Origin of the sequence: Pseudomonas sp. P1.8, assembly GCF_001269805.1 — a bacterium.
In the GTDB taxonomy this organism is placed as follows: domain Bacteria; phylum Pseudomonadota; class Gammaproteobacteria; order Pseudomonadales; family Pseudomonadaceae; genus Aquipseudomonas.
Window position 1 is genome coordinate 57,672 of record NZ_LHVM01000022.1, and the last position, 56,841, is coordinate 114,512.

General features: G+C 58.0%; 57 protein-coding genes (2 of these 57 running past the window's edge). 24 read left to right on the plus strand and 33 right to left on the minus strand.

Features of this window, described 5'->3' with window-relative positions; translation table 11 throughout:
• The 4 genes from AD668_RS23010 to AD668_RS23025 all read left to right on the plus strand — a co-directional run.
• Positions 1-145: the 3' end of an outer membrane protein assembly factor BamD gene (locus tag AD668_RS23010; RefSeq protein WP_053162508.1), read on the plus strand. It extends 878 nt beyond the left edge of the window; 145 of the gene's 1,023 nt are visible here — the last part of the coding sequence; its start codon lies off the left edge, out of view; its stop codon occupies positions 143-145.
• A gap of 124 nt (positions 146-269) precedes the next feature.
• Positions 270-503 carry a PP0621 family protein gene (locus AD668_RS29145; protein ID WP_082344551.1) on the plus strand — a complete coding sequence of 78 codons (234 nt, stop codon included), beginning with the start codon at positions 270-272 and terminating at the stop codon, positions 501-503.
• Positions 493-2,079, plus strand: coding sequence for a PAS domain-containing sensor histidine kinase (locus AD668_RS23020; protein ID WP_053162512.1), 1,587 nt, complete (start codon positions 493-495; stop codon positions 2,077-2,079). Before AD668_RS29145 ends, AD668_RS23020 begins: the two co-directional genes overlap by 11 nt.
• Complete coding sequence (locus tag AD668_RS23025; RefSeq protein WP_053162514.1) at positions 2,076-3,413, plus strand: sigma-54 dependent transcriptional regulator; 1,338 nt, start codon at positions 2,076-2,078, stop codon at positions 3,411-3,413. Before AD668_RS23020 ends, AD668_RS23025 begins: the two co-directional genes overlap by 4 nt.
• A gap of 90 nt (positions 3,414-3,503) precedes the next feature.
• Here the strand turns inward: AD668_RS23025 and thiO are convergent, their stop codons facing one another.
• The 7 genes from thiO to AD668_RS23060 all read right to left on the minus strand — a co-directional run bounded on the left by thiO (position 3,504) and on the right by AD668_RS23060 (position 7,579).
• Positions 3,504-4,604 (minus strand): glycine oxidase ThiO, encoded by a 1,101-nt coding sequence (gene thiO, locus AD668_RS23030; protein WP_053162516.1) that lies wholly within the window; start codon positions 4,602-4,604, stop codon positions 3,504-3,506.
• A gap of 57 nt (positions 4,605-4,661) precedes the next feature.
• Positions 4,662-5,063: a type IV pilin protein gene (locus AD668_RS23035; protein WP_053162518.1), complete on the minus strand. Its 402-nt coding sequence runs from the start codon at positions 5,061-5,063 to the stop codon at positions 4,662-4,664.
• Between the two features lie 14 nt (positions 5,064-5,077).
• Positions 5,078-5,365, minus strand: a complete 288-nt coding sequence (locus AD668_RS23040) for a hypothetical protein (RefSeq protein ID WP_256220755.1) — start codon at positions 5,363-5,365, stop codon at positions 5,078-5,080.
• Positions 5,366-5,480: 115 nt separating this feature from the next.
• Positions 5,481-5,945, minus strand: a complete 465-nt coding sequence (locus AD668_RS23045; protein ID WP_053162522.1) for a PilX N-terminal domain-containing pilus assembly protein — start codon at positions 5,943-5,945, stop codon at positions 5,481-5,483.
• A 10-nt stretch (positions 5,946-5,955) separates the two neighbouring features.
• Positions 5,956-6,663, minus strand: a complete 708-nt coding sequence (locus AD668_RS23050; protein ID WP_053162524.1) for a prepilin-type N-terminal cleavage/methylation domain-containing protein — start codon at positions 6,661-6,663, stop codon at positions 5,956-5,958.
• Positions 6,660-7,109: a type IV pilus modification protein PilV gene (gene pilV / locus AD668_RS23055; protein ID WP_053162526.1), complete on the minus strand. Its 450-nt coding sequence runs from the start codon at positions 7,107-7,109 to the stop codon at positions 6,660-6,662. Before pilV ends, AD668_RS23050 begins: the two co-directional genes overlap by 4 nt.
• Positions 7,106-7,579: a GspH/FimT family pseudopilin gene (locus AD668_RS23060; RefSeq protein WP_053162528.1), complete on the minus strand. Its 474-nt coding sequence runs from the start codon at positions 7,577-7,579 to the stop codon at positions 7,106-7,108. Before AD668_RS23060 ends, pilV begins: the two co-directional genes overlap by 4 nt.
• Before the next feature lie 130 nt (positions 7,580-7,709).
• Here AD668_RS23060 and AD668_RS23065 point away from each other — a divergent pair, with 130 nt between their 5' ends.
• Positions 7,710-8,249: a GspH/FimT family pseudopilin gene (locus AD668_RS23065; RefSeq protein WP_053162529.1), complete on the plus strand. Its 540-nt coding sequence runs from the start codon at positions 7,710-7,712 to the stop codon at positions 8,247-8,249.
• On the opposite strand, the gene ispH is transcribed toward AD668_RS23065, so the two are convergent.
• The 6 genes from ispH to murJ form a co-directional block, all read right to left on the minus strand.
• Positions 8,218-9,165 carry a 4-hydroxy-3-methylbut-2-enyl diphosphate reductase gene (ispH, locus tag AD668_RS23070; protein WP_053162531.1) on the minus strand — a complete coding sequence of 316 codons (948 nt, stop codon included), beginning with the start codon at positions 9,163-9,165 and terminating at the stop codon, positions 8,218-8,220. The two genes, AD668_RS23065 and ispH, sit on opposite strands and share 32 nt — an antisense overlap.
• A gap of 141 nt (positions 9,166-9,306) precedes the next feature.
• A complete protein-coding gene (gene fkpB / locus AD668_RS23075) occupies positions 9,307-9,744 on the minus strand; it encodes an FKBP-type peptidyl-prolyl cis-trans isomerase (RefSeq protein WP_172681862.1) in 438 nt (145 codons plus the stop codon).
• Positions 9,745-9,751: 7 nt separating this feature from the next.
• Positions 9,752-10,264: a signal peptidase II gene (lspA, locus tag AD668_RS23080; protein ID WP_053162535.1), complete on the minus strand. Its 513-nt coding sequence runs from the start codon at positions 10,262-10,264 to the stop codon at positions 9,752-9,754.
• Entirely contained in the window at positions 10,257-13,088 is a 2,832-nt protein-coding gene (ileS, locus tag AD668_RS23085) for an isoleucine--tRNA ligase (RefSeq protein WP_053162537.1), read from the minus strand. Before ileS ends, lspA begins: the two co-directional genes overlap by 8 nt.
• A 13-nt stretch (positions 13,089-13,101) precedes the next feature.
• Positions 13,102-14,040, minus strand: a complete 939-nt coding sequence (ribF, locus tag AD668_RS23090) for a bifunctional riboflavin kinase/FAD synthetase (protein WP_053162538.1) — start codon at positions 14,038-14,040, stop codon at positions 13,102-13,104.
• Positions 14,041-14,169: 129 nt separating this feature from the next.
• The gene (gene murJ / locus AD668_RS23095) at positions 14,170-15,708 is read right to left on the minus strand and encodes a murein biosynthesis integral membrane protein MurJ (protein ID WP_053162540.1); all 1,539 of its coding nucleotides are present in this window, start codon (positions 15,706-15,708) and stop codon (positions 14,170-14,172) included.
• 252 nt (positions 15,709-15,960) lie between these two features.
• Between murJ and rpsT the strand changes: the two genes are divergently transcribed.
• Positions 15,961-16,239 (plus strand): 30S ribosomal protein S20, encoded by a 279-nt coding sequence (rpsT, locus tag AD668_RS23100; RefSeq protein WP_020798646.1) that lies wholly within the window; start codon positions 15,961-15,963, stop codon positions 16,237-16,239.
• A 181-nt stretch (positions 16,240-16,420) separates the two neighbouring features.
• On the opposite strand, the gene AD668_RS23105 is transcribed toward rpsT, so the two are convergent.
• The 5 genes from AD668_RS23105 to rplU all read right to left on the minus strand — a co-directional run bounded on the left by AD668_RS23105 (position 16,421) and on the right by rplU (position 20,196).
• Positions 16,421-16,885 (minus strand): CreA family protein, encoded by a 465-nt coding sequence (locus tag AD668_RS23105; protein WP_053162542.1) that lies wholly within the window; start codon positions 16,883-16,885, stop codon positions 16,421-16,423.
• A 12-nt stretch (positions 16,886-16,897) separates the two neighbouring features.
• Positions 16,898-18,016, minus strand: coding sequence for a glutamate 5-kinase (gene proB, locus AD668_RS23110; protein WP_053162544.1), 1,119 nt, complete (start codon positions 18,014-18,016; stop codon positions 16,898-16,900).
• 137 nt (positions 18,017-18,153) lie between these two features.
• Positions 18,154-19,377 (minus strand): Obg family GTPase CgtA, encoded by a 1,224-nt coding sequence (gene cgtA, locus AD668_RS23115; RefSeq protein ID WP_053162546.1) that lies wholly within the window; start codon positions 19,375-19,377, stop codon positions 18,154-18,156.
• Positions 19,378-19,570: 193 nt separating this feature from the next.
• Positions 19,571-19,846, minus strand: coding sequence for a 50S ribosomal protein L27 (rpmA, locus tag AD668_RS23120; RefSeq protein ID WP_017340859.1), 276 nt, complete (start codon positions 19,844-19,846; stop codon positions 19,571-19,573).
• A 35-nt stretch (positions 19,847-19,881) separates the two neighbouring features.
• Positions 19,882-20,196: a 50S ribosomal protein L21 gene (rplU, locus tag AD668_RS23125; protein WP_003176051.1), complete on the minus strand. Its 315-nt coding sequence runs from the start codon at positions 20,194-20,196 to the stop codon at positions 19,882-19,884.
• A gap of 240 nt (positions 20,197-20,436) precedes the next feature.
• On the opposite strand from rplU, the gene AD668_RS23130 reads away from it, so the two are divergent.
• From AD668_RS23130 to AD668_RS23140, 3 genes are all read left to right on the plus strand, one after another.
• On the plus strand, positions 20,437-21,405 hold the full coding sequence (locus AD668_RS23130) for a polyprenyl synthetase family protein (protein ID WP_053162548.1): 969 nt from the start codon (positions 20,437-20,439) through the stop codon (positions 21,403-21,405).
• A 166-nt stretch (positions 21,406-21,571) separates the two neighbouring features.
• Complete coding sequence (locus AD668_RS23135; protein ID WP_008028840.1) at positions 21,572-21,913, plus strand: zinc ribbon domain-containing protein YjdM; 342 nt, start codon at positions 21,572-21,574, stop codon at positions 21,911-21,913.
• A 206-nt stretch (positions 21,914-22,119) separates the two neighbouring features.
• A complete protein-coding gene (locus AD668_RS23140) occupies positions 22,120-22,377 on the plus strand; it encodes a hypothetical protein (protein WP_053162551.1) in 258 nt (85 codons plus the stop codon).
• A gap of 115 nt (positions 22,378-22,492) precedes the next feature.
• Here the strand turns inward: AD668_RS23140 and AD668_RS23145 are convergent, their stop codons facing one another.
• From AD668_RS23145 to AD668_RS23155, 3 genes are all read right to left on the minus strand, one after another.
• Complete coding sequence (locus AD668_RS23145; protein ID WP_053162553.1) at positions 22,493-23,110, minus strand: FKBP-type peptidyl-prolyl cis-trans isomerase; 618 nt, start codon at positions 23,108-23,110, stop codon at positions 22,493-22,495.
• A 121-nt stretch (positions 23,111-23,231) separates the two neighbouring features.
• On the minus strand, positions 23,232-23,522 hold the full coding sequence (locus tag AD668_RS23150; protein WP_053162555.1) for a DUF6482 family protein: 291 nt from the start codon (positions 23,520-23,522) through the stop codon (positions 23,232-23,234).
• Positions 23,523-23,669: 147 nt separating this feature from the next.
• The gene (locus tag AD668_RS23155) at positions 23,670-24,158 is read right to left on the minus strand and encodes a TIGR00645 family protein (protein WP_053162557.1); all 489 of its coding nucleotides are present in this window, start codon (positions 24,156-24,158) and stop codon (positions 23,670-23,672) included.
• Positions 24,159-24,317: 159 nt separating this feature from the next.
• On the opposite strand from AD668_RS23155, the gene AD668_RS23160 reads away from it, so the two are divergent.
• Complete coding sequence (locus tag AD668_RS23160; RefSeq protein WP_053162560.1) at positions 24,318-26,147, plus strand: hypothetical protein; 1,830 nt, start codon at positions 24,318-24,320, stop codon at positions 26,145-26,147.
• A gap of 6 nt (positions 26,148-26,153) precedes the next feature.
• Here AD668_RS23160 and AD668_RS23165 read toward each other — a convergent pair whose 3' ends face one another.
• Complete coding sequence (locus tag AD668_RS23165) at positions 26,154-26,495, minus strand: hypothetical protein (protein WP_053162562.1); 342 nt, start codon at positions 26,493-26,495, stop codon at positions 26,154-26,156.
• On the opposite strand from AD668_RS23165, the gene AD668_RS23170 reads away from it, so the two are divergent.
• Positions 26,494-26,748 (plus strand): hypothetical protein, encoded by a 255-nt coding sequence (locus AD668_RS23170; RefSeq protein WP_053162564.1) that lies wholly within the window; start codon positions 26,494-26,496, stop codon positions 26,746-26,748. The two genes, AD668_RS23165 and AD668_RS23170, sit on opposite strands and share 2 nt — an antisense overlap.
• A gap of 68 nt (positions 26,749-26,816) precedes the next feature.
• Here AD668_RS23170 and AD668_RS23175 read toward each other — a convergent pair whose 3' ends face one another.
• On the minus strand, positions 26,817-29,255 hold the full coding sequence (locus tag AD668_RS23175; protein ID WP_053162565.1) for a Lon protease family protein: 2,439 nt from the start codon (positions 29,253-29,255) through the stop codon (positions 26,817-26,819).
• Positions 29,256-29,534: 279 nt separating this feature from the next.
• Between AD668_RS23175 and AD668_RS23180 the strand changes: the two genes are divergently transcribed.
• From AD668_RS23180 to AD668_RS23195, 4 genes are all read left to right on the plus strand, one after another.
• Positions 29,535-30,023 carry a DUF3015 domain-containing protein gene (locus AD668_RS23180; RefSeq protein WP_053162567.1) on the plus strand — a complete coding sequence of 163 codons (489 nt, stop codon included), beginning with the start codon at positions 29,535-29,537 and terminating at the stop codon, positions 30,021-30,023.
• 223 nt (positions 30,024-30,246) lie between these two features.
• Positions 30,247-32,100 (plus strand): DUF4105 domain-containing protein, encoded by a 1,854-nt coding sequence (locus tag AD668_RS23185; RefSeq protein WP_053162848.1) that lies wholly within the window; start codon positions 30,247-30,249, stop codon positions 32,098-32,100.
• Positions 32,101-32,291: 191 nt separating this feature from the next.
• The gene (locus tag AD668_RS23190; protein ID WP_053162570.1) at positions 32,292-32,645 is read left to right on the plus strand and encodes a hypothetical protein; all 354 of its coding nucleotides are present in this window, start codon (positions 32,292-32,294) and stop codon (positions 32,643-32,645) included.
• Between the two features lie 71 nt (positions 32,646-32,716).
• The gene (locus AD668_RS23195; RefSeq protein ID WP_053162572.1) at positions 32,717-33,211 is read left to right on the plus strand and encodes a GreA/GreB family elongation factor; all 495 of its coding nucleotides are present in this window, start codon (positions 32,717-32,719) and stop codon (positions 33,209-33,211) included.
• Here the strand turns inward: AD668_RS23195 and gdhA are convergent.
• A complete protein-coding gene (gene gdhA, locus AD668_RS23200; protein WP_053162574.1) occupies positions 33,208-34,545 on the minus strand; it encodes an NADP-specific glutamate dehydrogenase in 1,338 nt (445 codons plus the stop codon). The genes AD668_RS23195 and gdhA overlap by 4 nt on opposite strands.
• A gap of 367 nt (positions 34,546-34,912) precedes the next feature.
• On the minus strand, positions 34,913-36,577 hold the full coding sequence (gene ettA, locus AD668_RS23205; protein ID WP_053162576.1) for an energy-dependent translational throttle protein EttA: 1,665 nt from the start codon (positions 36,575-36,577) through the stop codon (positions 34,913-34,915).
• Between the two features lie 288 nt (positions 36,578-36,865).
• On the opposite strand from ettA, the gene AD668_RS23210 reads away from it, so the two are divergent.
• The 5 genes from AD668_RS23210 to AD668_RS23230 all read left to right on the plus strand — a co-directional run bounded on the left by AD668_RS23210 (position 36,866) and on the right by AD668_RS23230 (position 45,360).
• Complete coding sequence (locus AD668_RS23210; RefSeq protein WP_053162578.1) at positions 36,866-40,714, plus strand: bifunctional diguanylate cyclase/phosphodiesterase; 3,849 nt, start codon at positions 36,866-36,868, stop codon at positions 40,712-40,714.
• Positions 40,715-40,933: 219 nt separating this feature from the next.
• A complete protein-coding gene (gene glyA, locus AD668_RS23215) occupies positions 40,934-42,187 on the plus strand; it encodes a serine hydroxymethyltransferase (protein WP_053162579.1) in 1,254 nt (417 codons plus the stop codon).
• A gap of 344 nt (positions 42,188-42,531) precedes the next feature.
• Entirely contained in the window at positions 42,532-43,845 is a 1,314-nt protein-coding gene (locus tag AD668_RS23220) for a C4-dicarboxylate transporter DctA (RefSeq protein ID WP_053162582.1), read from the plus strand.
• Between the two features lie 95 nt (positions 43,846-43,940).
• Positions 43,941-44,645 carry a FadR/GntR family transcriptional regulator gene (locus AD668_RS23225; protein ID WP_053162583.1) on the plus strand — a complete coding sequence of 235 codons (705 nt, stop codon included), beginning with the start codon at positions 43,941-43,943 and terminating at the stop codon, positions 44,643-44,645.
• Between the two features lie 25 nt (positions 44,646-44,670).
• Positions 44,671-45,360 (plus strand): GntR family transcriptional regulator, encoded by a 690-nt coding sequence (locus AD668_RS23230; protein ID WP_053162585.1) that lies wholly within the window; start codon positions 44,671-44,673, stop codon positions 45,358-45,360.
• 104 nt (positions 45,361-45,464) lie between these two features.
• On the opposite strand, the gene yjiA is transcribed toward AD668_RS23230, so the two are convergent.
• The 3 genes from yjiA to AD668_RS23245 all read right to left on the minus strand — a co-directional run bounded on the left by yjiA (position 45,465) and on the right by AD668_RS23245 (position 48,834).
• The gene (gene yjiA, locus AD668_RS23235) at positions 45,465-46,436 is read right to left on the minus strand and encodes a GTPase (protein WP_053162587.1); all 972 of its coding nucleotides are present in this window, start codon (positions 46,434-46,436) and stop codon (positions 45,465-45,467) included.
• 118 nt (positions 46,437-46,554) lie between these two features.
• The gene (locus AD668_RS23240) at positions 46,555-46,752 is read right to left on the minus strand and encodes a YbdD/YjiX family protein (RefSeq protein WP_007895266.1); all 198 of its coding nucleotides are present in this window, start codon (positions 46,750-46,752) and stop codon (positions 46,555-46,557) included.
• A 15-nt stretch (positions 46,753-46,767) separates the two neighbouring features.
• A complete protein-coding gene (locus AD668_RS23245) occupies positions 46,768-48,834 on the minus strand; it encodes a carbon starvation CstA family protein (protein ID WP_053162589.1) in 2,067 nt (688 codons plus the stop codon).
• A 159-nt stretch (positions 48,835-48,993) separates the two neighbouring features.
• Between AD668_RS23245 and AD668_RS23250 the strand changes: the two genes are divergently transcribed.
• Positions 48,994-49,362 (plus strand): PilZ domain-containing protein, encoded by a 369-nt coding sequence (locus AD668_RS23250; protein ID WP_053162591.1) that lies wholly within the window; start codon positions 48,994-48,996, stop codon positions 49,360-49,362.
• Positions 49,363-49,447: 85 nt separating this feature from the next.
• Here the strand turns inward: AD668_RS23250 and radA are convergent, their stop codons facing one another.
• Positions 49,448-50,815 (minus strand): DNA repair protein RadA, encoded by a 1,368-nt coding sequence (gene radA / locus AD668_RS23255; RefSeq protein ID WP_053162593.1) that lies wholly within the window; start codon positions 50,813-50,815, stop codon positions 49,448-49,450.
• Between the two features lie 654 nt (positions 50,816-51,469).
• On the opposite strand from radA, the gene mscL reads away from it, so the two are divergent.
• Positions 51,470-51,883, plus strand: a complete 414-nt coding sequence (gene mscL / locus AD668_RS23260) for a large-conductance mechanosensitive channel protein MscL (protein ID WP_053162594.1) — start codon at positions 51,470-51,472, stop codon at positions 51,881-51,883.
• A gap of 46 nt (positions 51,884-51,929) precedes the next feature.
• On the opposite strand, the gene AD668_RS23265 is transcribed toward mscL, so the two are convergent.
• Positions 51,930-52,706, minus strand: coding sequence for a ferredoxin--NADP reductase (locus AD668_RS23265; RefSeq protein ID WP_053162595.1), 777 nt, complete (start codon positions 52,704-52,706; stop codon positions 51,930-51,932).
• A gap of 305 nt (positions 52,707-53,011) precedes the next feature.
• On the opposite strand from AD668_RS23265, the gene AD668_RS23270 reads away from it, so the two are divergent.
• Both AD668_RS23270 and AD668_RS23275 read left to right on the plus strand, forming a co-directional pair.
• Positions 53,012-53,725, plus strand: coding sequence for a LuxR family transcriptional regulator (locus AD668_RS23270; RefSeq protein ID WP_053162597.1), 714 nt, complete (start codon positions 53,012-53,014; stop codon positions 53,723-53,725).
• A 175-nt stretch (positions 53,726-53,900) separates the two neighbouring features.
• Positions 53,901-55,025 carry a methyltransferase gene (locus AD668_RS23275; protein ID WP_053162599.1) on the plus strand — a complete coding sequence of 375 codons (1,125 nt, stop codon included), beginning with the start codon at positions 53,901-53,903 and terminating at the stop codon, positions 55,023-55,025.
• Between the two features lie 73 nt (positions 55,026-55,098).
• Here the strand turns inward: AD668_RS23275 and AD668_RS29150 are convergent, their stop codons facing one another.
• The 3 genes in view from AD668_RS29150 to AD668_RS23285 are tightly spaced (at most 14 nt apart) and all read right to left on the minus strand, a layout consistent with a single transcriptional unit that may run on beyond the window.
• A complete protein-coding gene (locus AD668_RS29150; protein ID WP_082344552.1) occupies positions 55,099-55,266 on the minus strand; it encodes a DUF2474 domain-containing protein in 168 nt (55 codons plus the stop codon).
• A 14-nt stretch (positions 55,267-55,280) separates the two neighbouring features.
• Positions 55,281-56,288, minus strand: coding sequence for a cytochrome d ubiquinol oxidase subunit II (gene cydB, locus AD668_RS23280; protein WP_053162601.1), 1,008 nt, complete (start codon positions 56,286-56,288; stop codon positions 55,281-55,283).
• A 3-nt stretch (positions 56,289-56,291) separates the two neighbouring features.
• Positions 56,292-56,841, minus strand: partial view of a cytochrome ubiquinol oxidase subunit I gene (locus AD668_RS23285; protein WP_053162602.1) — the final stretch only. The gene runs 887 nt beyond the window's last position; 550 of the gene's 1,437 nt are visible here — the last part of the coding sequence; the start codon falls outside the window, past its right edge; the stop codon is at positions 56,292-56,294.

Here is a 56,841-nt window from a genome sequence, read left to right on the forward strand (position 1 = left end):
CCAGGAAGCCAAGGACGCGATTCCTAACGAGCTCAAGCCAAAAGACGCAGAAGGCGATGTGATAGAGGAAGAAAATCACGAAGCTGAAGGCAACAACGACGACCGTTCGTGGTTCAGCTACATGACCTTCGGTGTGTTCGACTGACACCTCGGGTGTACAAAAAGGGAGACTTTCGAGTCTCCCTTTTTTATGTCAGCGTTTTATTAGGCTGTGCGCCTGTCAGGTCCTTGGCTAAACTGGCGGTTCATCCGCCATAAAGCAGCTCACCATGCTTCGTCTATTGTTCTGGATTGCCCTGATTGCCGCTGCAGTATGGTTCTGGCGCAAGTTCAAGGGTCAGTCCTCTGCCCCCAAATCTCCTGGCGAGCGAGAAGCCGCGCCCATGGTCCGTTGCGCCCATTGCGGCGTCCACCTGCCCCGCGACCGCGCTTTGAACCTGGAACAACAATGGTATTGCAGCCAGGCTCATCTCGAGCAAGGCCCAGGCTCCAGTGACCGCTGAGAGAATCAGTCCCGGCGGCAAACAGGCCCGCCGCCTGCTGCGCCTCTATCATCTCTACCGCTTGACCATCGGCATTACCCTGGTGCTGGTCTCCAGTAACATTGATACCCCGCTGCTGACATCTGCCAACGATGCTTTATTGCGCCGTGGCAGTTGGCTGTATCTGGTCCTGAATATTTTGCTGGTGGCGCTTCCTGGAAACACGCGCCGGCACGGGCAATTGTTCAGTCTGGCGCTGGTCGACGTCCTGTTGCTGAGCGGCCTGTTCTACGCCGCCGGTGGTGTGGCCAGCGCCATCGGCAATCTTCTGGTCGTATCGGTGGCCATCAGCAATACCCTGTTGCGAAGGCGCATCGGCCTATTGATTGCAGCTGTCGGTGCGCTTGGTATCGTCGGCTTCAGCTTTCTCCTGAGCCTCACCCATGCGGCCAGCGCCAATGATTACCTGCAAGCGGGCACGCTCGGCACCCTGTGCTTTGTAGCAGCACTGTTGGTGCAAGGCCTGACCCGGCGCGTCGAAGTCAGCGAAAGCCTGGCCGAACAGCGGGCCAGCGAAGTGGCTGGCCTCGAAACCCTCAACGCCCTGATCCTGCAACGCATGCGCACCGGCATTCTCGTGCTTGATGAACAGCGATACGTGCAACTGGCCAATCACAGCGCCCTGACCTTGCTCGGTTGTGCCCTCATCCAAAGCCGCCGAATCGACGACTGCGCTCCTGCCTTGGTCGAGCGTTTGCAACGCTGGCTCGACAATCCGGTTCGCCGCCCCCAGAGCCTTAAGATCGAAAGTAACGGCCTGGAATTGCAACCTAGCTTCATTGCACTGGACCAGAGCCCACAACACCAGACACTGGTCTTTCTCGAAGACCTTGCCCACATCGCGCAACAGGCTCAGCAACTGAAACTCGCAGGGTTGGGTCGCCTGACCGCGAGCATCTCCCATGAAATCCGCAATCCGCTGGGTGCCATCAGTCATGCTGCACAACTGTTACGTGAATCAGAGGAACTGAACGCTGCCGATCGACGTCTGACGCAGATTATTCAAGATCACTCCCAACGCATGAATCGAGTCATCGAAAACGTCCTGCAACTGTCTCGCCGCGAAAAAACTGTGCCGCAACGGCTCGACTTGAAGCCATGGCTGGAACAATTCGTGGCCGATGCCCGCGAAGAAATAGCCCAAAACCAGAAGATTCACTTGAACATCGGTGCCGGCAATTTCAAAACCCTGATGGACCCGAATCAGTTGAACCAGATTCTCGGTAATTTGTTAAACAATGCGTGGCGCCATAACACCCGTGACCAGGAAAACGCGAAAGTCTGGCTTGATCTGTTCATCGACCGCGACACCCAACTGCCAACCCTCGATATCCTCGACAACGGCCCCGGCGTAGCGCCGGAGCTTCAAACGCATCTGTTCGAACCTTTCTTCACTTCCAGCCCACAAGGCACAGGCCTGGGGCTTTATCTGTCCCGTGAGCTGTGCGAAAGCAATCAGGCCGGCCTGGACTTCAAGGCACGCCAAGAGGGCGGCTGCTTTCGCATCATCTTTGCTCACGAACGGAAACAAATTTGAATACCGGCACACGGAAAAAAGTATTGGTCGTCGACGACGAGCCGGACATTCGCGAACTCCTGGAAATTACTCTGGGACGAATGAAACTCGATACGTTCAGCGCCCGCAATGTCGCCGAGGCTCTGGCTCTGCTGAAGCGCGAAACCTTCGATTTGTGCCTGACCGACATGCGCTTGCCGGACGGTACCGGCCTTGAGCTCGTGCAGCACATCCAACAATTTTATCCACAGGTGCCGGTGGCAATGATCACTGCCTATGGCAGCCTGGACACCGCGATCAGCGCACTCAAGGCCGGGGCCTTCGACTTCCTGACCAAACCGGTGGACCTCACACGCCTGCGTGAACTGGTCACCAGTGCCCTGCTGCTTCCCCTTGCCGGCGTCGCCATTGACCGACGCCTGCTCGGTAATTCGTTGCCCATGCGCACTCTGCGCAAGCACATCACTAAACTGGCCCGTAGTCAGGCACCGGTTTACATCAGCGGTGAATCCGGTAGCGGCAAAGAATTAGTCGCGCGCCTGATCCATGACCAAGGCCCCCGCGGCGGCCAACCGTTCGTCCCGATCAATTGCGGAGCGATCCCGTCGGAGCTGATGGAAAGCGAGTTTTTTGGCCATCGCAAAGGCAGCTTCAGCGGCGCCATGGAAGATAAACCCGGCCTGTTCCAGGCGGCCCAGGGCGGCACTCTTTTCCTTGACGAAGTGGCTGATTTGCCGCTGGCGATGCAGGTGAAACTGTTACGTGCCATTCAGGAAAAAGCCGTGCGCAGTGTCGGTGGGCAGCAGGAAACGGTAGTTGACGTGCGCATCCTTTGCGCTACGCACAAGGACTTGAATGCGGAAGTTGCTGCCGAGCGCTTTCGACAGGATCTGTATTACCGCTTGAACGTCATAGAGCTGCCAGTCCCCCCTTTGCGCGAACGACGCGATGACATCGAAGCACTGTCCAGCCACATGCTGAAACGCCTCGCCGCCAACACCGGTCAAGCGGAGGTAAAACTCCATCCGCAAGCCCTCGACGTGCTCAAAAGCTACCGTTTCCCCGGCAATGTCCGGGAACTGGAAAACATGCTCGAGCGAGCGCATACGCTATGCGAAAACAAGCAGATCGAAGCCGGCGACCTGCGCCTGGCCGAAGGCAATTGCGCTGTTGGAGATGGCCTGCCAGACCTGACTCAGATCCACAATCTGGAAGCCTACCTGGAAAACGTCGAACGCCAGTTACTGCTTCAGGCATTGGAGCAAACCCGCTGGAACCGCACGGCGGCGGCTCAGCGGCTGAACCTTTCATTCAGGTCGATGCGTTACCGACTGAAGAAACTGGGGCTGGATTAAGCATTAAAGATCACAGCCTTCGACAGCTCCTACATGGAAAACACATTCCTATGCAGGAGCTGCCCAAGGCTGCGATCTTTTGACTTTACTTCAGATCCGACCGCTCGGCGCATACGGCGCAGGATCGATAATCGGCACCCGGCCCAGCATCACATCAGCAAACAACTGGCACGAGGCTGGCGCCAGCACCAACCCGTTACGGTAGTGCCCACAGTTGAGCCACAGCCCGTCAAATCCCGGCACGCGACCGATGTAGGGAATGCCCTCAGGTGAACCTGGGCGTAGACCAGCCCAATGCCCAACCACTTCGGCGTCGGCCAGTGCCAGAATCAATTCCACCGCCGACGCTTTCAGACTTTCCAGTGCCGGCCCGGTGGGCGTCTTGTCATAGCCTTCATGCTCCAGCGTGCTGCCAATCAGGATATGTCCATCGCGCCGGGGAATTGCATAACGTCCCTTGGCCAGGACCATGCTCGGCAAGAAGTCAGCCGCGCACTTGTAGAGAATCATCTGCCCTTTTACCGGTTCGACAGGCAATTGCAGACCCAGGTTCTTGAGCAAATCACCGCTCCAGGCACCCGCAGTCAGGACCACTTGATCCCCATGGATCGCCCCCATGGCAGTTTGCACGCCAAGCACTTTATCGCCGTCACGAACAAAACCGCTGACTTCACACTGCTCATGAATTGTCACGTTTGGCAGCGCCTGCAATGCAGCCTTCAGCGACTTCACAAGGCGTGGATTACGCACATTGGCCACGTCGGCCATGTAGATCGCCCGGGAAAAACCACCACCCAACACCGGCACCGCGTCGTGAGCCGCCGAGATATCCACAGCACTCAAAGGACGATTTTCCCGGACAGCCCATGCCAGCGCTTCAGCCTCGTCATCCAGATCCAGCCAGTACAGCCCGGTGGTATGCACTTCAGGATCGACGCCCGTCGCTGCAAACAATTGCGCGCCCAGCTGTGGATAAAAATCCTGCGACCAATGAGCCAGCGCTGTGACTGCCGGACTGTAGCGCCACGGGTAAAGCGGCGAAACGATCCCGCCGCCGGCCCATGAAGATTCCTGGCCGACGCTCGAACGATCCAGCAGCACAATATTCTGTCCTTCGGATGCCAGATTGAAGGCCGTCAGCAAACCAATCACCCCGCCGCCGACAATCACCACTTGCTGTTGCCTGGTCATGTTCTGATCCAACCATTCATTAGACAGAGGGCAAAAAAAAGCGCCCGAAAAAGGAACTCAACGACCCCAGCAATCCTTGCTGGTCAGGCCGGAGGCGGCGTTGACCATGCTGCGCACCCCGGTGTTGGTGATCGTGAAATCACCACACTTGTCTGTGGCCATGCTGGTGTCAGCCTTGCGCACTGCCGTCAGCAGGAAGGTCTGGTCAGTCAGGGTAGCTGTGATCGTGTAGTAGTCATTACCGCCGCTCAGACCGGCAGCACCGGTGTAGGCATTTTTCTGCGAATAGAAGCGCTCAAGGATCTGCGCCTGTTCAGATAGCAGCCCGGCCACTTCGGCACGTCGGCCTTTCTGCAGATATTCGGTAAAGCTCGGTGCTGCAATGGTCATGACAATACCGATGATCGCGATCACGATCATGATTTCGATCAGGGTAAATCCACGGTTGAATCTCTGCATACCTCAACGCTCACTTACTGTATTTGTCGCCACATGATGCGACGGCTGACGCCGCCGGATTTTTCCACCCCTAGGGTGTTGTCGCCACTGGAATCACTGCCGATCCCGGTCGCGTCATTGTCGATGGCAGTCGCGTCTTCTCCGACAAAGATCACGCCGCTGGAAATCGCATCGGGATTATCGATCACGCCATCGTCGTTGCTGTCGAGCATCTTACCGCTGAACGCCTCGGGCAGGTTCAGGCAGATTGGCCGCAACCCTACGCTGACATGATAAAAACCGTACCAATTACCCGCAGCCAAACACCGCTCCCGATTCAGGGCTGGCGTGTTCGGCAGCGTAAACGACCAGGCGGGAACTGTAAGACACACCCCCAAAACAACACCGCACACTCGCGGCCAAAGCCCGGCACGCAGTTCAGTACTTCGCATAGATGCTCTCCACCACGCTGCGAGAATGTCCGGTGATACCTACTGCTGTTACCCGATATAGAGTCGCTGGCGTGTTGATCGGCACATTCACGGCATCCCGGACAGGTCCTAAATTTTGCACACCATAAAAGCCATTGCCGGATGCAATCCAGGTCACCCCCGACGTGGAGTTGAACCCTGCAGCGGTAATGGTCGACGACTCGGTCGGCGGCGTGCATTGGCGAGTACTGCTGCAAACATGCAGTGAATAGTTTTTTTGCTGCACTGCGCTTTCGCCAACCCTGAGCACCGCTTCAGCACCCTGAAAAGATTGATTACGCAATGCCACACTACCGGCCATTTTTTCCTGCAGCGTAGCGCTCTGCATTGACGAAATGCCGATCAGCGTCAGCAACAGCAAAAACACCAGACTAATCAGCAGCGCCATGCCGCGCTCGGATTGGCAACTCATTGACACTCCCTCACAACAAGCGATTGCGCAAGGCGGCAACCACATGGAAGGTTTGATCACGGACCCTGTTGCCGGGGTCATGAAGCGTCAGCGTCAAACGAACGCTGCGGATTCGCGCCGGGTCCGACGGGTTGCTGCTGTAACTGGAAACGCCAATGTCAGTGGCGGACCTGGCGAGACCGAAGCTCACATCGAACGCACCGACATTATCTACCAGCACTTGTTGCGGGCCCTCTCCACTCCCCATCGTCAACTCGTTATTGCTGACGCCGTAAATCACCCGTCGAATCGGAAATGCCAACTGCCCGGGCGCCGCAGTCTGCGCATCGCTATACGCCGTTGCGCTGTTGCGACAATCGGAAATCACTGTCCAGGTGGGTGCGCCTCCATTACTGCCGACATCTGCCGTCACCAGGGTCAACTTGCGGGCGGCGTTATCCCAACGGACCGGTGTCATCTGGTTTGCCTTGAAGTCCTTTTTTTTACTTGAGTCGGTAATCGTCCCCAGGCAGCCGAACATGCCGACCATGCGGATTTCCTGAATCATTTTGCTCAGCACGAAACGCGCATCTTCTTGCAGGGTGGCCGAGACGTTCTGGCTGACAAAGGTATTTTTGGAAGCGATGAACACCTGTACCACGCCAAGCACCACAACCAGGCTCAGTGCCAGGGCGATCAGCAACTCGATCAGGCCAAAACCTTTACTGGTGTGGCTCATCGTGTTGATTGCGGATCGACGGTTGCACGACTGGTCAGCACAAAGCTGCGTCGCGAATCAGCCCTGCTGGCCGCTCGCGAGTCATCCCATTCCAGGGTGATCGTGTATACGCGCTGATTGACGGAGATGTTGCCAGTGGCGGTAGGACCGCCAAAATCGAGGATGTTGCTGGTGAAGTCGTAAAGATCCTGATCCCGGGCATTATTCAGGTTGCCCGAGCCGGTGGGCGTAACGGTGTAATCGGCATTAGCGTTAGCGCGAATGCGGTCCATCATGTCATAGGCGATAAAACTCGCCTGGCTGCTCATTCGCGAACTGTCCGTGTACTTCAGCGCATTGAGCTGTAACGCCGCAGCCCCCAACAACCCCACGCCGAGAATCAACAACGCCACCAGGACCTCGATCAGCGTCATGCCCTCCTGTATAAACTTGCTCCCTGCTCTCATCCGCAACTTCCACCCAAAAGAATTCGTCCGTTCAAACACACATTTAGCATCCTGCTCTGGCCCCCCAGCACATGGCTGATCACCACCGTTGTGGGCGGCGATGACAACCCGCCGAGATTGTTGAAATCGATGGCAGTGACATCTGAGGTTAGCGTCAGGATTGCACCACTGCTCATCGCCGGAATAACCCGCAATACATTGGCTGATTTGCCAGTACCGTCATAAACCGCCAGTTCCCCGGTCCATTTGTTGTCGTCTGCTGTCGGGCGAAGCCGCGTGGTGATGCCACGTTCGATAGCTTCGAGTCGGGCCATATTCAAACCGCGTTGCAGGTCACTGATTTCCGTATCAGCCTTGGCCGATTGCACCGAACGGGTAAATGCCGGCATGGCCAAGGTCATCAGCACCAGCAAGATCGCAATCGCGACCAGTAACTCGATCAGCGTGAAACCTTTTGTAGGATGATCCATCGCAGCCTTTTGTTTCCTTCGGCTATACCTGCTCTTACGCCGCACAACGTTCGAGCGCTGTGGTGCGATTGCGTTACGATTTCTCGCGCAAGGATTGCGCGAACCACATCACGCCACGGAGGGAGACGTCATGCGGCAACAGGGCTTCAGCCTGATCGAACTGCTCATGGGACTGGCAATTGCAGGAATTGTTCTGCATTTGGTCAGTCCGGCGTTCGCAACGCTGATCGAGTCGAACCAAAGAGAGCAAGCGGCCCAGGCTCTTTACAGTGGTATTCGCACCGCCCGGAGCGAAGCCATCGTCCGCAACCAGGCCGTGGTGATTCACGGCATCAATGGCGACTGGAGCCAAGGCTGGCGGATCATTCTGGATATCAGCGGCAAGGGAGAGATGGACAACGACAATCCACTGCTGGCCGAACGCCAGAGCGGTGCACGCGTATCGATTGTGGGGAACAGCACGGTCGAAAGCTCGATACGGTTCAGAGGTCAGGGCGAGACACTGTTTGGGGGGACATTACACATTTGTGCAGCTCGCAAACCGGTAAGCCAGCATCAAGTGGTGCTGGCACGGACCGGTCGTGTAAGCCTGCGCAATGCAAAACCTGAACAGGCGTTATGCGAAAAAAGGAAAAAACTCAGGGCAAGGAGCGAACACGCAGTTCTTTAGGCATAGAGAACGTGATGTTCTCCTCGCGACCAGCCAGCTCGTCGGCACCGGTAGCGCCCCAGGCCTGCAACTGCTGGATCACGCCACGCACCAGCACTTCCGGAGCAGAAGCGCCCGCGGTGATACCAATACGCTCTACACCGTCGAACCAACTCTTTTGCAGGTCTTCGGCGCCGTCGATCAGATAGGCAGGCGTGGACATGCGCTCTGCCAATTCGCGTAGGCGATTGGAGTTGGAGCTGTTCGGACTGCCGACCACCAACACCACATCACATTCATCGGCCAGTTGCTTGACCGCGTCCTGACGGTTTTGCGTGGCGTAGCAAATGTCATCCTTGCGCGGTCCGCCGATAGCAGGGAAGCGCGTACGCAGTGCGTCGATAACGCGACTTGTATCGTCCATCGACAGCGTGGTCTGGGTCACGAAGGCGAGTTTTTCCGGGTTGTTCACCTGCAACGCGGCGACATCTTTCTCGTCTTCGACCAGATAAATTGCGCCGCCATTGCTGGCGTCGTACTGACCCATGGTGCCTTCGACTTCCGGGTGACCGGCGTGGCCGATGAGAATGCACTCGCGGCCGTCACGGCTGTAGCGCGCCACTTCGATGTGGACTTTGGTCACCAGCGGGCAGGTAGCGTCGAATACTTTCAGCCCACGGCCAGCCGCTTCGGTACGCACAGCCTGGGAAACACCATGGGCGCTGAAGATCACGATGACATCGTCCGGCACCTGATCCAGCTCTTCGACAAAGATCGCACCACGGGAGCGTAGGTCTTCGACGACAAACTTGTTATGGACCACTTCGTGGCGCACATAGATCGGTGGCCCGAAGACTTCCAGGGCGCGGTTGACGATTTCGATCGCCCGGTCCACACCGGCGCAGAAGCCACGGGGATTGGCGAGTTTGATTTGCATGCTGTGCCTCGTGTCTTGCGCGCAAGAATTCAGATCGTTACAACTCACCGTAGGAGCTGGCTTGCCAGCGATGAGGCCATTGGATTCACCGCAAGGCTTCAAGGCCACTTCGCCGGCAAGCCGGCTCCTACAGAAAGACGTTTACAGCGCTTTGACGGAAATGATTTCCACGTCAAAGGTCAGCGTCTTGCCAGCCAGCGGGTGGTTGAAGTCGATGGTCACTTGCGCGTCATCGAACTCTTTGACCACACCCGGCAATTCAGTATTGGCCGCATCGTTGAAGATCACCAGCAAACCTGGCGACAGCTCCATGTCCTGGAACTGCGAACGCGGGATGATCTGTACGTTTTGCGGGTTCGGCTGGCCGAAAGCGTTTTCCGGCTCGATGTTCAGCGTGCGCTTGTCACCGGCCTTGAAACCGAACAATGCCACTTCGAAACCTGGCAACAGGTTGCCGTCACCGACCTTGAAGGTCGCCGGGGCTTTGTCGAAGGTGCTGTCCACCGTGTCGCCGTTCTCCAGGCGCAATGCGAAATGCAAGGTGACTTCCGTGTTCTGGCCGATGCGTTGCTCAGCCAATACCTGTTCAGTCATTTACGGCTTCTCCGGTCTTTTTACTTTTGAACATGTCCAGTGCCAGCATTACCGCACCAACCGTGATGGCGCTGTCGGCAACGTTGAACGCCGGGAAACGCCAGCGATCCTGCCAATGCACCAGAATGAAATCGATCACATGGCCAAGGGCGATGCGGTCATACAAATTGCCTAGCGCGCCCCCCAGCACCAGCGCCAGGGCAATGGCCAGCCAGGTCTCGTTGCGTCCCAGACGCTTGAGCCAGACCACCAGTACTGCACTGACCACGATGGCGATCAGGGCAAACAACCAGCGCTGCCAGCCAGAGCTGTCAGCCAGGAAGCTGAACGCAGCGCCAGTGTTGTAGGCCAGGGTCCAGCTGAACAAATCGGGAATCACCACGATTTGCTGATACATCTCGAGCTTGCCTTCGAAGTAGAACTTGCTGGCCTGGTCGATGACCAGAACCAGCAGGCTCAACCAAAGCCAGCTCAGCCGTCCGAAACGGCCAATGGCATTAGGCATAGTGACGAACCTCGCCAGCGCCGCTGATGTTATCTACGCAACGGCCGCAGATTTCAGGATGCTCCGGGTTCACGCCGACGTCTTCACGGCAGTGCCAGCAACGGGCGCACTTGGCGTGGCTCGACTTGACGATTTGCAGCTTCAAGCCGCCGACTTCGGTTACCACAGCATCGGCCGGTGCTTGCACGAACGGTGCGACAGAGGCGGTCGAAGTGATCAGCACAAAGCGCAGCTCGTTGCTCAGCTTGGCCAGATCGGCACTCAGTGCGTCTTCGGCGAACAGCGTCACTTCGGCCTGCAGGTTGCCACCGACAGCCTTCGCGGCGCGCTGGATTTCCATTTCCTTGTTGACCGCGACCTTCACGGCCATGATCCGGTCCCAATACGCACGACCCAGTTCAAAGCCTTCCGGCAATTCGGTCAGGCCTTCGTACCAGGTGTTGAGCATCACCGATTCGTTGCGTTCGCCCGGCAGGTATTGCCACAGCTCGTCGGCGGTAAAGGCCAGGATCGGCGCGATCCAGCGAACCAGCGCTTCGGAGATGTGGAACAGCGCGGTTTGCGCCGAACGGCGGGCCTTGCTGTTGGCGCCGGTGGTGTACTGACGGTCCTTGATGATGTCGAGGTAGAAACCACCCAGCTCCTGCACGCAGAAGTTGTGGATCTTCGAGTACACGTTCCAGAAACGGTATTCGCCGTAGTGCTCTTGCAGCTCGCGCTGCAGCAGCAGGGTGCGGTCCACGGCCCAACGGTCCAGCGCGAGCATTTCTTCTGCAGGCAGGATGTCGGTGGCCGGATTGAAGCCGGTCAGGTTCGACAGCAGGAAGCGCGCAGTGTTACGGATACGCCGGTAGGCGTCCGCACTGCGTTGCAGGATTTGCTCGGAAACAGCCATTTCACCCGAGTAGTCGGTCGATGCAACCCACAGACGCATGATGTCGGCGCCCAGGGTGTCGTTGACTTTCTGCGGTGCAATGACGTTGCCCAGAGACTTGGACATTTTGCGGCCGGACTCGTCGACGGTGAAGCCGTGGGTCAGCAGCTCGCGGTATGGCGCGTGATTGTCGATGGCGCAACCGGTCAGCAGCGACGAGTGGAACCAGCCACGGTGTTGGTCCGAACCTTCCAGGTACAGGTCGGCGCGTGGCCCGGTTTCGTGGCCCATCGGGTGAGAACCGCGCAGGACGTGCCAATGCGTGGTACCAGAATCGAACCAGACGTCCAGGGTGTCGCTGATCTTGTCGTACTGCGGCGCTTCGTCGCCCAGCAGCTCGGCGGCGTCCAGCTTGAACCAGGCTTCGATGCCTTCGACTTCAACGCGCTTGGCGACTTCTTCCATCAGCTCGACGGTACGAGGGTGCAGCTCGCCGCTTTCCTTGCTCAGGAAGAACGGGATCGGCACGCCCCAGTTGCGCTGACGGGAAATGCACCAGTCAGGACGGTTGGCGATCATCGAGTGCAGACGCGCCTGTCCCCAGGCCGGAACGAACTGAGTCTCTTCGATGGCTTTGAGCGAGCGCTGGCGCAGGGTGTCGCCAGTCACTGGCTGCTTGTCCATGCCGATGAACCACTGCGCGGTGGCGCGGTAGATCAGCGGGGTCTTGTGGCGCCAGCAGTGCATGTAGCTGTGTTCGATGATGGTGGTGTGCAGCAGCGCACCGACTTCGGTCAGCTTGTCGACGATGGCCGGGTTGGCCTTCCAGATGAACTGGCCGCCGAAGAATTCCAGCGAGGTCGCGTACACGCCGTTGCTCTGGACCGGATTGAGGATGTCGTCGTTGACCATGCCGTACTTCTTGCAGGTCACGAAGTCGTCCACGCCATAGGCCGGTGCGGAGTGAACCACACCGGTGCCAGCGCCCAATTCAACGTAGTCGGCCAGGTAAACCGGCGACAGACGGTCGTAGAACGGATGACGGAAGTTGATCAGTTCCAGTGCTTTACCGGTCGTGGTCGCAACAACCGAACCTTCCAGCGAGTAGCGCGCCAGGCACGACTCGACCAGTTCTTCGGCCAGCACCAGCAGTTTGTCGCCGACATCGACCAGTGCGTAGTTGAATTCCGGGTGAACGTTCAACGCCTGGTTGGCCGGGATGGTCCACGGGGTGGTGGTCCAGATCACGATGGAAGCAGGCTTGGCCAGCGACGGCAGACCGAAAGCGGCAGCCAGTTTGGCTTCATCGGCAATCGGGAACGCCACGTCGATGGTCGAGGACTTCTTGTTCTCGTACTCGACTTCCGCTTCAGCCAGGGCCGAACCGCAGTCAAAGCACCAGTTCACAGGCTTCAAGCCCTTGAACACGAAACCACCCTTGACGATTTCGGCCAAGGCACGGATTTCACCGGCCTCGTTCTTGAAATCCATGGTTTTGTACGGGTTGGAGAAGTCACCCAGCACACCCAGACGGATGAACTCGGACTTCTGGCCTTCGATCTGCTCGGTGGCGTAGGCCCGGCACAGTTCGCGGGTCTTGTCGGCGCCCAGGTTCTTGCCGTGGGTCACTTCGACTTTGTGCTCGATCGGCAGACCGTGGCAGTCCCAGCCTGGAACATAAGGTGCATCGAAACCCGACAGGGTCTTCGAGCGGATGATCATGTCCTTGAGAATCTTGTTCAGTGCGTGACCGATGTGGATCGTACCGTTGGCGTACGGAGGGCCGTCGTGCAGGACGAACTTTGGACGATCCTTGCCAATCTCGCGCAACTTTCCGTACAGGCCAATACTGTCCCAGCGCTGCAAAATCTGCGGTTCGCGCTGTGGCAGGCCGGCCTTCATTGGGAAGGCGGTGTCCGGAAGGTTTAGCGTGGCTTTATAGTCGGTCATTTAAGGCTCTTCATTAGCGATGGGCGCTAGGTGCGGCTAGTGCACGGGCGGCGGCGACATCCGCGCTGATCGCCGTTTTCAGCGCCTCCAGAGAGGCGAAACGCTGCTCTTCACGCAGCTTGTGGTGGAAAACCACCGTTAAACGCCGGTCATACAGATCGCCGGCAAAATCTAAAAGATGCACTTCCAGGTGGGCTTTGCCATCACCTTGGACCGTAGGCCGCACGCCGATATTGGCGACGCCGGGCCAGGTCTTGCCGTCGATCTCGACGTCGACCAGGTAAACCCCGGTGAACGGCACGCGACGGCGCTTGAGTTGAATGTTGGCAGTGGGCGTTCCCAGTTGCCGGGCCAGTTTCTGACCATGCAACACCCGCCCGGCGATCCGGTACGGACGCCCCAGCAGGCGTTCGGCCAGGGCGAAGTCAGCGGCAGCCAGGGCGTTACGCACCTGTGTGCTGCTGACACGGATGCCATCGAGTTCGACAGTCTGCGCCGCTTCAACGGTAAAACCCTGAACCATGCCTGCCTGCAGCAGGAAATCGAAATCCCCTGCACGGTCACAGCCGAATCGGAAGTCGTCACCAACTTCCAGGTGCTGTACGCCAAGACCATCAACCAGGATGGTATCGACGAATTCACTGGCGCTGAGTTTGCTCAGGCGCTGGTTGAAAGCCAGGCACAAAACGCGGTCAACACCTTCGGCGGCCAGCAACTGCAGTTTATCCCGCAGGCGGGCCAGGCGAGCCGGCGCAGTCTCCGGCGCAAAAAACTCGCGTGGTTGCGGCTCGAAAATCACCACGCAACTGGGCACGCCCAATTCAAGCGCACGCTCACGCAGCCGCGCCAGGATAGCCTGGTGGCCACGGTGTACACCGTCAAAGTTGCCAATAGTGGCGACGCAGCCCCGATGCTGGGGGCGCAGATTGTGGAGGCCTCGAACCAGCTGCATAACGCGCTTCTTGCTCATAAAGTGGTCGATTATAACCACACCCGGCGCCCGACGACAGGCAACACCGTAACCCAAAGTAATCGAGCCGACCAAACTGTCGGCTCGCCCGTATTTTTCAAGACCTTAACCTTAGCCCAACGCCTTTCGATTGAAGTCGCGCAAACGAAAGCCCATCAACCCTAACATGCCGAAATATGTCACTACGCCAGCAGCCACCAATGCACCCAGGCGCAGGAAACGCTCCAGCATCTGCCCTTCGCCCCACGCCGGCATGAAATGCATCCCGGCCAACAGTACGCCAGACATCACCGAGACCGCGATCACCAGCTTCAAGCCGAACTTCGCCCAGCCCGGTTGCGGCTGGTACATCTGCTGCTTGCGCAGTTGGTAGAACAGCAGCCCCGCGTTCAGGCAGGCACCGGCACTGATAGCCAGCGCCAGCCCGGCGTGGGCCAATGGCCCGATCAGCATCAGGTTGAACAGCTGTGTGACGACCAGCGTGAAAATTGCGATTTTTACCGGTGTGCGGATGTTTTGTTGCGCATAAAAGCCGGGAGCAAGCACCTTGATCACAATAATCCCCAGCAATCCGACGGAATAGGCAACAAGGGCTCGCTGGGTCATCGCCGCATCAAACGCGTTGAACTGGCCGTACTGGAACAGCGAAACCGTCAGCGGCTCCGCAAGAATCCCCAATGCCAGCGAACATGGCAGCACCAGTACAAAGCACAGCCGAAGCCCCCAATCGAGGATGCGCGAGTACTCGTGGCGATCCTTGCTGGCATAGGTTTTGGCCAGCGTCGGCAGCAGAATCGTACCCAAAGCCACGCCCAGTACGCCGGATGGCAATTCCATCAAACGGTCGGCGTAGTACATCCACGACACGGACCCGGCGACCAGGAACGAAGCAAAAATGGTGTTGATGATCAGCGAAATCTGGCTCACCGACACGCCGAGAATCGCCGGCAACATCTGCTTCATCACTCGCCAGACACCACTGTCGCGCAGATTAAGGCGCGGCAGCACCAGCATGCCGATCTTTTTCAGATGCGGCAGCTGATAGAGCAACTGCGCCACCCCCCCTACCAATACGGCCCAGCCGAGCGCCATCACGGGAGGATCGAAATACGGCGTCAGAAACAGCGCAAAGATGATCATGCTGACATTCAGCAGCGTCGGCACGAAAGCCGGCACCGAAAAACGATTCCAGGTATTGAGGATCGCACCGGCCAGTGACGAAAGGGAAATCAGCAGAATGTAGGGAAACGTGACCCGCAGCAGGCTGGTCGTCAGCTCGAATTTTTCCGGGGTATCAGTGAAACCCGGTGCCGTCACCCAGATAACCCAGGGCGCTGCGATCATGCCCAGCACCGTGACCAGCGCCAGTACGAGCGTCAACAGGCCCGAGACATAAGCGATGAAGGTTCGTGTTGCCTCCTCACCCTGCTGGCTCTTGTATTCGGCAAGAATCGGCACGAAAGCTTGGGAAAACGCCCCCTCGGCAAAAATCCGCCGCAGAAGATTGGGTAATTTGAAGGCGATAAAGAAGGCGTCCGTCGCCATTCCCGCGCCAAATGTGCGCGCAATGAGGGTGTCACGAACAAACCCCAGAACCCGGGAAAGCATCGTGATAGAGCTTACGGCGGCCAACGATTTGAGCAGATTCATTGAAAGAGTTTGCGCCTGTCGATAAACAGCAGGCGAATAAAGCGCCCACTTATGCGATACTCCGCGCCGCAACAGCACAGAGCCAAAGCTCGCGAGTTTACAGGTCGCACGCTGGAAAGAAATCTCCAAGCTTGCGTCACCTACCACTTAGCGGAACGTCTCAACCGCCCTTGACAAGACCTCAACTCATCGGCATGATTCGCGGCCTATTTTGTTTGCTATTTCCTAAAAAGTCTTTCGAGGAGCTCGACGGTGGCCAACTCACCTTCCGCCAAAAAACGTGCAAAACAGGCTGAGAAGCGTCGCAGCCACAACGCCAGCCTGCGTTCCATGGTTCGTACCTACATCAAGAATGTAGTTAAGGCCATCGACGCAAAAGACGCTGAAAAAGCTCAAGCTGCATACGTTCTGGCTGTGCCAGTTATCGACCGTATGGCCGATAAAGGCATCATCCACAAGAACAAGGCTGCTCGCCATAAGAGCCGTTTGAATGGCCACGTTAAGGCCCTGAACGTTGCCGCTGCTGCCTAAGCGACTCGTTCATTAAAAAACCGACCTCAGGGTCGGTTTTTTATTGCCTGCGATTTGGCGGACACACAAAAAACTGTAGGAGCGAGCTTGCTCGCGATGACGGATTAACGCTCAGCATTTGTGCTGGCTGGATATCCGCTATCGCGAGCAAGCTCGCTCCTACAGTTCGATTTGCGTCCGATTACTGAGCGTGAGCCCACGGCAAAATCGGAATCGCCGTCACCGCATTCTGCGGGCTGCCCTCGATCAGGCGATCGCTGTACACCAGGTACACCAGCGTATTGCGCTTCTTGTCGAGGAAGCGCACCACCTGCATGGTCTTGAAGACCAGCGAGGTACGCTCCTTGAACACCTCATCACCATCCTTGAGCTCGCCCTTGAAGGTAATCGGCCCGACCTGACGACAAGCGATAGACGCCTCGGCACGATCTTCGGCCAGGCCAAGCCCACCCTTCACACCTCCGGTCTTGGCGCGTGACAGGTAGCAGGTCACACCCTCAACCTTCGGATCGTCGAAAGCCTCGACCACAATCCGGTCATTCGGCCCGACGAATTTGAACACCGTCGACACCTGACCAATCTCTTCGGCCGAAACCAACAGCGGCATCGCCAACAGCAATCCCAACAATCCATTTGCCACGCGCATTCAGGTATTCCTTCAGACCAGGATCAGGTTATCGCGGTGAACCAGTTCCGGCTCCGCCATGTAACCCAACAGACCGACAATCGCATCAGACGACTGACCGATGATTTTTTGTGCCTCGAGCGCGCTGTAGTTGGCCAGGCCACGGGCAATTTCACGACCGTCCGGCGCTACGCACACAACCATTTCGCCGCGCCGGAAACTGCCCTGGACCAATTTGACGCCAACCGGCAGCAAGCTTTTATTGCCCTGGGACAACGCCGTCACCGCACCCGCATCGAGCACCAGGGTGCCACGGGTTTGCAGATGCCCGGCCAGCCACTGCTTGCGCGCCGCGAGCATGCCGCGCTCAGGCGAGAGCAGCGTGCCGATGCGCTCACCCGCCTTGAGGCGATCCAGCACGCGCTCAATTCGTCCACCAACGATTATGGTATGAGCACCGGAGCGTGCAGCAAGACGCGCCGCACGCAACTTGGTCTGCATGCCACCACGACCCAACGCACCACCCGTACCACCCGCCACCGCATCGAGCGCGGGATCATCGGCGCGCGCTTCGTAAATCAGCTGGGCATCCGGGTTATTGCGCGGATCAGCGTCGAACATGCCATCGCGATCAGTGAGGATCACCAGCAAATCAGCTTCGACAAGGTTCGCCACCAGCGCTGCAAGGGTGTCGTTGTCGCCGAAACGGATTTCGTCGGTGACCACGGTGTCGTTTTCATTGATCACCGGAATCACTTTCAGCTCGACCAGTGCACGCAAGGTACTGCGGGCATTCAGGTAGCGCTTGCGGTCGGACAGGTCGTCGTGAGTCAGGAGAATCTGCGCGGTATGCCGGCCATGCTCGGCAAAGCTCGATTCCCATGCCTGCACCAGCCCCATCTGACCGATTGCAGCCGCGGCCTGAAGCTCGTGCATCGCACTGGGTCGCGAGGTCCAGCCCAAACGGCTCATGCCAGCCGCCACCGCCCCAGAGGACACCAGCACCAGCTCAACACCTGCCTCATGCAAGGCCACCATCTGATCAACCCAGACACCCATTGCCGCGCGATCCAAGCCCTTGCCGTCAGCCGTCAGCAAAGCGCTGCCGATTTTGACGACCCAACGCTGCGCACCTGTCACCTTGCTCCGCATCATCTTCAACCTTAGCTTGAGGGCAGCACGACCTAGCACTGCCCGTGACATTATTCGTGGTTATTCGTGACCAACAATCGATTTCCAGATACTAAAACGCCGCTCAATTGAGCGGCGCTTAAGTTTATCGCAACGAATCAGTCACGCACGTAAATGATTTCCGGACCGTCTTCGTCATCCACATCTTCTTCGTCCCAATCATCGTCGCCGATGTCATGGACCGACTTCACGCCGCTGCGGCGCAGGGCACGCTGATCATCCAGCGCCTGCAACTGAGCACGGGCTTCGTCTTCGATGCGCTGATCGAGATCCGCCAGCTCTTCCTTGTAGGCTGGGTCGTTAGCCAGACGATCAGCACGATCCTCCAGGTAACGCATGATGTCGTGGCACAGGCGCTCGGTGTTCTGCTTGGCGATGGCCGAGATCACATAGACCGGACCGGTCCACTCCAGGCGATCAACGATCTCCTTGACGCGAGCATCGTGCTCTTCGTCGAGGATCTGGTCGCACTTGTTCAGAATCAACCAACGATCACGCTCAGCCAGGGACGGGCTGAATTTGGTCAGCTCGTTGACGATGACTTCAGCGGCATCCGGCGCACTGGTGTCATCCAGGGGCGCCATGTCGACGAGGTGCAGCAGCAGACGCGTACGCGACAAGTGCTTGAGGAAGCGAATCCCCAGGCCCGCACCATCGGAAGCACCTTCGATCAGACCCGGGATGTCGGCGACCACAAAGCTTTTCCAGCGATCGACGCTGACCACGCCCAGGTTCGGCACCAAGGTAGTGAACGGGTAGTCGGCGACTTTCGGCTTGGCAGCCGATACCGAACGAATGAAGGTACTCTTGCCAGCATTCGGCAAGCCCAGCAGACCGACGTCCGCCAGCACTTTCATTTCCAGTTTCAGGTCACGCTGCTCGCCTGGCTTGCCCGGGGTAGTCTGGCGTGGTGCGCGGTTGGTACTGGATTTGAATCGGGTGTTACCCAGACCGTGCCAGCCACCGTGAGCGACCAACAACTTCTGGCCGGCCTTGGTCAGGTCGCCGATCACTTCCTGAGTCGCGGAGTCGATTACCGTCGTGCCGACCGGAACGCGCAACACCAGCTCTTCACCTTTTTTACCGGTGCAGTCGGTGCTGCCGCCGTTGGAGCCACGCTCGGCATCGAAGTGCCGGGTGTAACGGTAGTCGACCAGAGTGTTGAGGTTTTCGTCGGCGATCATGTAGACCGAGCCGCCATCACCACCATCACCGCCGTTCGGGCCGCCATTTTCAATGAATTTCTCGCGACGGAAGCTCATGCAACCGTTGCCACCGTCACCGGCCTTTACTCGAATCGATACTTCATCAACAAACTTCATAACAAAACGCCTCTCGCCATACGGACGAGCCGAAAAAATCTAGACATAAGACTCTTGCAAAAATGAGCGCAGCGACCTCAATCAACGACCGCGAATCCAGCGCTGGAGCCCACCTCAAACAGCTTTGCAAGAGACTCACCCCACAAACGAAAAAGCCCCGTCGCAAGACAGGGCTTTTCCAGCAACCACGTAATTATGCCGCGACGACTTCAGTCTTCGGGACAATGCTTACGTAACGACGACCGAAGGCGCCCTTTACTTCGAACTTGATCACGCCGTCGATTTTAGCGAACAGAGTGTGATCTTTGCCCATGCCAACGCCGTAGCCAGCGTGGAATTGGGTGCCGCGCTGACGCACGATGATGTTGCCCGGAATGATAACCTGGCCGCCATACATCTTCACGCCAAGGCGTTTGGCTTCTGAGTCGCGACCGTTACGGGTACTACCACCAGCTTTTTTGTGTGCCATGAGTTCAATTCTCCTAGTGAGGAATTAGGCTGAAATTAAGCCTGAATACCGGTGATTTTGATCTCGGTGTACCACTGGCGGTGGCCCATACGCTTCATGTGGTGCTTACGACGACGGAACTTGATGATGCGGACTTTATCGTGACGACCTTGGGAGATCACTTCAGCCACAACGGTAGCGCCAGCAACAACTGGAGCGCCGATATTCACGTCGTCGCCATTGGCAACCAACAGAACGCGATCAAAGGTAACGGATTCGCCGGTAGCGATTTCCAGTTTTTCGATCTTCAGGTATTCACCTGGGGCGACTTTGTACTGCTTGCCGCCAGTAACGATTACTGCATAAGACATGGTATTTCTCCGATAATCCTGCTCACCCAGCTCTTTATAAGAAGAGGTATTGGCTGGCATGGCTGCATGGGGCTGGAAGGCCCGCTTGCAATTGCGTAAGGCAGGTGCTGCCCAGGAAGTTCAGGGTGCGCGATTGTACGCAAGCCACGCTTGCCTTGCAAGGGGCCGTCCATCGCGCCTTGACACCTGCTGGCGTGGGTCCTAGCATGCCGCGCAACCCTTCTGGAGCAACTGTCGCTGATGCAACCCCAAGCTTTCTACCGCGCGGTGGCGGACGATTTTAGCGCCGTCGACGGCATCATCAAGAAGCAGCTGACCTCCCGTGTGCCGCTGGTATCGAAAATCGGCGACTACATTACCTCGGCCGGCGGTAAACGCCTGCGTCCTTTATTAGTGTTGCTGTGTGGCAAGGCGCTGGGTCGCGAAGGCGACGAACTGCGCCTGCTGGCTGCGACCATCGAGTTCCTGCACACCGCGACCCTGCTGCATGACGACGTCGTCGACATGTCAGGCATGCGCCGTGGCCGCTCGACCGCCAATGCCATGTGGGGCAACGCGCCGAGCGTACTGGTGGGCGACTTCCTGTATTCGCGCTCGTTCGAAATGATGGTCGAGCTGGGCTCTATGCCGGTGATGAAGATCCTTTCGCAAGCCACGCGCATTATCGCCGAAGGTGAAGTGTTGCAGCTGTCCAAGGTCCGTGACGCCAGCACCACCGAAGAGACCTACATGGAAGTCATCCGCGGCAAGACTGCGATGCTCTTCGAAGCCTCGACCCACAGTGCCGCAGCCCTGTGTGAAGCTACACCGGAACAGGCTGAAGCCCTGCGCACGTTTGGCGACCACCTGGGCGTAGCCTTCCAGTTGGTGGACGACCTGCTGGACTACAAAGGTGACGCTGAAACCCTGGGCAAGAACGTCGGCGACGACCTGGCCGAAGGCAAGCCGACCCTGCCGCTGATCTACACCATGCGCGAAGGAACACCCGAACAGGCTGCCCTGGTGCGCAAGGCGATCCAGAAAGGCGGGATCGAAGACCTGGAAAGTATCCGCGAAGCCGTGGAAGCCTCAGGTTCGCTGGAGTACACCGCGCAACTGGCCCGTGATTACGTAGCCCGCGCAATCAAGTGCCTCGACGCGCTACCTGCCAGTGAATACCGCGATGCATTGGTTGAACTGAGCGAATTCGCGGTCGCGCGTACGCATTGATACGCGTTCTGTAGGAGCCGGCTTGCTGGCGATTGCATCACCTCGGCGCCCCTGGCACACCGAGTTGCATGCATCGCCAGCAAGCCGGCTCCTACAGTCCCACCTTCCGACTCTAAAACCCTATATAATGTGCGCTTTTTAGCGATCCTGAATCCAAGGAGCTTTAGTGAGCACGTTGCCACCCTGCCCGAAATGCAATTCCGAATACACCTATGAAGACGGCGCTCAGCTGATCTGCCCCGAGTGCGCCCACGAGTGGTCCGCCAGTGGCGAAGCCGAAGCGGCGTCCGATGACGCGGTGAAGAAAGATTCGGTCGGCAACGTCCTGCAGGACGGCGATACGATTACCGTGATCAAGGACCTCAAGGTCAAGGGCACATCGCTGGTGGTCAAGGTCGGCACCAAGGTCAAGAATATCCGTCTGTGCGATGGCGATCACGACATCGACTGCAAGATCGACGGTATCGGTCCGATGAAACTCAAATCCGAGTTCGTCAGAAAGGTCTGATTGCGCTGTACTCCATCCCGCGCCCGGCGTGGGATGGTGCCTCACCCTCCTCCGTTTCGCCCCGCATATCCGCACACTAGCCAAACGCCAGCCGTTTTGACCTGACGCAATCTTTACCCACAAAAAAGTCCAAACTGCCAATAGGGCCTTGCTATTTATTGAATAGGAATTATTCTCATTGAACCCACCAATGGAGATGAGAACTCATGACTTATTTGATCGACGCCTGGCTGGACCGCCCGCACCCCTATCTCAGGATTCTGCATCGGGAAACCGGTGAAGTTTGCGCTGTACTGGAAGAGGAGGCCTTGAGTGAGTTGCAGGATCAAGGTGACCTTGACCTCAACGGTTTGAGTTCCAGCGAGCCGGTGGTACTCAAAGAGGTGGTGCGCAACCTGTTTCTGTTCTGCTATGCCCGGGCGTTGCGCCCGTCGCACGAAATGACCCACAAGCTCGAAATATGAAACACGCTACAAAACCTGTAGGAGCTGGCTTGCCAGCGATGCAGACGACACGATTTACCTATGAAATCGCGCAGATGCAATTCGCCAGCAAGCCGGCTCCTACAGGTAACCGCAATTACAGAACGTCGAGCAGCTCGACGTCGAACACCAGTACGCTGTGCGGCGGAATGCTGCCAACGCCTTGAGCGCCGTAAGCCAGTTCGCTCGGCACGTACAGGCGCCATTTGCTGCCAGCATTCATCAGTTGCAGGGCTTCGGTCCAGCCGGCGATCACGCCGCCAACCGGAAACTCTGCTGGCTGGCCACGATCGTAAGAGCTATCGAACACGGTGCCGTCGATCAGAGTGCCGTGGTAGTGAGTACGCACGGTGTCTTCACGGGATGGCTTGGCGCCTTCACCGGCAGTCAGAACTTCGAACTGCAGGCCGGAAGCCAGCGTGGTGATGCCATCACGCTTGGCGTTTTCAGCCAGGAACGCCAGGCCTTCGCCAGCGGCCGCTTCAGCCTTGGCTGCAGCTTCGGCTTGCATGATTTCGCGGATCACTTTGAAGCTCGCGGACATTTCTTCCTGGCCAACACGGCTTGGTAGACCGGCAAATGCGTCGGTCAGGCCAGCCAGGATCGCGTCCAGGCTAACGCCCGGTGGCGGGTTGTCGCGCAATTGATCGCCCAGCTGACGGCCGATACCGTAGCTGACGCGCGTTTCGTCGGTGGACAGATTTACTTCGGACATGACACTGCTCCGCTGTGCGGACGGCTCAGGAACAGGCCGTGCGTACACAGCGCGTCCCGGAGCGCCCGGAACCAAAAGGGCCAGCAGACTAGCACAGTTGTCATGGCGTTGATGAGGGACGTCAGGCGATCGGCACCTTCAGATTTTCCTCGACATCGGCAACCAACCCGCACATCTCGTCATGAACGACGGTATGCACCAGATTGAAATGCAACTTGGGAAAGGAGCGAAGTACATCACGCGCATGCTCCACCGAACGCAGGTTCATCATGTGGCCATGTGTATCGCTCAACGGATACGCCGCACCATGCATCCGTGCCTCCAGCAGGTAGATGCCTCCCTCCATGGAAATAAGGTTCAGCTCGTCTACCTTCCCGGCGACGGCATAGGCATTCAACTCTTGCAGGTTCATGGACGCACCTCTCGCAGTGACGAGCCAATACCTCTACAGGGATAAGCCTCGACGCAGCAAAGTACAAGCCTCCAGGCGGACCATTGGTCTGTTATCGGGGTATTTTGTGGCGAGCGAGCTTGCTCGCCACAAGGGAGCTGGTCCGGATCAGTGCTTGGTGACTTTATCCAGATAACCCATGGCAAATGCCGATACCACGAAGGTCATGTGAATGATCACGTACCACTGCAAATGCTCAGGGTCGACGTTCTTGGCATCCATGAAGATGCGCAGCAGGTGAATGGACGAAATCGCCACGATCGATGCGGCGACTTTCATCTTCAACGACGACGAGTCCATGGTGCCGAGCCAGTTGAGCTTCTCCTTGCTGTCGTCGATATCCAGTTGGGAAACGAAGTTCTCGTAACCGGAAATCATCACCATCACCAGCAAACCGCCCACCAGCGCCATGTCGATCAACGACAGCAGCACCAGAATCAGGTCCGACTCGGCCATCGAAAATATATTCGGAATGACGTGGAAAACTTCCTGGAAGAATTTCAGTGCCAGCGCCAGCAACCCGAGGGACAAGCCGAAATAGATCGGCGCCAGCAGCCAGCGCGAGGCGTACATTGCGTTTTCGATAAAGCGTTCCATTGAAACTCACATGTGGACTGGAAATGGCCGCGAGTATAACAGCCGCTCGTTACACCCAGAAACCACTGAAAAATCCGTCACCTGCACCTGTGTATCAAGGTTTTTCTGCTAGTGTCCAAATCATTGACCGCCCCGCGGTATCGGACAGGAAGACTGGAAATGGATGCGCGATTGCCTTTGACGAGTGCCGGAATCTGCCTGGTACTGTTGCTAAGCGGCTGCTCACCCAGCGATGAAAAACGCCAGGTTGGCCTTGAAGAAAAAACCGCACAGTTCGAAAAATCCCTGGATGCCATAGCGGATCCAAAACTCAAGGATGCCGTGGCGGAATTGGGCGGATCCCTGTTATTGCTTGAACGGGCGCAGCTGAAGCTCGACAGCAAGCCATCGGAAACCGAATACGCCGAAGACGTGCTCGCCATGCTCAAGCATTACCCCACGCCGCAGGCGCTGGTCGACACCTATATCAATGGGTTGTTCGTGCTGCAAAAAGACTCCAGTTCCGATTACCTGATCGATCTGCAACCGGTATTCCCCTTCACATTCGGCATCCCCGCCGCGTTTCTGTTTCCCCATGGCCTGGAATGGCAATCGGTCACCCTGAGTAACCAGCGGGTGATCCCCTTTCAGCCGGAATGGTCGGAGACCGATCCCGGCATTCAACTCAGCCCATCAAGCTCCAACCTGACAAATCCCGATGACCTGACCGTGACCTACCCCTTTATCGACGGCCTCGACGCCGATAAGAAGCAGCAGCCGCAACCGGTAACCCTGCAGGGTAAACTCGAAGTCATTGCACCGCGCCGGCTCTACAGTTTCGACCTGACGAAAAAGGATGTCGGACAGACGCGCACCAATGACAATCTGAGCGTCACCCTGCTGAATCTCACGAACAATTACGCAGAAATCGAATATATCAATAGCGCGCCACCGGCCGCTGAAGTCAACGAGGCACTGCTGAACCCGCTGATTGTCCAGGCGAGGGACAACACAGGCCAATTCCTGTCACGCGCCGGTTCGATCAACGAAACCGCCGCACAAATCGCCTTCTATCAGCAACAACTCGCGAAAATGCAGCAACAGAAGAGCTGGAGCGTGGACCTGGAAAGGCAGCTCAACGAAGAACAGCGTACCTTCGAAAAGCAGCAGGCGCGCCACTATTCCAAGGTGTACTTCAACGGAACCATCGAAACCCTCGAAGTCAGCCTGCTCGATTTTTCCACCACCACCGTAACCCGCAAAAACCTGAACCTGCCAATCCGGCATTTCGAGGCCAGCACCACGGACAAAACCATCCAGCCGCTGGATCTGTCGGTGGTGGTGTACGACGATCAGGCGCCAGCCTGGCTCGCGGGAGCCACGTTAAGTGAGGAGCAACTGAAAAAAGGCGTCAGCATCACCCAGTCGGTCGATGACCCCAGCGCAGCGCGCATCGAGTTCAGTCACCTGCGGACTTTCAATGATGAACTGCTCGGCACCTCGTTCAATCCGGGTGAAAGCCCGGTGAGTTTTTTCACCGAAGACAGCCACGGCAAACGCGACGAGCCGATTGAACTGCCACCGCAGGCTTATCAGATTGATAGCTTGCGCGGCACTATCATCTACGATCTGAATCTGTTCCCGCAGACTCCGGCCTACGCGGTGGGCTCTATGCCATTGTTCCTGGCCACCGTCGACAAAAAAGTAATCGACGCGCCTCAAATGCCCAAAGGGTTGGCACTCAAGGGCAACAAATTGGTGGTCGATCTGAAGACGTTTCCTGCCCAGGACTGGCGTTTTTTCGCCAAGGACGACAGCGGCAATTACTTGAAGGAAATTCTATCAGTGACCCATGAAGCCGGCGCGCAAGGTCCGGCGCTGTTTGCCGTGCATTACTTCTACGGCCAGCCAACGCGCCTGGAAACCTATCAACGCACCGACCTTACCACCGTGCAATATGGTTACGAGGTCAAACTCGACAAGGCCGACATGTCGCGTCTTGATCAATAGTGCGACTCAATGCTCGGGGTGAAACTCGAAGCCACCGACATTGCGGCAGCGGCCGCCATTGATTTCACGCAGCTGGGCTTGCAAGTGCAGGCACCAGATTTGCGGATCATCGGCCAATTCGTAGCCGTGCAGGGTCAGGCTTTCCACGATGGTATCGAGAATGGACTCGGCCACAAACGGTCCGTGAAACGGGCCTTGGGCCTTGATCGCCGAAGGCTGTTCACCGGCCATTCCGGCGGCAAACAGCAAGGTCCACATGCCCGTATCTCCCGCCAATGGGCGGACGGCGCACTCGATCCGGGTCACAAGACCCAGGCATTGACGGGTAAGGCAGAGGTTGCGCGACATGGCGGCGACCCTCGGTAGTGCGGTTGTTCAGCCCCCGCGGGAAGGCTGTCTCGATCCAGTGATTACTGTCGATATCCTTGAGCTGAGAATAGAAGAAAAGTCTGATCCGGACGCCCATCAAGACCAGAAGGCGCCGAGCGGTCATAGTGTGAATATTGACGTCATTTCGATGGCGCATTTTCACGATTTCACACATGAAAATGTGGGAGCGAGCCTGCCCGCGATAGCGGAATATCAGTCACCACACCGGTGAATGTCAGTCCGTCATCGCGAGCAGGCTCGCTCCCACACTAGAGGCGCGAGTTCAGTTCAGGTGCGGCCTCAAGCCGGCTTGGCTTCGACCAAGGCTTCCTGTGCGGCTTCTTTTTCAGCTTCTTTGAAATCTTCTTCGCTGATCATTTCCGCGATAACCCGCAGGCGCTCGACCACCCGCGCATTCACGCTGCCTTCCGGAAATTCGCCATTCTCGTCCGGCTCGCCGGCAGGCTCGCCGACCAACAGGCTCAGCGCCTCGTCGGCCTGACGCACGGCGTAGACATGGAATTGCCCGGCGCGCACCGCGGCCAACACTTTCTCGTCGAGCATCAGCGTTGCAACGTTGGCCTGCGGAATGATCGCTCCTTGTTCACCCGTCAACCCACGCGCCTCACAAAGACGGAAGAAGCCTTCGATCTTCTCGTTCACGCCACCCACGGCCTGCACTTCACCGAACTGGTTGATCGAACCGGTAATGGCAAAGCACTGCTTGAGGGGGGTTTTCGACAGCGCCGAAATCAGCGTACACGCCTCGCCGAGGGAGGCGCTGTCGCCATCGACGTAACCGTAGGACTGCTCCAGCGCGATACTTGCGGAAATGGCCAGCGGGAATTCCTGGGCGTAACGGCTGCCCAGATACCCGGTGAGGATCATCACGCCTTTGGAGTGGATCGGCTGGCCGAGATTGACCTCACGCTCGATGTCGACGATGCCACTGCCGCCCGGATAAACCGTGGCGGAAATCCGCGCCGGCACACCGAAGGCCGAGTCGCCGACCTCCAGCACCGTCAAACCGTTGCACTTGCCGACCGCCGCGCCATCGGTATCGATCAGGATGATCCCGGCCAGCATATCGTCGAGAATCCGTGCCGATACACGCCCGGTACGGGTGGCCTTGGCCTTGAGTGCGCGCTCGATGTGCCCCGCGTCAGTCATTTCATCACCGGCCAGGTGACGGATGAAGTCCGCCTCGCTGACCAGTTGAAACAGGTCACCGATACGTGCCGACAAACGCCCCTGATGTTCCGCCAGACGGGCGCTGTACGTCGCCAGGCGCGCCACCGCATCGGCGGTCAACGGCGCCATGCCTTCTTCGGAAGTACGGGTTTTAAGCAACTGGGCGAATTGCTCCAGGCTCTCGTCGACCATCGGGATGTCTTCGTCGAAATCCACCAGGACACGAAACATTTCCTGGAAGTCCGGATCGAGGTCTTGCAGCGTGTAATAGAGCTGACGGGCACCAATGATAACGACTTTGACCTGCAACGGAATGTGCTGCGGGGTCAGCGTCACGGTCGCAAAACGGCCCATCTCGCCCAGTGGCGATTCCATTTTCAGCTTGCGCGATTGCAGGGCGCGTTTGAGCGCATCCCACACGAACGGCTCGCTGAGCATTTTTTCCGCTTCAAGAATCAGGAAACCGCCGTTCGCCCGGTGCAACGCACCCGGCCGCAACTGACGGTAGGTGGTGTACAGCGCGCCCTGGTCGGTGCTGTATTCGATGCGGCCGAACAGGTTTTCGTAGGTCGGATGCGGCTCGAAAACCACCGGTGCACCGCCACTGGCCGAATGACCCACCACCAGGCTCGGTGCGTATTGTTCTTCCAGCATCTTGCGCGCGACAGCGTCGGTTTTGCTGTCGTCCACCAGTTGCTCGACCACGGTCTTGAGTAAATACACCTGCATCGCTTGCAGGTAACCGCACACCGCCGCGTTCTCGGCGTACTTCTCGGACAATGGCGACAACAACGGCTGCAAGGCCAGAGTGATGGTTTCTTCGTTGAAATGGCGCAATTGATTGCTCGACTCGCGCTTCCACTGCGGCAGGCTGGCGAGCTCTTCGTTCAGGCGCTCTTCGAGGGCCGAAATATCGTCATGAAAGCGCTCGCGAAGGGCTTCCGGCAACTGGGCGAACTCCGCTTCGTCCAGTGCCTTGCCATCGCTCATCGGAGTGAATGCGATATTGCTGGCATCGCGGTAGAGCGCGACGTCCTTCTCCAGGGCCAGACGTTCGATTATGTCCAGCGCCTTGTCGTAACGCTGATTGAATGCGCGGTCGATGGCGCTTTTCTTTTGCTGATAGGAAGGGTGCTCGAACACCGCCGGAAATGTCGCCAGCAGGTTATCGATCAACCCGTTGATGTCGCTGATGAATGCACCGGCGCTGCCCGACGGCAATTCCAGTGCGCGTGGCTCGCGCGGCTCATCGAAATTGTTGACGTAGACCCAGTCCGCCGGGGTCTGCAGGCGCTTGCCTTCAGCCTTCAGATAGCGTTTGACGAACGAGAAGCGACCGGTGCCGGGCTCCCCCATGACAAAGACGTTGTAACCGGGGCGTGGCATGGCCACACCAAACTGCAAGGCTTCAACCGCACGTTCCTGGCCAAGCACACCGCGAAAGGGCTCCAGATCATTGGTGGTAGAGAAGCTGAACTGTTCAGCGGAAAACGGACGGGTCAGCGCTTCAGGCGCGAGACGCAAGCTGGCAGCAACAGGATCAGGCATCGGGCTTCCTTAACAATCAGGCGGGGCAGATGGCAGCATTCTGGCGCTGCCCATGCCCGACTGGCAAGGAGCGCCGTAGGCCTGAGCATAGACAATCCGACATCCCCAGGCGCAACGGGCACAATTCACAGTTCCCAATGAATGTTTTGCAAAAAATCACGGAACCCCTTGATCGTGCCTAAACTCCAACCTGCGCGGCCGGAGTAATGTCCGGCCCACTGGCACCGGAATGGGCCAGACCCCCTTGTCTATTAGTACGCACATAAAGAGAACAACGCTATGAAACGGATTCTTCTCGGTACTCTTTTCACCGCTGTATCCATCAACGCTATGGCGCAGGCGCCAGGCGGTCCGGATTGCGGTTGGGGCAACATGCTGTTCGAAGGTCAGCGTGGTACTCCGGCTCACTTCCTGGCATCCACCACCAACGGCACTTCCGGCAACGCAACCTTTGGTATGACGTCCGGTACCAACGGTTGTGCGACCAATGCGTCGCTGACCTATGGCGGCAAATCGTGGTTTGCCATGAACGGCATGATGAACGAGCTATCCGAAGACATGGCCAAAGGTCAGGGCGAAGCGCTGACCACTTATGCCGTTGTACTGGGTGTGGCGCCGCAAGACCGTGCGCACTTCGCCGCCGTGACTCACGAGCACTTCCAGCAGATCTTCAGCAAAGCTGACGTGACGGCGGAAGATGTGCATACCAACACGCTGGCCGTTCTGAAGAACGACCCACGACTGGCCAAGTACGCCACCCAGGCTTAAGCTCGATCCGCCCCGCTTTCTTCGGGAAGCGGGTTTTTGTTTTTTGGACCTGCCCTCTTTTGGGAATACCAGATCAACCGTAGGAGCTGTCGAGTGAAACGAGGCCGCGATCTTTTGATCTTGTCTTTAAAGATCGCAGCCTCGTTTCACTCGACAGCTCCTACAAATGAGCGGCATGAACCGCGCCGGGTCTTTCATTTATTTTCTGTTTAAGTTGCCATTTATGCTCAAACGCCTTGCCTGGCTGGCGCTCTGTGTCTGCGCCCCGCTGTCCGCCGCGCCTCACATCGACCCTCAACGTTTGCAGCAACTGGCCAACGACCCCTTCTGGATATCCCTGGGACATTACGAAACCGCCAAGCTCGGTGGCTGGCGCAGTTATGTCAGCGACCCGAAATTCTTCCTTGCCGCCGATGGCAACGAACACCCCGATCATGAATTGGCCGCGACGGTGCAGGCGCTGTACACCCCAGCCAGCGCAGGTGAGCAACATGCACAATGCGTATACCCGGCCCGTGCACGCTGGCTCAAAGCACAGCTGAATCTCACTGACCTGCCCGCACCGGACTGCGCCGAATTCAAGCAATGGTTCAAGGATGTCTCCCCCCACAGCGCGGTGATGATCTTTCCTGCCGCCTACCTGAACAGCCCATCCTCGATGTTCGGCCATACCCTGCTGCGCATCGATCAAGCTGATGTGCAGAGCGACAAAACCTCGCTGCTCAGTTACGCGATCAACTTCGGCGCCTACATCGAGGGTTCGGACAACAGCATTCTGTATGCGTGGAAAGGCTTGATGGGCGGCTATCCTGGCCTGTTCGCGCTGGTACCCTATCAGGAAAAACTTTCGGAATACCGCAGCCTGGAAAACCGTGACCTGTGGGAGTACCGACTGAACCTGACCCAGCAAGAGACCGCACGTATGGTCGAGCACGTCTGGGAACTCAAGCAGATCAAATTCGACTACTTCTTCTTCGACGAAAACTGCTCCTATCGCCTGCTTGAACTGCTGCAAGTGGCACGCCCAAGCCTGCGCCTGACGGAACAATTTCCGATCACGGCCATTCCCACCGACACTGTCAAAGCTGTGAAAGAGGCCGGGGTGGTGGAATCCATCCAGTATCGCCCTTCGCGCGAACGTGAGCTGCTGAGCCGTGCCGAGCCTTTGTCTGACGAAGAGCAACAATGGGTACTGAAAGTCAGCGCCGATCAGAATCAATTGCAAGACCCGGCGTTCAAGGCGCAACCCCGCGACCGTCAGGCCCTGATTATCGATGCGGCCTATCGTCTGGAGCGCTACCGCGCCAATGGTCAGGAGCGCGATCCGCAGCGCGCCCAGCGCAGTTTCGAATTGCTGCGGGCGATCAATCAGAATCCGGCACCGGAGCTGGACATCCCGCAACCCGGCCTGCCCGAGGACGGCCATGAGTCCCGCACCTGGCAACTCGGCGCGGGCACCAGAGGCGACAAAGCGTTCGGCGAATACGGCCTGCGCATGGCCTATCACGACCTCAATGACAACGCCGAAAGCTTCCCCCTCGGCGCACAAATCGAAATCCTGCAACTGAAACTGCGCCAGTACGAGGGCAATGACTGGCAGGTCCAGCAACTGGACCTGGCAACCATCCGCTCCCTGACCCCGCGCAATGAGTTGTTGCAACCGTGGTCCTGGCAAGTCACCGGCGGCCTGGAACGGGTGCCGGGCAAACATGATGACGAAAACCTGGTCAGCCACGTCAACGGCGGCGGTGGCGGCACCTGGCAATTGGCCGATGACATGCTCGGTTTTGCCCTGGGCACCGTGCGCGTGGAGCACAACAACGATTTCGCTGAATTCATTTCCCCGGCGGCGGGTTTCAATACGGGCCTGCTATGGAGAAACCCGCTGGGCAACCTCAGCCTGGAAACCAAGGGTGATTTTTTCACCAATGGCGAAGTGCGGCGCTCCATCAGCTTGAATCAGCAATGGGAGCTGTCACGCAATCTGGGTCTGCGCCTGAGTGCCCAGCGTGAATTCAGTCACATGGCCACGCCAGAAAACGAAGTGATGCTGGAGGTGAAGTGGTACCACTACTGATCCGAACGCACCGCAACTCCCTGTAGGAGCCGACTTGCTGGCGAAAGCGGTCCAGCCGACACCGCATGGTCCATTTCGCCAGCAAGCCGGCTCCTACAAAGCTGCGTTTTTTTGATCTTCCTTTCACAAACCACTGACGCATCCACTTCTAGACTCACCCTATCGGCCACGTAATGGCTTTGGAGTGAATGATGTGGCGGTGTGCAGGATTGCTGACTGTATTGTTGATCACAGGTTGCCAGTCAACCCACGATGATCTGCTCGCCAAAGGTTACCCGCCCGCCTTCGCCGATGGTTTTGACGACGGTTGCAGCAGTGGCCGGCAAGCCGCCGGATCCATCAGCGGCGAGTTTCGCAAAAACGTACCGCGTTATCTGAAGGATCCGTTATACGCAGAGGGCTGGAGCGATGGATTCCACCAGTGCCTGGCCATGCGTGACAACCAGGATCGCGCAGACTACCGCAACAGCCATCTGGAGGAACGGGACAAAGCCTGGCAACAACAAAAGGATCAGGACGCTGCCCGAGCCTATCGCTCGCAATGAGTCGCTTACAGACATCCAGTGAAACCAAATGCCTGCGACCATGGCCAAAACCCTATTACGGGAGCAAAACCATGAGCCGTGCCTTCGTCAATGAAGATAATGCCGCCGCGCAAGCCGATCAGCCGGTCGAGCGGCAGGTCAGTGCGCAACCCAACTACGTCACCCCGCAAGGCCTGAGCCAGTTGCAGGGCAAAGTCGCCGAGCTGCAAACTCTGCATGCCGAGCAATCGGCCAAGGGAGAGCAAGCCGACAAACAGCGCCTGGCGGACCTTGAGCGCGACTTGCGCTACTTCAAACAACGTCTGGGCAGTGCGCAAGTGGTGCCAGCCGCGACCTCGACCGAGAAAGTGCAGATCGGCAGTTGGGTGACCTACGCCGACGAACACGACAGCGAACGCCGCGTGCAACTGGTGGGCGAAGATCAGGCCGATGCCGCCCATGGCCTGATCAATTGGGGCTCTCCACTGGGTCGGGCGCTGCTGGGAGCACAACTCAATGATGAAGTGCTGTGGCAGCGCCCCGCCGGGGATCAGCTGATTGAGGTGATCCGCATCGAGCCGGCTTAAACCACGCCTTGAGCCAGCATGGCATCGGCGACTTTTACGAAACCGGCGATGTTGGCGCCTTTGACGTAGTTGACCCGACCGTCCTCTTCGCCGTAGTGCACGCAAGCGTGATGGATCGACTGCATGATCGCGTGCAGCTTGCTGTCCACCTCTCCACCGGTCCACAGCAGGCGCATGGCGTTCTGCGACATCTCCAGCCCGCTCACCGCGACACCGCCGGCGTTGGACGCTTTACCCGGCGCGAACAGAATATCCGCCTCGATGAACAAATCGACGGCCTCAAGGGTGGTCGGCATGTTCGCGCCTTCCGCCACACAGAAGCAGCCGTTGCGCAGCAAGGTACGAGCAGCCTCGGCATCCAGTTCGTTTTGCGTGGCGCACGGTAAAGCGATGTCGCAGCTCAGGCTCCACGGCAGCTCACCGGCGCGGAACTCCAGGCCAAAACGGCTGGCCAGTTCACGGATGCGCCCGCGCTGCACATTTTTCAGCTCCAGCACCGCCAGCCATTGCTCCTCGGTTAAACCACTCTCGCAGTACAAGGTGCCTTCGGAATCGGACAGCGAAATCACCTTGCCACCCAAATCCATGACCTTGCGCGCCGCGTATTGCGCAACGTTGCCCGAGCCGGAAATCGCCACACGCTTGCCTTCGACAGCCAGGCCGCGACGTTTGAGCATCTCTTCGGCGAAGTACACACAACCGAAACCGGTGGCTTCCGGGCGAATCAGACTGCCGCCGTAGCTTGGACCCTTGCCGGTCAGTACGCTGGTGAACTGGTTGCTCAGGCGTTTGTACTGGCCGAACAGGAAGCCGATTTCACGGGCACCGACGCCGATATCACCGGCCGGCACATCAACATCTGCACCGATGTGGCGGTACAGCTCGCTCATGAAGGCCTGACAGAAGCGCATGACTTCCGCGTCGCTTTTGCCCTTCGGATCGAAGTCCGAACCACCCTTGCCGCCACCCATCGGCAGCGAGGTCAGGGAGTTCTTGAAGGTCTGCTCGAAGGCGAGGAATTTCAGCACACCCATGTTCACCGACGGGTGGAAGCGCAAGCCGCCCTTGTACGGACCGATGGCGCTATTCATCTGGATACGGAATCCGCGATTGACTTGCACCTTGCCCTGATCGTCGACCCAGGAAACCCGAAACACGACCGCCCGCTCCGGCTCGCAGATGCGCTCCAGGATGCCCGAGGCCAGGTAATGCGGATTGGCTTCGAGGAAGGGCCACAGACTGCGCAGGACTTCTTCGACAGCCTGGTGAAACTCGGGTTGGTCCGGGTCGCGTTTTTTCAGGCGCGCAAGGAAGGATTCGACGGATTCGATCATGGAAATGTCTCGGCAAATTTATTGTCGTTGGAGGAGATTTGGCCGGACTGTAACAAAGGATTCACGCACAAGAACAGCGCAGAACGTCGCATTTATGAAATTAAATGGTGCGCAGGATATAAATTAATCTGCTTTTTGGCCTTTTTCGCACCTGAATAGGGAGATCAATTCCCAGCAATGCACCATCAGTTACACCGCATCGCCGGCAAGCCAGCTCCTACAGTTTTCCCTGAGCTCACACAATCCGGGCACAACACAAATCCTGTAGGAGCTGGCTTGCCGGCGATGAATTCAACTCGGTATGCGTAAAAAACACGCAAAAAAAACGGAGCCCGAAGGCTCCGTGTGTTCATGCAACCGGCCCGAATCACGCCAGTTTCTTGTGCCGTACACGGTGCGGCTGTGCAGCGGCTTCGCCGAGGCGCTTTTTACGGTCGGCCTCGTACTCGGTGTAGTTGCCTTCGAAGAACACGGCTTGCGAGTCGTCTTCGTACGCCAGGATGTGGGTCGCGACGCGGTCAAGGAACCACCGATCGTGAGAGATCACAATGGCGGCGCCCGGGAAGTCCAGCAGGGCTTCTTCCAGGGAACGCAGGGTTTCAACGTCGAGGTCGTTGGACGGTTCGTCGAGCAGCAGGACGTTGCCGCCCTCTTTCAAGGTCAGGGCCAGGTGCAAGCGACCGCGCTCACCACCAGACAGGTCCTTGACGAACTTCTGCTGATCGCCACCCTTGAAGTTGAAGCGACCGACGTAGGTACGCGACGGGATCTCGTAGTTGCCGATGCGGATCTGATCCGAACCGTCGGAGATCTGCTGGAACACGGTCTTGCTGCCATCCAGGTCCTCGCGGCTCTGGTCCACGCAAGCCAGCTGCACGGTTTCGCCGACTTCGATGGAACCCGAATCCGGTTGTTCCTTGCCCATCAGCATGCGGAACAGCGTCGATTTACCGGCACCGTTACCACCGATTACACCGACGATGGCGCCTTTAGGCATCGAGAACGACAGGTTGTCGATCAGTACGCGATCCCCATAGCCCTTGGTGACATTCTTGAATTCGATGACCTTGTCGCCCAGGCGCGGACCGGCCGGGATGTAGATCTCGTTGGTTTCGCTGCGCTTCTGGAATTCCTGCGACTGCATTTCTTCGAAACGTTGCAGACGAGCCTTGGATTTCGACTGGCGAGCCTTGGCGCCTTTGCGCACCCACTCCAGTTCTTCTTTCATGGCTTTTTCGTGGGCCGACTGCTGCTTGGATTCGGCAGCCAGACGATCGGACTTGGCTTCCAGCCAACCCGAATAGTTGCCCTCGTAAGGAATACCAGCGCCGCGGTCGAGTTCCAGAATCCAGCCGGCGACGTTATCGAGGAAGTAACGGTCGTGCGTGATCGCGACCACGGTGCCCGGGAAATCGTGCAGGAAGTGCTCAAGCCACGCAACGGAATCGGCGTCCAGGTGGTTGGTCGGTTCGTCGAGCAGCAGCATGTCCGGTGCGGACAGCAGCAGACGGCACAGGGCCACACGACGTTTCTCACCACCGGAGAGGAATTCGACCTTGGCGTCCCACGCTGGCAGACGCAGCGCATCGGCGGCGACTTCCAGTTGGCGATCCAGGTTGTGACCGTCGCTGGCTTGCAGGATGGCTTCGAGCTTGGCCTGTTCTGCGGCCAGTTTGTCGAAGTCGGCATCTTCATCAGCGTAGGCCGCGTAGACCTCGTCCAGGCGAGCCTGGGCGTTCTTGATCACGCTGACCGCTTCCTCGACCACTTCACGCACGGTCTTGGTCGGATCCAGTTGAGGCTCTTGCGGCAGGTAACCGATGTTCAGGTCCGGCATCGGACGGGCTTCGCCGTCGAATTCGGTATCAACGCCAGCCATGATTTTCAGCAGCGTGGACTTACCCGAACCGTTGAGGCCGAGGACGCCAATCTTGGCGCCCGGGAAGAATGACAGAGAAATGTTTTTCAGGATTTCCCGCTTCGGTGGAACAACTTTGCCCAGCCGATGCATGGTGAATACGTATTGAGCCATGGAGAACCTTGGGTCAGTGACTGATGAATGATTGGAGCGCAGGCAATGCCCGGCCAGACCGTGCGCGTCGCTCGCTTGAGGCTATCAATACGTGCGCGCTGAAAAAGTCTGAGTCTAGGAGCTGGAACGCTCCCGCGTAACCGGCAAAGCTACCTGATTGACCAGTGGCAGTCCAGCCGACGGACTGGGGCTGGCACTTCGCCACAACTCAGGGCATGCTAGCCGCCCTTCGGGCGTCCGGCTTATAGTGCGCGTCGCGCCAGTCCAGCCAAACCGCAGGATGACAGCTTGTCCAACGCTCCTTTGTCCCTGACTTCCAGTGCGCCGACCACCGCGCCCGGCTCGCCCCTGCGCGGGACCTTGAGGGGCAGCCTGGCAACCCTCGTTTTGCTGCTACTGGCACTGCTGTTCTGGCAGTTGCTTGATCAACTGCGTGAAACCCAGACAAACCAGCGTCAGTACACCATCGATTACACCGCCGATCTGGCTGCGCAAGTCAGCCTCAACATGGCGCTCAACGCGCAGATCGCCCTCAACCTGCTGCCGATCATCGAGCAACCCCAAGGCACCGACGAATTGCAGGCACTGCAGCGCAAACTGCAACAGTCCCTGCCGGACTTGCACAGCCTGACCTTGCTCAGCCCTTCAGGTAAGGTTATCGGCGACAGCGCCAGCAACAGCGATGACACCGACTACCTCGCTGAACTCGTTCGTCGCAGCCATGCCCAGGCGCATTATTTCAGCAATGCCAATGATGGCTCGGTGGTGTACTTGCTGCTGCATCAAGCCAGCGGCAGTTCCCGTGGATACTGGGCACTGCGCCTGACACCGACCTTCTTTGCTTCGCTGACCAAGCAATCGCAAGCCGGTGACCGCCCGCTGTGGCTGGTAGAGAACCGCATCGATCACCAGATCATCAGCCGCGACGAAGCGATGCCTTCGGTCAATCCGGGCACCCTGACCGAGGACGATGTTGCCAACAGCGTGCTGACCGTTCCGTTGAGCAGCAGCGACTGGCAATTACGCGGGCTGTTCGATCGACAAGATGTGCTCGAAGAACTGCTGCCGGCGTTTATTGGAAAATGCCTGCTGGGGCTGGCGTTTTCCATGCTGCCGTTCATCGCCTTGCTCAACATGCGCCGCCGCCAACGCCAGCTGCATGAGGGCCGCCGCCGCTATCAAGACATTTTCGAAGGCACTGGCGTCGCCTTGTGCGTACTGGATATGTCCGGGTTGCAGAACGCTTTCAACAAGGCGCAACTGCAAGGCGGCGAACAGTTGCAAGCATGGCTGGCAGTGCCGGAGCAGCGCCAGCGATTGCTCCAGGAACTGCGCATCACCGAGGTCAACCAGGTCGCGCTGCAATTGCTCAACGTCGATTGCTCCGACCAAGCCTGGAAACGCCTGATCGATGGCGATCCGCTTAATGGCAGCGCCATCGGCGACCAGGTGCTCGAGGCGGCGCTCAACCAGCAAAAACAACTTGAGCTGGAAATCAAACTGCAAAATGCAAATGGTCGGGACCAACACTTGTGGCTGGTGCTTCGCCTTCCGGAAAACAAGGTCGATTACCAGGCAGTGATCCTGAGCATCACCGATATCACCAGCCGCAAGCTCATCGAATTGTCTCTGCTGGAGCGTGAGGGATTCTGGTCGGACGTGGTGCGTACCGTCCCGGATCACCTGTATGTGCAGGACGTGATCAGTCAGCGAATGATTTTCAGCAACCACCATCTGGGCCAGACACTGGGTTACAGCCGCACCGAGCTGCACCAGATGGGTGAGTACTTCTGGGAAATCCTGCTGCATCCCGAAGACGCCGATTACTACCACCGCTCGCGTCAAGTCCAGCGCCAGGCCGGTTACCGCCAGTTGATGCAATGCCAGTTGCGCTTCCGCCATCAGGATGGGCAATGGCGACGCTTCGAGATTCGCGAGCAGGCATTGGCGCGGGACAAGGACAATCAGGTCACGCGGATTATCGGCGTGGCCAAGGACATCACCGACCAGATCGAAGCCAGCGAATCCCTGCGCGACAGCGAGCAGCGCTACCGAATGCTCGCCGAAAGCATCAGCGATGTGATTTTTTCCACCGACAGCCGGCTGGCACTCAACTACGTCAGCCCGTCGGTGCAAGCAGTATTGGGCTATGACGTCGAGTGGATATTTCAGAACGGCTGGCAATCGACGATCGCCAACCCGCAACAATTGATGGGCATCTACAGCCTGATGGACCGGGTCAGCAAGGCGCTGGACTCGGCCGATCAACTGGCCCGTTTGCGCAGCCAGGTGCAAACCCAACTGTTCCTTTTCGACTGTCTGCGGGCCGACGGGCGCAAGATTCCCATCGAACTGCGCCTGGTGCTGGTCTGGGACGAACACGGCGCCTTTGAAGGGGTGCTGGGTGTCGGCCGCGACATCAGCCAGCAACGCCGGGCGGAAAAGGATCTGCGCATGGCGGCCACGGTTTTCGAGCACTCGACATCGGCGATCCTGATCACCGACCCCGCTGGCTACATCGTTCAGGCCAACGAAGCGTTCAGTCGTGTCAGCGGCTACGCCGTGGAGCAGGTGCTCGACCAGTTGCCGAACATGCTGACCGTCGACGATCAGCAGGAAGCCCACCTGCGTTACGTGCTCAAGCAACTCAATCAGCACAGCACCTGGGAAGGCGAAGTGTGGCTGCGCCGGCGCAATGGCGAACACTATCCCGCCTGGGTCGGCATCACCGCAGTACTGGATGACGAAGGCGATCTGGCCAGTTACGTGTGCTTTTTCAGTGACATCAGCGAGCGCAAGGCCAGCGAGCAACGCATTCACCGCCTCGCTTATTACGACGCCCTGACCCACCTGCCCAACCGCACGCTGTTTCAGGATCGTCTGCACACGGCGTTGCAGGCAGCGGAGCGCCAGAAGTCATGGGTCGTGCTGATGTTCCTCGACCTCGACCGTTTCAAGCCGATCAATGACTCCCTGGGTCATGCCGCTGGCGATCGTATGCTCAAGGACATGGCCACGCGCCTGCTCGGCTGCGTGGATGACGACGACACCGTGGCACGCATGGGCGGTGACGAGTTCACGTTGCTTCTGCAACCGCGGGCCAACCGTGAAATCGCCTTGAACCGGGCGATTCATGTGGCCGAGCAGATTCTCGCCAGCCTGGTGAAACCGTTCGTGCTCGAAGGCCGCGAGTTCTTTGTCACGGCCAGTATCGGCATCGCCCTGAGCCCGCAGGACGGCAACGAACTCAGCCAGTTGATGAAGAACGCCGACACGGCGATGTACCACGCCAAGGAGCGCGGCAAGAACAACTTCCAGTTCTATCAGGCGGACATGAACGCCAGCGCCCTGGAGCGACTGGAGCTGGAAAGCGACTTGCGCCACGCCCTGGAGCAAAACGAATTCGTGCTGTATTACCAACCGCAGTTCAGTGGTGACGGCAAGCGTCTGACCGGTGCCGAGGCGCTGTTGCGCTGGCGTCATCCACGCCGCGGGCTGGTGCCGCCGGGGGACTTCATTCCGGTACTCGAAGAGCTCGGATTGGTGGTTGATGTCGGTGACTGGGTGATCCTTGAGGCCTGTCGTCAGCTCAAATCCTGGCACCAGGCCAAAGTGCGCGTGCCCAAGGTTTCGGTGAACATCTCGGCGCGGCAGTTCTCCGATGGCCAACTCGGCACGCGCATCGCCACGATTCTCAAGGAAACCGGCCTGCCGCCGGGATGCCTGGAGCTGGAGCTGACCGAAAGCATTCTGATGCGCGAAGTCAGTGAAGCGATGCAGATCCTCGACGGCCTGAAAAATCTTGGATTGAGCATTGCGGTCGATGACTTTGGCACCGGCTATTCGTCGCTCAACTACCTCAAGCAGTTCCCGATCGATGTACTGAAAATCGACCGCACCTTTGTCGACGGCCTGCCGTCCGGCGAACAGGATGCGCAGATTGCCCGAGCGATCATCGCCATGGCTCACAGCCTCAATCTGTCGGTGATCGCCGAAGGTGTGGAAACCCAGGAGCAGCTTGATTTCCTGCGTGAGCACGGTTGTGACGAAGTGCAGGGTTATCTGTTCGGGCGACCGATGCCGGCCGATCGATTCGAAGGGCAGTTCAGCAATGATGCGCTGTTCATTTTCGACTGAAATTGTGCAGCGAGGCTGATGACGCGATCGCCAGCAAGCCGGATCCTACGTTGAAATGCAGTCTCCTGCAGGAGCCGGCTTGCTGGCGTGGCCGGCACATTCACCGCTGATCCCGTCATGAAGCCCACTTGTCTGCGACATGATGCCGTTTCATATGCCTTCCAAAACGCGTTGGGGTAGAATGCCCCCCTTTTCTGCCCCCGATCCTTGAGGACCGCCATGTTCAGCCGTGATTTGACTATTGCCAAGTACGACGCCGATCTCTTTGCCGCCATGGAGCAAGAAGCTCAGCGCCAGGAAGAGCACATTGAGCTGATCGCTTCGGAAAACTACACCAGCCCTGCGGTGATGGAAGCTCAAGGCTCGGTACTGACCAACAAGTACGCCGAAGGCTACCCGGGCAAGCGCTACTACGGTGGTTGCGAGTACGTCGACATCGTCGAGCAGCTGGCTATCGATCGCGCCAAAGAGCTGTTCGGCGCCGACTACGCCAACGTTCAGCCACACGCCGGTTCGCAAGCCAACAGCGCTGTTTACCTGGCCCTGCTATCGGCCGGTGACACCATCCTGGGCATGAGCCTGGCCCACGGCGGTCACCTGACCCACGGTGCCAGCGTTTCGTCTTCGGGCAAGCTGTACAACGCCGTTCAGTACGGCATCGACGCCAACGGCCTGATCGACTACGACGAAGTCGAGCGCCTGGCGGTCGAGAACAAGCCGAAAATGATCGTGGCCGGTTTCTCTGCCTACTCGCAGATCCTCGACTTCCCGCGTTTCCGCGCAATCGCGGACAAAGTGGGCGCTTACCTGTTCGTCGACATGGCCCACGTGGCCGGTCTGGTCGCCGCTGGCGTCTACCCGAACCCGGTTCCGTTCGCTGACGTCGTGACCACCACCACCCACAAGACCCTGCGCGGTCCACGTGGTGGCCTGATCCTGGCTCGCGCCAACGCCGACATCGAGAAGAAGCTGAACTCCGCGGTATTCCCGGGCGCCCAGGGCGGTCCGCTGGAACACGTGATCGCGGCCAAGGCGATCTGCTTCAAGGAAGCGCTGCAGCCTGAGTTCAAGGTTTACCAGCAACAAGTGGTGAAAAACGCCCAGGCCATGGCCAGCGTCTTCATCGAGCGCGGTTTCGACGTGGTATCCGGCGGTACTGAAAACCACCTGTTCCTGCTGTCGCTGATCAAGCAGGAAATTTCCGGTAAAGACGCCGACGCCGCTCTGGGCAAAGCGTTCATCACCGTGAACAAGAATTCCGTACCTAACGACCCACGCTCCCCGTTCGTCACTTCCGGTCTGCGTTTCGGCACCCCGGCTGTGACCACCCGCGGCTTCAAGGAAGCAGAGTGCAAGGAACTGGCTGGCTGGATCTGCGACATCCTGGCTGACCTGAACAATGAAGCGGTGATCGACGCCGTTCGTGAGAAGGTCAAGGCCATCTGCAAGAAGCTGCCGGTGTACGGCGCTTAATCAGCCCGCCTAACCGCAGTCTAAAAAAACCGGCCATGGAAATGGCCGGTTTTTTTTCGTCTGCGTTTTAAAGGCCGTCACTCTGTAGAAGCCGGCTTGCCGGCGAAGGCGGTCTTGAACCATTCACCAACCACTCGGACGCCTTCGCTGGCAAGCCAGCTCCTACAGGACCAGTATTACTGGTCAGACCGGTCATGCCAATTTCTTAAATTTTACTTGCGATCACCCAAAAGCCGAGCCTAGACTGCGCCTGCACTGGACATACCGGTAAGACCACAATAATTAAGTCCTGAAGTCAATGCGACTGACGCTCGGCTGCCAGGACACCGACCAGGATTCCTCCCATGCTCAGATGGTGCACGCGTTCAATCTTCCTCCAAGTGGTTCTCGGACTGGTGCTCGGCATCGTCTGTGGACTGACCCTTCCCGAATATTCCGCTCAACTCAAACCGCTCGGCGACGGCTTTATCAAGCTGATCAAAATGCTGATTGGCCTGATCGTGTTTTGCGTCGTGGTCAGTGGCATCAGCGGTGCCGGTGATCTGAAAAAAGTCGGCCGTATCGGCCTGAAGTCAGTGATCTACTTTGAAATACTCACCACCATTGCGCTGGTGATCGGTCTGGTGTTCGCCTTCAGTACTGGCATTGGCAGCGGCGCGAACATTCACCTGGAGCAGCTTTCCGCAGCCGACATGGGTGATATCGCCCAGCGCGGCCAGCACATGCACACCACTACGCAGTTCCTGATGGACCTGATTCCGACGTCGGTGATCGGTGCATTCGCCGACAACAACATCCTGCAAGTGCTGCTGTTCTCCGTGCTGTTCGGTAGCGCACTGAACCTGGTGGGTGAGGCGGCGTCAGGCATTTCCCGCCTGATCAATGAGTTGAGCCACGTAATCTTCCGCATCATGGGCATGATCGTGCGCCTGGCGCCGATCGGCGTGTTCGGTGCGATCGCCTTTACCACCAGCAAATATGGCCTGGACTCGCTGCAACATCTGGGTAGCCTGGTCGGCCTGTTCTACCTGACCTGCGTGGCTTTCGTGACGCTCATTCTCGGCCTGGTGATGCGCCTCTCCGGCCTGAAGATGTGGCCATTGCTCAAGTACCTGCGCGAAGAATTGCTGATCGTCATGGGCACCGCTTCATCCGATGCCGTGCTGCCACAAATCATGCGCAAGCTTGAGCATCTGGGGATCGGAAGTTCGACAGTCGGACTGGTGATTCCTACCGGTTACTCGTTCAACCTCGACGGTTTCTCGATATACCTGACCCTGGCCATCGTGTTCATCGCCAATGCTACCGGCACACCGCTGGCAATGACCGACCTGCTGACCATTCTGCTGGTGTCGTTGATCACCTCAAAAGGTGCGCACGGTATTCCGGGCTCGGCACTGGTGATCCTGGCGGCAACGCTGACGGCGATCCCGGCCATTCCGGTGGTGGGCCTGGTGCTGGTGCTGGCCGTGGACTGGTTCATGGGCATCGGCCGGGCGCTGACCAACCTGATCGGCAACTGCGTCGCCACAGTGGCCATTGCCCGTTGGGAAAAAGACATCGATGTGCAACGGGCGAACAAGGTACTTTCCGGCCAGGTGGGTTATACCTTCCAGCCGAGAAAACCGGTAACCGCGGCCCATCAGCAGGAATTTTGACGCAGGACCATCCGTAGGAGCTGCCGAAGGCTGCGATTTTTTGATCCTGCCCTCGGCGCTCAGTGACTGGTCATCAGCAACTCACGGAGCAAAAAGTGATTAGCACCTCAACCGTCGTCAATTCAGTCGTAGAAAAACTTCGGGCCGCGCTGGCCCGTGGTCAGTGGCGCTCCGGCGAAATGCTACCGGGACAACGTGAACTGGCCGAACAACTGGGCATCAGCCGGCCAAGCCTGCGTGAAGCAGTGATCGTGCTGGAAACCCTCGGCCTGGTGCGCTCGATGCCGGGTAAAGGCGTGGTGGTGCTTGAAGCGAATCTCGCCGACAGTCAGGCACATGACAGCGCAGTCGCCGCCGCGAGCCTGGAGGATGTGTTGCAACTGCGCTACACCCTCGAACCTTTCATCGTCGGCCTCGTGGCGCAGTCCATCAGCAGCAAGGAAGTCGGGCAACTGCGCCTCACCCTGATGGACATGCGCGAAGCCCTGGAAGCCAACGACAGCGAAGCCGGTGCGAATGCGTACATCGCGTTCCACGAAGAGCTGTTCGCGCTGACGTCGAATCCAATCTTCCAAAGCGTGGTCCAGCAAACCAGCAATGCCCTCAAGCAAAGCGCCGAAGTGCTGCGCAACTCCCCCGAACACCTGGCTGAACGGCTTGAAGAAAACGAAGCCGTGGTGCGGGCGATCCGCAGCAAGAACAGCGCCCAGGCCAGCGCCGAGATGCGTCGGCACATTCTTCGCGAAGGCCAGCGCATGGGCATCGAGTTGAACATCCCGGAAGACAACCTCGGCAGTTGAATCCTCTTCGAACCGGAGACAGGCCATGAACAGCTTCGCTTCACCGCAAACGCTTACCACCCTGCCCTTTCCACTGGCGGCGGATGATCTGTACTCGCGGGTCCTCGACGCCATCTTTGCACAGCGCATTCATGAGGCCAGCCGCTTTACCGAGGAAAGTCTGGCGCAGATGTTCGGCGCTCGGCGCAGCGACGTTCGTGGCGTGCTGACACGACTTTCTCATCAACAGATCATTGTTCTGCGCAGCAATCATCGTCCACGCGTTGCAACGCTCGGAGTCGATCAGGTTCGGCAAAACCTGCATGCCCGGCGCCTGACCGAGATCACGTTGGTACGACTGGCCTGTCAGCACCCTCTTCCACAAGATCTGCAATGTCTGCGCGCACTCATCGCGCGCGAGCGCCAATGCAGGGATCCTGCCTCAGCACTCCGGGTTTCGGGGGAGTTTCACGCGCAGCTGGCCGAAATGGCGGGAAATGCGCCACTGGCGCATTTTTTGGGAACACTTGTGCCGCTAGTATCGTTGGCCATTGCGCAATTTGATGCGCAAGCGGGAGGCTATTGCGATTGGCAAGCACATCAAGAGATTGTGGATGCGATTGAGCATGGCGATGCTTTGAAGGCCGAGACACTTCTACACCGGCATCTGGATCATTTGGAGGAGATGTTACTGAACGCTCAACCGTTACTCAGCCAGAACCGCGTTGCCGGCTAGTTCGTCTTCGCGGGCGAACCTCGCTTCTACAGACGAATACACTGCAAATGCAGGAGCGAGCCCGCTTGCGATGGCGACGTCAGACCCAATGAAAACGGCGGAGCTTACTCCGCCGCCACCCGCGAAAATCCTTCACGGATCTTTTCTTCCGGCAAATCATCGGCAATGAAAACGATCACGCTTTCACGCGTTTCATCGTCGGACCACTCGGTATCCCAGTCGAAACCGTACAACTTCAGAACTCCCTGGAACACCATGCGTCGCGGTTCGCCCTGGATGTTCAACACCCCCTTGTAGCGCAGCAGTTGCTTACCATGCTCCTCCAGCAGTTCGTTCATGAACTCGCTGAGCCTGTCGATATCCAGTGGTTTGTCGGTGCGCAGCACGAGGCTCGATATGCGGTCGATGGACGGGGCTTGGCTTACTGGACGCAAACTCACGCCGCCACCGAGATCAGCGTTTAGATTGAACCCGCGAACATCAAGCAATTCAGCCAGATCGATCTTGCCGTGATCGACGATGCGAATCGGTGCTCGGCGGTTGATACGGGTCAGGCGCTCGCTCAATGCCGTGAACGTCGGCTCGTTCACCAGGTCGCGCTTGCTCACCAGCAAACGGTCGGCGAAACCGATCTGTGCCTGGGCGATGGTCTGGGTCAGGTGCACGTCGGCATGCGCTGCGTCGACCAACGTGATGATGCCGTCAAGGATGTAGCGTTCGCGCAGTTCTTCGTCGATGAAAAAGGTTTGCGCCACCGGTGCCGGATCCGCCAGGCCTGTGCATTCGATCACCAGGCGGTCGAAGGCGATGTCGCCGCTGTCGAGGCGCTCGAGCAGCAGATACAAGGCTTTGGTCAGGTCGGTGTGGATGGTGCAGCAGACACAGCCGTTGGACAGCGTCATCACTTGTACCGGCTCGTCGCCCAACAGTTGGGTGTCGATACCGGCATCGCTGAATTCGTTCTCGATCACGGCGATTTTCAGGCCGTGCTCGGCTTTGAGCAGGTGGCGCAGCAACGTGGTCTTGCCGGCACCGAGGAAGCCGCTGAGGATCGTGACGGGTATAGGGACTGACAAAATAAGGTCTCCTGGGCGCAGAAAAAACTGTAGGAGCCGGCTTGCTGGCGATGGCGTCCCGAAGATCGCTATCGCCAGCAAGCCGGCTCCTACAGAGGTGATGCCTAAGTGGTGTGTTTCAACAGCACTTAGGCCCACCCTTGCCACCGTAACGGGCTTCCTGACGTTCGCGAAAGAACATCTCGTAGCTCATCACCGGTTTGTCCGGGTGCTTGGTCTGCATATGCTCGACGTAGTTGTCGTAGTCGGGCATGCCGACCATCAGGCGCGCAGCCTGACCGAGGTATTTACCGAGGCGACTCAGGTCATTGAACATGGTGCAAATCCTCGGTTACGCGTCCGGCAGTGCCTGGAATGGCGACTCTTTATCCGTGCGTTCTTTTTTACCCCAGGCGGCAATGCCGACCTTGAGCGCATAGAACAGGATGCTGAATACCACGAACAGGAACAGCGCGGTCAGCGTTGCGTTGGTGTAGGCGTTGAAGATCACGTGTTGCATCTGCGTAATGTCCTTGGCCGGGGCGAGAATCTGGCCATTGGCCAAGGCATCGCTGTATTTTTTCGCCAACGCCAGGAAGCCGATCGCCGGGTTGGCGTCGAACAGCTTGATGAAGCCTGCGGTGGTGGTGCAGATCAGCAGCCATACTGCCGGCAGCATGGTCACCCAGACATAACGCTGGCGCTTCATCTTGATCAGTACCACGGTGCCGAGCATCAATGCGATACCGGCCAGCATCTGGTTGGAGATGCCGAACAACGGCCACAAGGTGTTGATGCCACCCAGTGGATCGATCACGCCCTGGTACAGCAACCAACCCCACATGGCCACACAACCGGCGGTGGCAATCAGGTTGGCGGTCCAGGATTCGGTGCGTTTCAACGCTGGCACGAAAGAGCCGAGCAAATCCTGGAGCATGAAGCGCCCGGCTCGGGTGCCGGCGTCGACTGCCGTCAGGATGAACAGCGCTTCGAACAGGATCGCGAAGTGGTACCAGAACGCCATGGTGTTTTCACCCGGCAGAACACTGTGCAGGATCTGCGCGATACCGACCGCCAGGGTCGGTGCACCGCCGGCACGGGCCAGGATGGTGGTTTCACCGATGTCGTGGGCCACTGCCTGCAGCGCTTCCGGGGTAATTGCAAAGCCCCAGCTGCTGACGGCTTGCGCCACTGCCACCACATCACCGCCGACCACGGCCGGTGGGCTGTTCATGGCGAAGTACACGCCAGGTTCGATCACCGATGCTGCAACCATGGCCATGATGGCGACGAAGGACTCCATCAACATGCCGCCGTAGCCGATGTAACGGGCGTTGGTTTCGTTATCCAGTAACTTCGGCGTGGTGCCGGAAGAAATCAGCGCATGGAAACCGGAGACCGCGCCGCAGGCAATGGTGATGAACAGGAACGGGAACAGACCGCCTTTCCATACCGGACCGGTGCCGTCGACGAACTGGGTCAGCGCCGGCATTTTCAGCTCGGGCATGGTCACCAGGATGCCGATGGCCAATGCGACGATGGTGCCGATCTTGAGGAAGGTCGACAGGTAGTCGCGCGGGGCCAGAATCAGCCACACCGGCAACACTGCGGCGACGAAACCGTAGCCAATCAACATCCAGGTAATCTGGATACCGGTAAAGGTAAAGGCCTTGGCCCACACCGGATCGGCGGCTATCTGCCCGCCGAGCCAGATCGAACCGAGCAGCAACAGCACGCCGATCACCGAGATTTCGCCGATGCGACCCGGGCGGATGTAGCGCATGTAGATGCCCATGAACATCGCGATCGGGATGGTCGCCATCACCGTGAAAATACCCCACGGGCTCTCGGCCAGGGCTTTGACCACGATCAGCGCCAGCACCGCGAGGATGATGATCATGATCAGGAAGCAGCCGAACAGCGCGATGGTGCCGGGAATCCGGCCCATTTCTTCGCGGACCATATCGCCCAGGGAACGACCGTTGCGGCGGGTGGACATGAACAGGACCATGAAGTCCTGAACGGCACCGGCCAGCACCACCCCGGCGATCAGCCACAGCGTGCCGGGCAGGTAGCCCATCTGCGCCGCCAGGACCGGGCCGACCAGTGGACCTGCACCGGCGATGGCCGCGAAGTGGTGACCGAAGAGGATGTGTTTGTTGGTTGGAACGTAGTCCAGACCGTCGTTATTGAGCACGGCAGGGGTAGCCCGTCGCGCATCGAGTTGCATGACATTGTTGGCGATGAACAGACTGTAGTAGCGGTAGGCGACCAGATAGATGGCCACAGCAGCGACCACAATCCACAAGGCGTTGATCGCCTCGCCTCGGCGCAATGCCACTACGCCCAAAGCACACGCACCTATGATTGCCAGCAACAGCCAGGGTAGATGGCGTAGCAGGCTATTATTATTTTTCATTTTAGGATTCCAGCCAGAGTGGACAAGAAAAGACAGCCACACCGAGTTTAGCGCTCCTGACGACAAAGACCATACCCAACGTTGGTCTAGAGCCCTGTCCTGGTTGGCAGGTTCTGACAATGCGGGTCTATAGTCAGCGAACATCAAGAGGATTGCGCCATGAGCGAGCACCCCGCCGAACGTCGCCGCTTCAAACGAATCGCGTTCGATGCCAGGACCGAGCTGAGCCAGGGAGAGTACATCTGGCCGGTGAAGCTGGTTGATTTGTCGCTCAAGGGCTTGCTGATCGAGCGACCCGATCCTTGGCAGGGCAATCCCGAGCAGGACTTTTCAGTCGACATTCATCTAAGCGATGACATCGACATCTTCATGGATGTGCACCTGACCCACGAAGAACACGGCCAGCTCGGCTTCGTCTGCCGACACATCAGCCTGGAGTCTATTGAGCGCCTGCGGCGCCTGATCGAACTCAACCTGGCCGACCAGCATGAACTGGAGCGCGAACTGGGCGAACTAATCGAAATCTGACCTCGTAGGAGCTGCCGAAGGCTGCGATCTTTTGACCTTATAAAAAAGATCGCGGCCTTCGGCAGCTTCTACGAGAGGTAGCACTTTATTCGAAGAGCGCATCCAGGGCCTGTTCCAGACGAGTGACGGCAATGATCTGCAACCCTGCCGGCGACTCTTTCGGCGCATTGCCCTTAGGCACGATGGCCCGCTTGAAGCCGTGCTTGGCGGCTTCTTTCAAACGCTCCTGACCGCTAGGAACCGGACGCACCTCACCGGAAAGCCCGACCTCACCGAACACCAACAGATCGTGGGGTAACGGCCGGTTGCGCAAACTGGACATCACCGCCGCCATCAACGCCAGGTCCGACGCGGTCTCCAGCACTTTCACCCCACCGACCACGTTGAGAAACACATCCTGATCGTGGGTTGGAATGCCACCATGACGGTGCAACACCGCCAGCAACATCGCCAAGCGGTTCTGATCCAGCCCGAGCGTGACCCGACGCGGATTAGCCAGGTGGCTGTCATCCACCAGCGCCTGGACTTCCACCAACATCGGCCGGGTGCCTTCCCACGTCGCCATGACCACGCTACCCGGGACTTCTTCCTGAGCACGGGTCAAAAAAATCGCAGAAGGGTTTGAGACTTCTTTCAGGCCCTTGTCGGTCATGCCGAACACGCCCAGTTCATTGACTGCACCGAAACGGTTCTTCACCGCCCGCAGCAGACGCAGGCGTCCATCGGACTCGCCTTCGAAATACAGCACGGTGTCGACCATGTGCTCCAGCACTCGAGGGCCAGCCAGCGCGCCTTCCTTGGTGACGTGGCCCACCAGGAAAATCGCCGTACCGCTCTGTTTGGCATAACGCACCAGCAACGCCGCACTTTCACGCACCTGGGATACACCACCCGGTGCCGATTGCAGTTGCTCGGTAAAGATCGTCTGGATCGAATCGATCACCATGACCTTGGGCTTTTCCTGGCGGGCCGTGGCAATGATGGTTTCGATGCAGGTTTCGGTCATGACCCGCAACCGATCCTGGGGCAACCCCAGTCGCCGGGCACGCATGGCCACTTGCTGCTGAGACTCTTCGCCAGTGACATACAACGCCGGCATGCTTTTGGCGAGATTGCACAGGGTTTGCAAAAGAATCGTCGACTTGCCGATGCCAGGGTCGCCGCCGATCAGCACCACCGATCCATCCACCAGGCCACCGCCCAGCACGCGGTCGAGTTCGCTTGAGGCCGTAGAAAAACGCGGTATCTCTTCAACGCTGACCTCGGCCAGGGTCTTGATCTGCGCCTGTTGGCCGGTCCAACCGGTACGACCACTGGGCGCCGCTGCCCCGCCGCTTTCCACCATGGTTTCGGTGAGCGTGTTCCAGGCCCCGCATTCACCGCACTGGCCGGCCCACTTGGGGAAGGTTGAGCCGCACTCGGTGCAGCCGTACATGCGCTTGGCCTTGGCCATCGGAACCCCCGGAAAAAAACGCGATGATAGCTCAGGTGGGGCGCATCAGCGCGGCAAGAAAATGATTGATACGTTCAGGTTTACAGGAAGTACCCGTTGAATTGGCGCTTATTCAATTACTCCCACCATTTAATCTACCCTTGTCTAACTTTTCCACCCCGCCCCCTATACAGAGCAAACAACACTCAGAAAGCACTTCTCAAAAGCTATACAACCTTTAACCAATTAAACATGCACTGCACAACCAATCCAGAATAATGAATCTTGTTTAGATTCACTTAAACAGCAACTTCAACTTCCCCTTCAGAATATATAAACGCCAGAAGCACCTGTTCGACATCAACATCAGCGCTAATTAACCCCCTGGTTAATTAGCAACCTAAACGATCAACAAGACCGATGCGATCCTGTCAGATATATCATTCGGAACAAATATCAACTGCTCGACGAGGCATCAAGACTTCCATGAAAACATTGTTTCAAAAAGGAACTTTGCGCATCGCCGTGGCGCTCACCCGCGAGCGATCACTGCAACCTTTTTACCGCTGGCCTGGTCGATAGCAAGCTAATGCCGTGAGCAGTGGTTTCGAGCAAGAAGCGATTCGCTGATTTACACTGCGTTCATCAACCTCATCTGTAACAAGGAAATAACCTATGGGCGTGCTCAATGAATTCAAGGCCTTCGCGGTCAAAGGCAACGTGGTCGACATGGCTGTCGGCATCATCATCGGGGCCGCTTTCGGCAAGATCGTTACGTCGTTTGTGGGCGATCTGATCATGCCGCCAATCGGGATGTTGATCGGTGGCGTTGACTTCAGTGACCTGGTCATCACGCTCAAGGCAGCAGAGGGCAACACCCCGGCCGTGGTGCTGGCATACGGCAAATTCATTCAGACCATCATCGACTTCGTCATTGTCGCCTTCGCGATTTTCATGGGGGTCAAGGCCATCAACCGTCTGAAGCGCGAAGAATCCGTGGCGCCGACCTTGCCGCCGGTTCCGACCAAGGAAGAAGAATTGCTTGGCGAGATCCGTGACCTGCTGAAGGCACAGAACAACCAGCCTTGATCGAATGGCTTGGTAAAAAAACGGCGCCCGCGAGGCGCCGTTTTTTTTACCAGAAGTTTTCCACTGCGACCTGCCCGGGTCGCCGGCTCAGGCTCAGGTGCATATCGCGCTGTTTAAGCAGTTTGCGCGTGTCGTCGATCATCTGAGGGTTGCCGCAAAGCATGACCCGCGAATGCTCTGGCGTCAGCGCAACACCCGCCGCCCGCTCCAGCTCGCCATTCTCAATGAGCGTGGTAATTCGTCCATTCAGGGCTCCTGGATGCTGCTCGCGCGTGACCGTCGCGATAAATTGCAGTTTATGTGCGTGTTCCGCGAGGTACTCCCTTTGCGCCAGACCCGAAATCAATGCTTGATAGGCCAGCTCCCTGGTTTCACGCACGCTATAGACCAGGAGGATGCGCTCAAACTTCTCCCACACCTCGAAGTCCTGAAGTATTGACAGGAACGGCGCTATGCCTGTGCCTGTGGACAACAGCCACAGATCTCGCCCATCGACAAAACGGTCCAGTGTCAGGTAGCCGAAGGCCTGACGGTCCACCAACAAGGTATCGCCGACGCCCAAACGACTGAGCTCGCTGGTGAACTCACCTCCCGGGACGACGATGGAAAAGAACTCGAGGAATTCATCAAAAGGTGAGGACACCATGGAATAAGCGCGCCATACCGTGCTGCCATCAGCCTTGACCACTCCCAACCGGGCAAACTGTCCTGCACGGAATCGGAAACCTGCGTCGCGGGTTGCGCGCAAAGTGAACAGGTTCGCAGTCACCGGCTGTACGTCGACCAAGGTCTGACGTGTGAATTTCTCTTCGCTGGCGGTCATAGGACGCTCCAATCAACAGACAGGAGCAGTGTCCCGCAAACCCACGGACGTAACCACCCATAGTTTGTAGTGGCTTTTAATGTATATCGAAGTGACTTATATCTATTTAGCACTACGAACAGTCCATATTGGATGTCACATAGCATTTCAATGCTGATCTTTCGCTTAAGAACCACAGGTACACTTTTCCTTATTTGCAAGAGCAAAAAGTCACAGCATGGCGCTAGGAATTATCCTACACTCGTGGCGTGCCGGATCTCGGATCCAAAGAGTGCACCCTGCGGACATGATGATGGAGTACAAGTATGGAGATCTGGAAGGAGTCACAGCTTAAACAGCTTTCACATACGCACGAGATCAAAACAGCCTATCGAATCTCACTGAATTTTGTCAGAAATCTGGGATACAAATTTTGTGAATTTTCAGTAACTTCTAACAACAACGTTGCAGCTTGCGACATTCTGAATCTGAACAATTTTCCTCATAGCTGGAGCACCCGCAATGAGCAACATACAGTGGGTCAAACAAACCCGATAGTGGCATACTGCAACCATTCCACTTTGCCGGTTCTCTGGAGTGAAGAGCTTTTTTCTGAAGCACCGTGGATCTGGCAAGCGATGCAACAGCAAGGCTTGCAATATGGCTGGTCGCAAGCGATCCACGATGAGCAAACGGGTCTGTGCAGCACCCTGAGCCTGGCCAGAAGCCACTGCCCTATTTCAGCCTTCGAATTGTATGAAAACATGGGATTCATGGTTTTCATCATCCACCACCTGCATGCCCTGGCGGCTCTGGCTTACCCGAAAAAAACGCCTGCCCACCCGGCACCGCCATTATCACCACGTGAAAAAGAAGTACTGCAGCTGTCAGCCTTGGGCAAGACCGCCTATGAGATCTCCAGGATCCTCAATCTGAGCGAGCGTACGATCAACTTTCATGTGCACAGGGCTATCGAAAAGCTTGGCGTTAACAACAAGATTGCGGCAGTCATCGCCGCGGCCAGGTCAGGAGCCATCTGAGCGCGTCCGTCTTCAGGAAATCCTGCGAGTAATCCCATCGAAAAAAAAGTACCATTTGCGGCCCTCCTGAGTGATGACGTGTGAACCCTTCACGACGCAGTACACTCGGACGGCTCCGCCCGCCACAACGCCCTCGGGCTGCGGGACATACGTTGATCACCCAGAGCCCCGCCCCATGCCTTTGCTCGAAACACCCTTCGCCCGCCTTGACCTGATCCGCCAGCCTGAACAGCAGAACGAACCGCTGCAGGCTTTCGACGCCGCAGACGAATACCTGCTCAACCATCTGGCCGGACAACAACCAGCGGCGGACACCCGAGTGCTGGTACTCAACGACAGTTTCGGCGCTTTGGCCGCCAGCCTGGCGGGAAAAGTCCAGGTGATCAGCAGCGGCGATTCTTACCTGTCCGCTCAGGGGCTGGAAAAAAACCTCGTGCGCAACGGCATGGCATTTGATGCAGTACCGAGCGTGCCGGCCAGTGAAGCGTTGGTCGGCCCCTTTGATCGCGTGCTGGTCCGGGTGCCGAAAACCCTGGCGTTGCTGGAAGAACAACTGATCCGTCTGCAAAGCCAACTGACACCCGGTGCTCAAGTGATTGCGGGCGCCATGATCAAGCATCTGCCACGGGCGGCGGGAGACCTGCTGGAGCGTTACATCGGTCCGGTGCAGGCCTCTTTAGCGGTGAAAAAGGCGCGTTTGCTGATTGCGACGACCGAAAACAAAGCGCCCGCCACTTCCCCTTACCCGACTCGTTATCGACTCGAAACGCCTGCGATTGAACTGCTCAACCACGCCAATGTGTTTTGCCGCGAAGGCCTGGACATCGGTACGCGAGCGTTCTTGCCGCATTTGCCAAAAAACCTGGGTACGGCACGCGTGGCCGACCTCGGTTGCGGCAATGGGGTGCTGGCCATCGCCAGCGCGCTGCAAAACCCCCAAGCCCATTACACGCTGGTAGATGAATCATTCATGGCGGTGCAATCGGCCGAGCAGAACTGGCGCGCGGCGCTGGGTGAGCGGGATGTGATCGTCCGCGCCGGGGATGGGCTGGCCGGACAAGAGCCGCAGTCGCTGAACGTGGTGCTGTGCAATCCACCCTTCCATCAGCAACAGGTCGTGGGCGACTTTCTCGCCTGGCGGATGTTTCAGCAGGCACGTGAAGCGCTGGTCGTCGGTGGCGCGCTGTACATCGTCGGTAATCGTCACCTGGGGTATCACAGCAAACTGGCGCGGTTGTTTCGCGGCGTCGAGCAAGTGGCGGCCAACCCTAAATTTGTGATCCTCAGGGCGCGTAAGTAACAGGTAAAAAAAACCCTCCGGTCGGAGGGTTGAAATCCGCGCCTGATGGCCGCGGGATGGGATGTCAGGTGGTTCAGTGGGTGCTCAGGCCTGCGGCGTTCATGAACATGCGCATCAGGCTGGCGACGATGAACAATGCACCGACGCTGCCCGCCCAGATCATGGCCAACCAGCCGAGCCGCTGCCACAGCGGTTTTTTTTCGGCTTCTTCAATGTCGTGCAAGGTGTGTTTGCCGCTCATTGTTTCGACCTCCTTTAGTGGTAACCATCTTCATGGGTCACCTTGCCGCGGAATACGTAGTAGCTCCAGAAGGTGTAGCCAAGGATGAAAGGGATGATGAAGAGCGTGCCCACCAGCATGAAACCCTGGCTCTGCGGCGGCGCGGCGGCATCCCAGATCGAGATCGACGGCGGTACGATGTTGGGCCACAGGCTGATCCCCAATCCGCTGTAACCGAGGAAGATCAGCACCAGCGTCAGCAGGAACGGCGTGTAATGCGCATTGCGTGCCACGGCACGGATCAGGCCGTACATCGTCACCAGCACCAGAATCGGCACCGGCAGAAACCAGAAGAGGTTCGGCAAGGTGAACCAGCGCGCCGCAATTTCAGCGTGAGCCAGAGGGGTCCAGATGCTCACGATGCCAATCACCGCCAGCAGCACAAACGCCAGGGGCCGCGCCAGGTCATGCATCTGTTCCTGCAACTTGCCTTCGGTCTTCATGATCAGCCAGGTACAACCGAGCAGCGCATACGCCACGACGAGCGCCGCTCCGCAGAACAACGTGAACGGGGTCAGCCAGTCCAGTGAGCCACCGGCAAACTGCCGATTGACCACCGGCAATCCGTCGATGAATGCACCCAGCGCCACCCCCTGGAAGAACGTGGCGGCAATCGAGCCGCCGATGAAGGCCTTGTCCCACAGGTGACGCTTGTCGTCCTTGGCCTTGAAGCGGAACTCGAAGGCCACGCCGCGGAAGATCAGCCCGATCAACATGAAGATCAGCGGTAGATACAACGCCGAGAGCACCACCGAATAGGCCAGCGGAAAGGCGCCAAACAACGCCGCGCCGCCCAGCACCAGCCAGGTTTCGTTGCCATCCCAGACCGGGGCGACAGTGTTCATCATCACATCACGGTCGGTTTTACCGGGAATGAACGGGAAGAGAATCCCGATACCCAGGTCAAAGCCATCCATGACCACGTACATCATGATGCCGAAGATGATGATCACGGCCCAGATCAGCGGAAGATCAATACCCATGATTCAAATCTCCTTGGTCACGGCGTGGTCGGCATCAGCGTGCTCGTCGTCGGCTGCGGACAGCGGACGGGCGGGCGTACGTTTTTGGCCTGGACCACCGTCGTTGGTTTCCTTGCCTTCGTCGATCTTCGGCCCTTTGCGCACCAGGCGCATCATGTAGCCCAGGCCGGCGCCAAACAGCGCGAAATACACCACGACGAACAGGATCAGGGTGATGCTCATCTGCACGAAACTATGGTTGGAGGACGCATCCGCCGTGCGCATCAAGCCATACACCACCCACGGCTGGCGGCCGATTTCCGTCGTGAACCATCCGGCGAGAATCGCGATCAGGCCGGATGGCCCCATCCACAGCGCCAGATACAGAAAAGGTCGCGAGGTATAGAGCTTGTCACGCTTGCGCAACCACAGGCTCCACAAGCCGGTGAAGATCATCAGGAAGCCCAGGCCAACCATGATCCGGAACGACCAGAACACGATGGTCGAGTTCGGCCGGTCTTCAGGCGGGAATTCCTTGAGTGCCGGCACCTGTTTATCCAGCGAGTGAGTAAGG

Excerpts from the sequence above, each read along its gene's own strand:
- AD668_RS29145 (WP_082344551.1), top strand. The coding sequence starts at position 270 with ATGCTTCGTCTATTGTTCTGGATTGCCCTGATTGCCGCTGCAGTATGG.
- thiO (WP_053162516.1), bottom strand. The coding sequence starts at position 4,604 with ATGACCAGGCAACAGCAAGTGGTGATTGTCGGCGGCGGGGTGATTGGT.
- AD668_RS23035 (WP_053162518.1), bottom strand. The coding sequence starts at position 5,063 with ATGCAGAGATTCAACCGTGGATTTACCCTGATCGAAATCATGATCGTG.
- AD668_RS23045 (WP_053162522.1), bottom strand. The coding sequence starts at position 5,945 with ATGAGTTGCCAATCCGAGCGCGGCATGGCGCTGCTGATTAGTCTGGTG.
- AD668_RS23050 (WP_053162524.1), bottom strand. The coding sequence starts at position 6,663 with ATGAGCCACACCAGTAAAGGTTTTGGCCTGATCGAGTTGCTGATCGCC.
- pilV (WP_053162526.1), bottom strand. The coding sequence starts at position 7,109 with ATGAGAGCAGGGAGCAAGTTTATACAGGAGGGCATGACGCTGATCGAG.
- AD668_RS23060 (WP_053162528.1), bottom strand. The coding sequence starts at position 7,579 with ATGGATCATCCTACAAAAGGTTTCACGCTGATCGAGTTACTGGTCGCG.
- AD668_RS23065 (WP_053162529.1), top strand. The coding sequence starts at position 7,710 with ATGCGGCAACAGGGCTTCAGCCTGATCGAACTGCTCATGGGACTGGCA.
- ispH (WP_053162531.1), bottom strand. The coding sequence starts at position 9,165 with ATGCAAATCAAACTCGCCAATCCCCGTGGCTTCTGCGCCGGTGTGGAC.
- lspA (WP_053162535.1), bottom strand. The coding sequence starts at position 10,264 with ATGCCTAATGCCATTGGCCGTTTCGGACGGCTGAGCTGGCTTTGGTTG.
- ileS (WP_053162537.1), bottom strand. The coding sequence starts at position 13,088 with ATGACCGACTATAAAGCCACGCTAAACCTTCCGGACACCGCCTTCCCA.
- ribF (WP_053162538.1), bottom strand. The coding sequence starts at position 14,040 with ATGCAGCTGGTTCGAGGCCTCCACAATCTGCGCCCCCAGCATCGGGGC.
- murJ (WP_053162540.1), bottom strand. The coding sequence starts at position 15,708 with ATGAATCTGCTCAAATCGTTGGCCGCCGTAAGCTCTATCACGATGCTT.
- AD668_RS23105 (WP_053162542.1), bottom strand. The coding sequence starts at position 16,885 with ATGCGCGTGGCAAATGGATTGTTGGGATTGCTGTTGGCGATGCCGCTG.
- proB (WP_053162544.1), bottom strand. The coding sequence starts at position 18,016 with ATGCGGAGCAAGGTGACAGGTGCGCAGCGTTGGGTCGTCAAAATCGGC.
- cgtA (WP_053162546.1), bottom strand. The coding sequence starts at position 19,377 with ATGAAGTTTGTTGATGAAGTATCGATTCGAGTAAAGGCCGGTGACGGT.
- rpmA (WP_017340859.1), bottom strand. The coding sequence starts at position 19,846 with ATGGCACACAAAAAAGCTGGTGGTAGTACCCGTAACGGTCGCGACTCA.
- rplU (WP_003176051.1), bottom strand. The coding sequence starts at position 20,196 with ATGTCTTATGCAGTAATCGTTACTGGCGGCAAGCAGTACAAAGTCGCC.
- AD668_RS23130 (WP_053162548.1), top strand. The coding sequence starts at position 20,437 with ATGCAACCCCAAGCTTTCTACCGCGCGGTGGCGGACGATTTTAGCGCC.
- AD668_RS23140 (WP_053162551.1), top strand. The coding sequence starts at position 22,120 with ATGACTTATTTGATCGACGCCTGGCTGGACCGCCCGCACCCCTATCTC.
- AD668_RS23145 (WP_053162553.1), bottom strand. The coding sequence starts at position 23,110 with ATGTCCGAAGTAAATCTGTCCACCGACGAAACGCGCGTCAGCTACGGT.
- AD668_RS23150 (WP_053162555.1), bottom strand. The coding sequence starts at position 23,522 with ATGAACCTGCAAGAGTTGAATGCCTATGCCGTCGCCGGGAAGGTAGAC.
- AD668_RS23155 (WP_053162557.1), bottom strand. The coding sequence starts at position 24,158 with ATGGAACGCTTTATCGAAAACGCAATGTACGCCTCGCGCTGGCTGCTG.
- AD668_RS23160 (WP_053162560.1), top strand. The coding sequence starts at position 24,318 with ATGGATGCGCGATTGCCTTTGACGAGTGCCGGAATCTGCCTGGTACTG.
- AD668_RS23170 (WP_053162564.1), top strand. The coding sequence starts at position 26,494 with ATGGCGGCGACCCTCGGTAGTGCGGTTGTTCAGCCCCCGCGGGAAGGC.
- AD668_RS23165 (WP_053162562.1), bottom strand. The coding sequence starts at position 26,495 with ATGTCGCGCAACCTCTGCCTTACCCGTCAATGCCTGGGTCTTGTGACC.
- AD668_RS23175 (WP_053162565.1), bottom strand. The coding sequence starts at position 29,255 with ATGCCTGATCCTGTTGCTGCCAGCTTGCGTCTCGCGCCTGAAGCGCTG.
- AD668_RS23180 (WP_053162567.1), top strand. The coding sequence starts at position 29,535 with ATGAAACGGATTCTTCTCGGTACTCTTTTCACCGCTGTATCCATCAAC.
- AD668_RS23185 (WP_053162848.1), top strand. The coding sequence starts at position 30,247 with ATGCTCAAACGCCTTGCCTGGCTGGCGCTCTGTGTCTGCGCCCCGCTG.
- AD668_RS23190 (WP_053162570.1), top strand. The coding sequence starts at position 32,292 with ATGTGGCGGTGTGCAGGATTGCTGACTGTATTGTTGATCACAGGTTGC.
- AD668_RS23195 (WP_053162572.1), top strand. The coding sequence starts at position 32,717 with ATGAGCCGTGCCTTCGTCAATGAAGATAATGCCGCCGCGCAAGCCGAT.
- gdhA (WP_053162574.1), bottom strand. The coding sequence starts at position 34,545 with ATGATCGAATCCGTCGAATCCTTCCTTGCGCGCCTGAAAAAACGCGAC.
- ettA (WP_053162576.1), bottom strand. The coding sequence starts at position 36,577 with ATGGCTCAATACGTATTCACCATGCATCGGCTGGGCAAAGTTGTTCCA.
- glyA (WP_053162579.1), top strand. The coding sequence starts at position 40,934 with ATGTTCAGCCGTGATTTGACTATTGCCAAGTACGACGCCGATCTCTTT.
- AD668_RS23220 (WP_053162582.1), top strand. The coding sequence starts at position 42,532 with ATGCTCAGATGGTGCACGCGTTCAATCTTCCTCCAAGTGGTTCTCGGA.
- AD668_RS23230 (WP_053162585.1), top strand. The coding sequence starts at position 44,671 with ATGAACAGCTTCGCTTCACCGCAAACGCTTACCACCCTGCCCTTTCCA.
- AD668_RS23240 (WP_007895266.1), bottom strand. The coding sequence starts at position 46,752 with ATGTTCAATGACCTGAGTCGCCTCGGTAAATACCTCGGTCAGGCTGCG.
- AD668_RS23245 (WP_053162589.1), bottom strand. The coding sequence starts at position 48,834 with ATGAAAAATAATAATAGCCTGCTACGCCATCTACCCTGGCTGTTGCTG.
- AD668_RS23250 (WP_053162591.1), top strand. The coding sequence starts at position 48,994 with ATGAGCGAGCACCCCGCCGAACGTCGCCGCTTCAAACGAATCGCGTTC.
- radA (WP_053162593.1), bottom strand. The coding sequence starts at position 50,815 with ATGGCCAAGGCCAAGCGCATGTACGGCTGCACCGAGTGCGGCTCAACC.
- mscL (WP_053162594.1), top strand. The coding sequence starts at position 51,470 with ATGGGCGTGCTCAATGAATTCAAGGCCTTCGCGGTCAAAGGCAACGTG.
- AD668_RS23265 (WP_053162595.1), bottom strand. The coding sequence starts at position 52,706 with ATGACCGCCAGCGAAGAGAAATTCACACGTCAGACCTTGGTCGACGTA.
- AD668_RS23270 (WP_053162597.1), top strand. The coding sequence starts at position 53,012 with ATGGAGATCTGGAAGGAGTCACAGCTTAAACAGCTTTCACATACGCAC.
- AD668_RS23275 (WP_053162599.1), top strand. The coding sequence starts at position 53,901 with ATGCCTTTGCTCGAAACACCCTTCGCCCGCCTTGACCTGATCCGCCAG.
- AD668_RS29150 (WP_082344552.1), bottom strand. The coding sequence starts at position 55,266 with ATGAGCGGCAAACACACCTTGCACGACATTGAAGAAGCCGAAAAAAAA.
- cydB (WP_053162601.1), bottom strand. The coding sequence starts at position 56,288 with ATGGGTATTGATCTTCCGCTGATCTGGGCCGTGATCATCATCTTCGGC.